Source organism: Burkholderia sp. MSMB1835 (assembly GCF_001526365.1).
GTDB lineage: Bacteria > Pseudomonadota > Gammaproteobacteria > Burkholderiales > Burkholderiaceae > Burkholderia.
Genome location: NZ_LOYP01000005.1, coordinates 1 through 55,653, shown reverse-complemented (window position 1 = coordinate 55,653; position 55,653 = coordinate 1). Strand labels below are relative to the sequence as shown.

Below are 55,653 nucleotides of genomic sequence, written 5' to 3'. Positions count from 1 at the left end.
CGCCACGCGCGTCGAGCGCTTCGACGCGCTCGTGCTCGCGACCGGCTACCGCCGCGACACGCATTCGGCGCTGCTCGAAGGCCTCGCGCCGCATCTGGGCGATGCGCTCGCGCGCGGCGACGTGACGCGCGACTACCTGCTCGCGACGCCCGAGCACTTCGCGCCGCGCATCTACCTGCAAGGCTGCTGCGAAGACAGCCACGGGCTGTCCGACACGCTGCTGTCGGTGCTGGCGCGCCGCGCGGACGAGATCTGCGCGTCGCTGGAGGAAGGCATCGCGGCCGCGCAAGACGACGGCGCGAGCCGTGCAGTGCACGAACAACGACATCAACACGGGGTGAGCGCGGGCCGGATGGCTTTCGCTCTTTGACAAAGGCGCGGTCGGAGACCGCATGAAAAAGTGGAGCAGAAGAAGATGGAGTGGGCAACAGGCACGCGTTTGCGTGCGATCGCAGCCGCGGCAAGCGTGGCGTTCGGTACGGCGGCGGCAGGGCACGCTTACGCCCAGACGGCGCCGGCCGTGAACGCAGGCGCCGCGGCGTCGGCCAGCAGTGCGCAAAACGGCGCGACGGCGAATCCGTCGACGGGCGCGCAAAACGGCACGCTGCCGGCGATCACCGTCAACGCGGCCTCGGCGGGAGACGGCACGGTCGGGCTCGTCGCGAAGCGCAGCACGACCGGCACCAAGACCGACACGCCGCTCGACGAGATCCCGCAGACGATCAACGTCGTCACCGCGCAGCAGATCGAGATGACCGGCGCCACCGACGTGAACGCGGCGCTGCGCTACGTGCCGGGCTTCTCGTCGTACGGTTCGGACAACCGCTCCGACTGGTACGCGGCGCTGCGCGGCTTCACGCCGACCGCCTACGTGAACGGGCTGCAGGTGCCGAACACGATCAACCTCGCGAGCTGGCGCGTCGATCCGTACATGATCGACAGCATCAGCGTGCTGCGCGGGCCCACCTCGGTGCTGTACGGCGCGGGCGATCCGGGCGCGATCGTCGACGTGCACACCAAGCTCGCCGACGGCGAGCGCGTGCGCGAAGCGGGCGTGCAGATCGGCGACTACGCGCGCAAGCAGTTCATGATCGACGTCGGCGACAAGCTCGATCCGGACGGCAAGTATGCGTACCGGTTCGTCGGCGTCGCGCGCGACGGCAACGCACTGACCGGCCCGAACAACGACCAGCGCGTCGCGCTCGCGCCGTCGTTCCGCTGGCGCCCGGACGCGGATACGTCGCTGACGCTGTCCGCGACCTACCTGCAGGACTGGGGCGACATCTCGTCGAACTTTCTGCCGGCGCAGGGCACGGTGCTGCCGAACCCGAACGGCCAGATCGACAAGGACATCTACGAAGGCGACGGCAACTTCAACTACTACCGCAAGAAGCAGTGGTCGGTCGGTTACCAGTTCGAGCGCAACCTGACGCCGGCCTGGACGTTCCGTCAGAACACGCGCCTGATGCACCTGTCGCTCGACAACGGTTCGGTGTGGGGCAACGGCTTCGTCGACGGCAGCACGACCGACGTGTCGCGCTGGGCGGGCGTGTTTCAGATGAACTACAGCCGCTTCGACATCGACAACAACCTCGAGGGTCGTTTCGCGACGGGGCCGCTCCAGCACACGCTGCTGCTCGGCTTCCAGTACAACCGCCAGACCGCGACCGACAGCGAATGGGTTGCCGCCGCGCCGCCGCTGAACATCTACAACCCCGTCTATACGCCAGTGACCACGAGCGTGTTCTCGAATCCGGAGACGACCGGTCGCACCAACACGTACACGACGATGAACACGTTCGGCCTGTACGCGCAGGACCAGATCAAATGGAATCGCTGGACGCTGACGCTCGGCGGCCGCGAGGACTGGGTCAACATGCGGATGGACGACCGCGCGGCCGGCACGTCGACGAAGGCGGACGTCACGGCGTTCACCGGCCGCGTCGGCCTCACGTACCAGGGCGATTACGGGCTGTCGCCATACATCAGCTACGCGACGTCGTTCAATCCGCTGATCGGCGTGAACCTGCTCGGCGGCGGGCTGCCGCAGCCGACGCGCGGCAAGCAGATCGAGGCCGGCCTGCGCTGGCAGCCGCCCGGCAAGAACCTGATGTTGAACGCGGCGATCTACCAGATCAACCAGACCAACGGGATCACGCCGGCGCTGCCGAGCCAGGACCCGGACGGTACGAAGTCGGTGCAGTCGGGCGAGGTGCGCTCGCGCGGGATCGAACTGAGCGCGACCGGCAAGGTCACGCCGAACCTGTCGGTGGTCGCGTCGTATGTCTACCAGGATGTGAAGGTCATCAAGGCGAACGACAACACACTGAACAACTGGCCGGTCGACATTCCGCGTCCGCGCCAGATGGCGTCGCTGTGGACCGACTGGACGTGGCACACGGGGCCGCTCGCGGGCTTCGGCCTCGGTGGCGGCATTCGCTACCAGAGCGCGTCGGCCGGTGCGGCCGACAACTCGCTGACGGTATCGAGCGTCACGCTGTTCGATGCGGGCCTGCATTACGACATGCGTAACTGGCGCTTCGCCGTGAACGGGACAAACCTGTTCAATCGCCATTACATCAGCGGTTGCCAATCGACGAACGTCTGCATTTTCGGGACCGACCGCACGGTGATCGCGACCGCGAAATACAACTGGTGACGTCGCGCGCCGCCCCGCGCCAGCCGGCCTTCGTGGCCGGCCCGAGCAGGCCGCGGCGCCTTCGTCCGCTTTTTTCCACGACGCCTCCATGCCGAAGAAAAATCTCGTCTACATCCAGTCGCTGCGCAACGGCGCGGCCGATCGCGCCGGCCAGCCCGTCGCTTACCGGGGCGGCACGCGCTACATGAAGGCGCCGCTCGAATTCCTCGTCGAGCGCCTGAACGACTCGCCGCTCGGCGAGCGCTACACGCTCGCGGGCGTGATCGTCGACGACGACGAAGGCTCGCCGGCCGACCGCGCGAAGGTCGCCGACTACGGGTTCAAGCGCACGCCGGGCCGCCCGTGGATCCTGCCCGACGGGCTGACCGTGCAGGGCCGGCCGGTCGACGATCTGTTCTGCACGATCGCGTCGACGTACCGGCGGCTGCCGCGCGACGCACGCGAACGCGTGACGGGCAAGCAGGCGTTCGAGCGCCGCCTGCTCGAGCGGCTGCTCGAACTCGACGCCGACGTGGTCGTGCTCGACGGACTGCTCGTGATCCTCGACGAGCTCGTGCGACCCGGCGCGCGCTTTCATCGCCGTATCGCGAACATCCATCCCGGCATCACCGCCGACGATTCGCCGTACCAGCGGCGCGGCGCGTGGGCGACGCTCGATGCGCTGCACGGCGCGCGCGGCGAACGGGTCGACTGGGCCACCGGTGCGACGTCGTCGGTCGAACCCGTGACGATGACGGGCGCGTCGTTCCACTACGTCGACAACGGTATCGATTCCGGCGAGGTGATCTGCGACGTGCTCGACACGCCGATCGCGCCGGACGACACGATTCTCGAACTGCGCTGGAACAACTTTCAGCGCAGCCTGTTTCCGGCGCTCGAACGCGGGCTGCACGTGCTCGCCGATCGCCACGACGCGGGAGCATTGTGATGCAGGACACGCTGACGAAACCGGCCGGCGCGGCCGACGCCGTCGAAGGTGAAGTGGCCGCGGCGCTCGACGGCGCCGCGCACGGGCAGGCGGCGGCCGTCGTCGAGCATGCGCTCGACGCATGGCGACCCGACGACGCGCCGGACGCGCTGCTCGCGACCTTCGTCGCACTGTTCAACACCGACACGCGGCACGATGCGGCGACGATCTCGGTGCCGCTCGGCGGCGCCGATGCGGCGGCCGTGGCATCGTACGTCGCGCGTGCGGTGCGCGAAGGCGTGATCGACGGCGCGCAGGTCGCGGGCGACACGCTGCGGCTCACCGTGTCGCGCACGACGTTCTGGCAGAATCCGCGGCCGTGGCTGAAGGCGCCCGCATCGGGCGGGATGCCGCTGCGCTACGCGATCACGAACGGCCATCGGCATCCGGTGCGGCCGCCGTCGCCGGCCGGCGAGATTTATGCCCGCGCGATGCCGCAGGTCGGCATGACGTTCAGCCTGCGCACCGTCGACATCGACGCGCACGCGGACCTGTTCAGCACGTGGATGAACCTCGATCGTGTCGCGCATTTCTGGGACCAGCGCGGCACGCGCGACGAGCATGCGGCGTATCTCGCCGAACGGCTCGCCGACCCGCACATGCACCCGACGATCGGCTATTTCGACGACACGCCGTTCGGCTATTTCGAGTTCTACTGGGCGAAGGAGGACCGCCTCGCGCCGTTCTACGATGCGCACGACTACGATCGCGGGCTGCACCTGCTGATCGGCGACTCGCGTTTCCAGAGCGCCGGCAAGCTGCATGCGTGGTGGAGCGGGGTGCTGCACTACATGTTCGTCGACGAACCGCGTACGCAGCGGCTCGTCGGCGAGCCGCGCGTCGACCACGTGCGGCATATCGCGTACATGCATCGGCTCGGGTTCTACACGCTGAAGGAGTTCGATTTCCCGCACAAGCGCGCGGCGCTCACCGTGATCGAGCGCGATACGTTCTTTGACACTTTCCGGTTGCCATGACGGGGGCGGCGCACAGCGTCGGTGCGACGGTGTGCGCGACCTTGGGATGCGCATGCATTGGCCGTCCGGTATATGGACCGCGTGGCCTGCGTCATGAAGAATGGATCGCTCCTCTCATCGACGACAGGCCGGCAGCATGAATCAGACATCCTCGACAGCGTGGGACGCAGTGGCGGATTCGCATTCCGCCCATTGTAGACATATGCCAGCATATGTCTACAATGGGCGCATCGTACTCCCATGGAGTGGCTCATGCGCACCGTTTCCATTTTCAAGAACGCCCGTAACCAGGCAATCCGCATCCCGAAGGACATGGAGTTCGAGGGCGTCACCGAACTCGAGATCCGCCGCGAGGGCGATACGCTGCTGTTGCGGCCGGTACGCCCCACGTGGCTGTCGTTCGCGAACGAACCGCTGGCCGATGCCGATTTCCTTGCCGAACGCCCGGCCGTCATCGAAACCGGTCGCTTCGACCTGTCCGGCGACGCCGATGCGCCGACGGAGTCGAACCGGTGACCACGCTCTACATGCTCGACACGAACATCTGTTCGTTCATCATGCGCGAGCGGCCGCCCGCGGTATTGTCGCGGTTGCAGTCGTGCGTCGACGCACAGCACCGGATCGTCGTGTCGGCCGTGACCTATGCCGAAATGCGGTTCGGTGCAGTCGGCAGAAAGGCATCGCCGAAGCATGCCGACCTCGTGACGAGCTTTGTCGCGCGGCTGGACGGCGTGCTGGCGTGGGATACCGCGGCGATCGATGCAACCGCCGCGATTCGCGCCGACCTCGCCGCACGTGGCACGCCGATCGGCGCGAACGACGCATCGATCGCCGGCCACGCGATCGCAGCCGGTGCGGTGCTCGTCACGAACAACGGTCGCGAATTCAGTCGTGTCGCGGGGTTGCCGCTCGAAGACTGGGCGGCCTCGGCATGACGCAGCGAATGTACGATGGGATTGCGGTCGCGCGGCAGCCCGTCATGCCCGACCAACGGGCGGATCCGCGAGGAAGCCAGCGCGGAATGCATCGAGATACCGGTCGGCATCGTCATTGAATTCACCCGGCAACAGCGCGAACGCGCGGGCCTGCAGATCCTGCCCGAGCGTCGCGTAAGTCGCGTCGTCGGACAACAGCGCGCGGATCGCATCGTACGTGTGCGGCGACGCGGTGCGCTTCGCGTCACGCGCGAGCAGCGCCGCTGCCGCCAGCTCCGGCTGAAAGCCATGTCGTTCGAGCAGGTCGGGCGCGACGTCCCAGATGCGCTCGCGGTTGCCCGCATCGTGAAAATGCGTGAGCAGGAACAGCAGGTCGTACGCGTCGCTGTTCTGGCGCGCGCGCCGGTCCTTCCACGCGAGCAGCTTCAGCAGCGCGAGCGCCGGCAGGCTCGCCACCGGCACCGTGATGCCGGCGCCGATCGACACGGTCAGCGCGGTATCGACCGCCTCCTGAAAACCCAGCACGTTCAGCACGAAGTCGCCGCCGGGCGGCCATGCGATTTCGCCGGGCGGCGCTTCGAGCGGCCCGAACGGCACCAGGTCGAGTTCCGTGCGAAAACCCTGCATCCCGCTGTCGAACAGCAGTTTTTGCCGATGCTTCGGCGCGCGGGCGAATTGCCCGGTCGCGACGAGCGTATCGACGAGCCGTGCATGAAACGGCCAACTGACCGCGCACACCGCGACGTCGACGTCCCGCGTCGCGCGCACCGGCCGGATGCCGTGGACATGCCACATCAGGATGTCGCGTGCGGTCGCGCCGGCCACGACGAATGCCGCGTCGAGTTGCGCGCAGGCCGCGCCAACCGACTGCAGCAGCGCCACCGCCGCCGGCTCGAGCGGGCGGCTCGCATCGATTTCAAGCGGGCGGGTGGGCGAGGTATCGGTCATGGATGTGTTCGGCTGCGGCAAGATTGCGGCTGTCTCCGGACGAGACGAGATCCGCATAGATCAAAAGCGGCGGCACGAGCGGCACCTCTTGCTCGCGCCAGTCGAGTGCCGGCGAGCGCGGCCAGAACGCTTCGAGGATTTCGACGTCGCCGTGCGCATCCGGACGCAGGCGGCCCTGCAGCAGCAGGCCGTTCGGCACGGCGCCGTGCGTATAGACGGTGATCGCGGCCGGCTTCAGATCGTGCGTCAGCAAATCGGCTGCCGGCTCGCCACCGAGTTGTGCATCGAAGGCCGCGAAATCGAAGCCGCGCCACCAGTCGGGCGCGAGGCCGGCAAACCGGCGACTCGGCAGCTTCGCACGCAAGCGGCTCGGGTACAGCGCGACCCATTCCTGTACGAAGCGCGGCCAGTCGGGAATCAGACGCTCGCCGTTGCGGCGTTGCCCGACGAGGCCGCGCGCGATCAGATCGTCCATCGCGAGATCGACCGTGCCGAGCGCGACGCCCGACGCGGCGGCGATCCCCCGATACGGCTGCGCGACGAGGCCCGGCTGCGTCGCAAGCGCGAACATCACGGCCAGCCCCTTCGGCGTGGTCGCGCGCGATGCCTGCCGGCGCGGCGTGCGAGCAGGTTTGGGCCGGCCCGCGATCATGACGGTCGCTTCCGGCTGGATCAGGCATACGTTGCCGGCGGTGTCGAGAAACGGGATGCCCTGGTCGATCAAGCCCCCGGCCAGTTCGCCGGAAAGGTAGGGCGCGACCAGCATCAGCGGCCGCTCGCCGGACACGTGTGCGGCCTCACCGCGGCGACGCAATTCCGCGAGCGCGCCCGCCAGCGATTCGACACGAAGGCTCACGGCGACCGGCATCTCCACGACCTGTCCGGCCACGTCGAAGCGAATCATCGCGTCGGCGCGCGCGCGGTACGCTGCCGGCACGCGCACGGGCCGCGCGTTGAAGCGCGGGGTGACGCGGCCGAACGCGGCGCACGCTTCGTCGAGCACCTGTTGTTCCGACATCGGGAGGGGGGCGTTCTTGGGCATCAACGAGGATCGCTTGTTCACTTTTTTATCAGCGTACACAAAAAATGTACAAGCGTCAAAGAGTGAACATAATCTCGTAAGCCTTTGAGGTAAAGGCAGTATTTCAGGTGCATAAATGACCACGACCACCCCTCTTGCACGAGAATTCGCGACAGAGCGTGTAGTGTCACACGACCGGATCGGCCGCGGCAGTCGTCCGGATGGCCGGTCACCACGTGCCGTGAGCCGTATTTTCATCTAGCAACCATCAGTTGCTACCGCGACGACTTTCCGTCTGCCCGGTTGCTGTCGAATCGACTATCGTTGCCTGCATGTTCCCCATCGCCCATCAGGAGACGACACCGTGACGCACAGCGTGATCCCCGCCGGCCTCGCCGACGAAATGATCGAAATTCGGCACCGCATCCACGCCCATCCCGAACTGGGTTTCGAGGAATTCGCGACAAGCGATCTCGTCGCCGAGCAATTGCAGTCGTGGGGCTACACCGTGCATCGCGGGCTCGGCGGCACCGGCGTCGTCGCCCAGTTGAAAGTGGGCAACGGCAAGCAACGCCTCGGCCTGCGCGCCGACATGGACGCGCTGCCGATCCACGAAGCGACGGGCCTGCCGTACCAGAGCACGATCGCGGGCAAGATGCACGCATGCGGCCACGACGGCCACACGGCGATGCTGCTGGCGGCCGCGAAGCACCTCGCGCGCGAACGCCGCTTCTCGGGCACGCTGAACCTGATTTTCCAGCCGGCCGAGGAAGGGCTCGGCGGCGCGAAGAAGATGCTCGACGAAGGGCTGTTCGAGCAATTCCCCTGTGACGCGATCTTCGCGATGCACAACATGCCGGGCTTCCCGACCGGCAAATTCGGTTTCCTGCCGGGGGCGTTCATGGCGTCGTCGGATACCGTCGTCATCGACGTGCAGGGTCGCGGCGGTCACGGCGCAGTGCCGCATCGGGCGATCGATCCGGTCGTCGTATGCGCGCAGATCGTGCTGGCGCTGCAGACGATCGTGTCGCGCAACGTGTCGCCGCTCGACATGGCGATCGTCACGGTCGGCGCGATCCATGCGGGCGAGGCGCCGAACGTGATTCCCGATCGCGCGCAGATGCGCCTGTCGGTGCGTGCGCTGAAGCCCGAGGTGCGCGACCTGCTCGAAACGCGCATCAACGAGGTCGTGCATGCGCAGGTGGCCGTGTTTGGCGCGACCGCGACGATCGACTACCAGCGCCGCTACCCGGTGCTCGTGAACGATACGGAGATGACGGCGTTCGCGCGCGGCGTCGCTCGCGAATGGGTCGGCGAAGCCAACCTGATCGACGGGATGGTGCCGCTCACCGGCAGCGAGGATTTCGCGTTTCTGCTCGAGAAACGGCCGGGCTGCTACCTGATCATCGGCAACGGCGACGGGGAGGGCGGCTGCATGGTGCACAACCCCGGCTACGACTTCAACGATGCGGCGCTGCCGACCGGTGCGTCGTACTGGGTCAAGCTGACCGAGGCGTTTCTGGTGTGACGGAGGAGGCGAGGCACGCGGCACCGGTTCTATCGCGAAACGGATGAAACCATCGACGTCATCCGTGTCCTGCACCCACGGATGGACATCGAACGGCATCCGTAGCCGCGCACGTCGGATGCCGTAACCACTGCAAAGCGGCGCTCGATACCGACAGGCATTGCGCCACGTCGATGCAGGCGCGGTATCGATCGGTCTAGAACGCGTCCCCGCTGAACAACGCCACGACTGCATCCGGATTCGACGGCCAGTACATGTGCATGTACGTCGCGACGATCGCGCCGCTCCGGTAGACGGCTTCGCCGCTGTCCTGCGCGCCGTCGGGGCGCGCGGCGTGCGCGACCGGTTCCAGCGGCGTCGCGAGCCGCGAATAGTGGAACGTATGACCGCGCATCGGCCCGGTGCGCGTATCGAGCTGCTGCATGCCGAGCGCCGCGAACCGGCGCTGCATCGTCGCATGCCCCGGCAGCAGGCCGAGCATCGGCGTCGCCGAGCCATCCGCATCGGTCAGCGATTCGCACAGGTAAACCATTCCCCCGCATTCCGCGACGATCGGCCGGCCGGCTGCCGCATGCGCGCGAATCGTCCGCGCAGTCGCGGCGTTCCCGGCAAGCGTCGCCGCATGCAGTTCCGGATAGCCGCCCGGCAAAAACAGCGCATCGCAATCGTCGGGCACGGGTTCGTCGGCGAGCGGCGAGAAGAATCGCAGCGTCGCACCGAGCGCATCCAGCAGCGCGAGATTGGCCGGATAGATGAACGAGAACGCCGCATCGCGCGCCACCGCGATCCGCTTGCCGGCCAGCGCACGCGGCAGCGGCGCGGCCGCGTCCGGTTCCGCGAACGCGACGGCCGGCGGCAAGTCGGCCAGCGCCGTCTGCGCGAGCACGTCGGCCGCGCGATCGAGCCGCGCGTCGAGATCGTCGATATCGGCCGGCCGATGCAGGCCGAGATGTCGCTCCGGCAGCGCGATGCCCGCATCGGCCGGCACGTGTCCGAGCCAGCGCAACGCGTCGGGCAACGCCTGTTGCAGCAATTGCGCGTGCCGGGCCGAGCCGACGCGATTGGCCAGCACGCCGTGAAACGGCAGCCCCGGCCGGAACCGCGCGAGCCCGAACGCGATCGCCGCGAACGTCTGCGCCATCGCCTTCGCCGAAATCACCGCGACGACCGGCACGCCGAACGCGGCCGCGAGATCGGCACTGCTCGGCGTGCCGTCGAACAGCCCCATCACGCCTTCGATCAGGATCAGGTCCGCGTCGCGCGCGGCTTCGGCGAGCAGGGCGCGGCAGCCGGCCTCGCCGACCATTCCGAGGTCGAGCGCATGCACGCTCGCGCCGCTCGCGCGTTCGAGCAGCATCGGATCGAGAAAATCGGGGCCGGTCTTGAACACGCGCACGCGGCGGCCGCGCCGGCGGTGCAGCCGCGCGAGGCCGGCCGTCACCGACGTCTTGCCCTGGCCCGACGCGGGTGCGCTGACGAACAGCGCGGGGCAGGCCGGCATGCTCAGAACTCCACGCCGCGCTGCGCCTTCACGCCTTGCTCCTTGTACGGATGCTTGACGAGCCGCATTTCGGTGACGAGATCGGCCGCATCGATCAGCGCATCGGGCGCGTGCCGCCCGGTGACGACGACGTGCACCGACTCCGGACGCGCGACGAGCGTCGCGAGCACTTCGTCGAGCGGCAGGTATTCGTACTTCAGCACGGTGTTCAGCTCGTCGAGGATCACCATCCGGTAGTCGCCGCTGTCGATCATCCGGCGCGCCTCGTCCCAGCCCTTGCGCGCGGTCGCGATATCGGCGTCGCGGTTCTGCGTGTTCCACGTATAGCCGTCGCCCATCGTCACGAAATCGCATTGCGCGACCGCGCCGAGGAAGTCGCGCTCGGACGTGTGCAGCGCCCCCTTGATGAACTGCACGACGCCGAGCCGCATGCCGTGGCCGAGCACGCGCACGGCCATCCCGAACGCGGCCGTGCTCTTGCCCTTGCCGTTGCCGGTGTGAACGATCAGCAGGCCCTTTTCCTGCGTGGCGGCGGCCTGCTTCTTCTCGTGGCCGGCGCGGCGGCGTTCGGCCATCCGCTGATGGGATTCGGAATCGGTCTTCATCGGGAATCGTCCTGTCGAAAGCGAAACAACGGGTTCAGAGCGGGCCGGCGAGCGCGACCGTCACGCCGTCCCGGATGGATTTGGGGCCGAGCAGCCGGCCGTGCGGCGCGGCGAGCTGCGCGCACGGCTCGGCCACGCCCGCGATGCCGAAGCGCGTCAGCGCGGCGCCGGACGGGCCGCTCGCGGCCAGTTCCGGGCGGCTCGCGAGTTGCGTCGCATCGAACGCGACGAGCGGCCAGCCACGGCGTGCGCACAGTGTGCGCAGCGCCCGGGCGCGTGCCTTGTCGGCGAGCGTCGCGACGAGCGCCGGTTCGGCGGCCGGGTAGCGCGCGAGCGCGGCGCGGATCGCGGCGTCGAGTTGCGCGGCCGTGACGCCCGCGCGAAAGCCGACGCCGAGCGCGACGCGCATCATGCGCAGCCGCCGAGCGCCGCACGCACCGCCGGATCGTCGGCGAGCGCCGCGACGCGGCCGATCACGACGATCGCCGGCGAACCGATACCGGCCGCACCGACACGCTCGACGAGCGTATCGAGCGTCGCGAGCAGGTGGCGCTGTTCGGGGCGCGTGGCGTTCTCGATCGCCGCGCACGGCGTATCGCCGGGCAGGCCGCCGTCGCGCAGCGCCGCGGCAATTGCGTCGAGGCGACGGATGCCCATGTAGATCACGATCGTCATGCGCGTGGCCGCGAGCGCGCGCCAGTCGGGCTCGTCGGCTCCCGCGCCGTGGCCGGTGACGAAGATCACGCCCTGCGCGTCGCCACGGTGCGTGACCGGGATGCCGAGCGCGGCCGGCGCGGCGATACCCGCGGTGACGCCGTTGACGACTTCCACCGGAAAGCCCGCCGCACCGAGCGCGACCAGTTCCTCGCCGCCGCGGCCGAACACGAACGGATCGCCGCCCTTGAGCCGCGCGACGCTGCGGCCCGCGCGCAGGTGTGCGAGCAGCGCGGCGACGATCGCCGCCTGCGGCGTCGACGCATGGCCGCCACGCTTGCCGACGTGCTCGATCAGCGCGTCGGCGCGCGCATGGCGCAGCACGTCGGGGTTCACGAGATCGTCGACGAGCAGCACGTCGGCCGCGCCGATCGCGCGCACCGCTCGGAGCGTCAGCAGGTCGGCGTCGCCGGGGCCCGCGCCGACGAGCCATGCGCGGCTCATCGCGCGCGGCACGGCGCGCACCGTGTCGACACAGTGGAACAGGGAAGGCGGGCGGCACATCGGCGGCCGGCGGGCAGGCAGTGCATGACGGATCGGGCGAAACCCGCGCGAACGCGGGTGGAATGCGCACCCCATCCGTCCCCCGCGGACCGGGCGTTCGGCGAGCATCGCGCTCGCCCCTTGCGTCGGCCGGTATCCGGGCTGGCCGCTTGCCAGACCGCAGCCTTCCCGCCCGGTCGAAGGGCAGTGGCATCGCGGGCGGTCTGGGCGCACGCGCGGGAAAGCGCGTTGCGCGGGCGGCGTACCGTTGCGGGGACAGCACAGGCCGGGCGGACATCCGCCTCCTGTTTCCCGTTTAACTGCATGCGCGGAATGCGCATGCGAGCACCGAACGCGGCGCATACGATAGCACAGGCGTGCCATGCGCGAGCCGCCCGGCGGACCGGTCGCGCGAGGCGTCGGCGCGGCCCGCGAGGTCAGAACTTGTACGCCGCCGTCAGCGTGAACGTGCGTGGCGAACCGGGCATGATCTGCGCGAGGCCCGTCGCATTCGCGTAATAGTCGCGATCGGTCAGGTTGACGGCCGCCAGCGTCACCTCGAGGTCGCGCGTGCGATATCCGGCCTTGCCGTCCCAGCGGACGTATGCGGGCAGTTCGAGCAGGTTGTCGCGATCGGCGTAACGCGCCCCTTCGTACACCAGCCCGAGTTCGGCGAAAAATCCGCGCAGCGGCGCATGGCCGACGAACAGGCTGCCGTTCGACCCGGACACACCCGCCGACCGCTTGCCCGCGTACTTCGGCTCGGCGTCGACCACCCGTGCGTGTTGCCAGCCGATGCCGCCGCGAACGAACCAGTCGCCCGCGAGCCGGCCGGCGACGCCCAGTTCCAGGCCGCGATTGCGCTCGAGGCCGTTGAGGTCGAAGAACCCGGGCCGAACCGGATCGGCGACGCGGCGGTTGTACAGATCGAGCTGAAACAGTGCGAGCGTCGTGCTCAGCGCGCCATCGCGCCAGTCGCTTTTCACGCCGATCTCGTACTGGCGGTTGTATTGCGGGCCGAGATCGTTGGCGTTGCCGCGCGCGTCCGGCGTGATGCCGATCAGGTCGCCGCCGACCGGCGCGAAGCTCTTGCTGTACGACGCATACACGCTGTGCGCGCCAACCGGTGACCACACGACGCCGAGTCGCGGGCTCCATGCCGTCGTCGTGCGCCGCGCATGCAAAGCGTTCAGCACGTTGGTCGAATCGACGTCGAAGCGTTCCGCGCGCAGGCCGCCGAGCAGTTTCCACGCTCGCCCGAGGTCGATGCGATCCTGCGCAAAGATCGCGTAGTCGCTGACGCGATGGCGGTTCATCGCATACGGGCGCGGCGCCGCGCCGGCCGGCGCGAGACGATCCGGCCCGGTGATCGGGACCGGAGCCGCGTCGGCCTGCCAGAGCGTCGGGCTGCGTTTCTGCCAGCCGTATTCGATGCCGAACAGCAGGTGATGCAAGCCGAGGCCGGTCGCGACTTTGCCGCTCAGCTCGACGCCGGTCTGCACGTTGAGATGCGTCATGTCCTGCAGATAGCGCGCACGTTGCACGCGCCGGTAGTCGCGCGGCTTCGCGACGTAGCTTTGCGTGACGTAGGTATTGTCGAAGGTGCTGCGCAAATCCAGCACGCCCAGCGTATGGCGCAGTGTCCAGTCGTCGTCGAGCACGTACGTGAAGACCGAGCGCCCGTTCATGTTCTTGTCGCGGACGGTGTCGCGGTCCGCCGCGCCGAAGAAGGTTGCGCGCGGCGCGGACGGCAGCGAGAACGCGATCGGCCTGCCGGCCGCGTCGATCGCGGCGACCGGCGCCGGCATGCCGCGATCGGGCACGCGTTGGTACGTGTCGTATTCGAACTGCAGCAGCCAGCTTCGCCGTGCGTCCTGCCATTTGATCGACGGCGCGACGTACTGACGCGTGCCGTCGACGTGGTCGCGGAAGCTGCCTGCGTGTTCGCGGCCCGCATTGAGCCGCATGCTCCATGCGCTCGACAGCATCCGGTTGAGATCGACCGATGCGCCGAGCCGTCCGTAACTTCCGGTCGCCGCCGAGACATGTCCGAAGTTTTCCGGCAACGGCTGCTTGGTGATCCGGTTGATGATGCCGCCGCCGCTGCCGCGCCCGTACAGCGCCGCGGCCGGTCCCTTCAGCACTTCGACGCGTTCGATATTGCCGAGACTGCGCACGTATTGCGCGTCGTCTCGCATGCCGTCGAGCAGCAGGTCGCCCGCGGCGGAAAAGCCGCGGATGCGGAACGCATCGAAGCGCGTATCCGACGTATTGGAAACACCTGGCACGCCGGCCAGCGCGTCGGCAAGCGTGCGGCCGCCATAGGACAGCGTTTCCTCGACCGGGACGCTGTCGATGGTTTGCGGTACGTCGCGCGGATCGCTCGCGGTGCGGGTCGCCGTGCTCACGCTTTCGGCGCGCGGATCGTTCGGATGGCGTCGGCTGCGCACCTCGAGCGCGGGCAGCTCGTCGTCGAACTCGGCCGCCGGGGCAGGGCAGGGAGCAACGCAGGCGATCGAGCACAGCGACAGGGCCAGCACAGGAAACCGCCGCCCGGATATCTGTCGTTTCGACATGGAAATTTAAGGATGACTGAGTGATTGCCTCACATGGCCGTTGCGTGATGGTTGGCTTCGTTATCGGGCGAAGTTTATCTTACGAAGTTGAAAACGACAATCATTCGCGTTTGCCGCCGACCGCTCGCCTTGACGCTCCCCGCACCGCCGCCTACACTCGCACGCGTTTTGGTGCTCGCGCGCGCCGCTCCGGCGCGCGCAGTTAAACGGGAAACAGGGAGCCTGCCTGCGCCGCAGTCGAGCCAACCTGTGCTGCCCCCGCAACGGTAAGCGAACGCGTCGCGCGCAGCGCGATGCAGCGCCGCTTCGCCGCATGCCCCGCGCATGCGGACGACCGCCACTGGATGCCGCGCGTATCCGGGAAGGCGAAGCGGCGTGTTCGTCAGCCCGGATACCGGCCTAAACGTTGGGGTTCAGCGCCGCGGGGAGGCGGCGCATCGTCCACGGCCGCAGTAGGCCCGACGCCCGGTGTTCGACGCTTCCTTCGTCCATCTGCCGCCGCGCGCACGCGAGCGGCCGCCGCGGCGAACGGCAGGCGGCGCGGGGCGGGGCCGGCGGCAGCCGTGTTGGCATTCACGATGTCGACCGTTCGCAAGGAAGCACCATGCCCGATTCGTTGTTCCGCCCGTCCTGCGGCTGTCCGGCCGGACCGCGCGGCGATCTTCCCGCGTCCCGTCCCGTGAATGGCCGCGCCGCCACCGACGCGACGCCCCCGGCCTGATTCCATTCCCGTCACAGGACCTACCATGACCCTACGCAAGCTTCCCGTCACGATCGTCACGGGCTTTCTCGGCAGCGGCAAGACGACGCTGATGCGCCATATCCTGCAGCACGCCAAAGGCCGCCGCATCGCGGTGATCGTCAACGAATTCGGCGAGCTCGGCATCGACGGCGAAATCCTCAAGGGCTGCGGCATCGGCTGCGACGATGCTCAGGGCGAGGCATCGGGCCAGTTGTACGAACTCGCGAACGGTTGCCTGTGCTGCACCGTGCAGGAAGAGTTCTATCCGGTGATGGAAGCGCTCGTCGAGCGCCGCGCGGACATCGACCACGTGCTGATCGAGACGTCGGGCCTCGCGCTGCCGAAGCCGCTCGTGCAGGCGTTCAACTGGCCGACGATCCGCAACAGCTTCACGGTCGACGCGGTCGTGACCGTCGTCGACGGGCCGGCCGCCGCGAGCGGCCAGTTCGCGGAAAACCCGCAGGCCGTCGACGCACAGCGCCGCGCCGATCCGAATCTCGACCACGAGTCGCCGCTGCACGAACTGTTCGCCGATCAACTGTCGTCCGCCGATCTCGTGATCGTGAACAAGGCCGACCTCGTCGACGACGCCGAATTCGCGCGGATCGAAACCGCGATCCGCGACGAGATCCCGTCGCAGGTGAAGATCGTGCGCGCGACGCGCGGCGAGCTCGACCTCGCGCTGCTGCTCGGCCTCGAATCGGCATCGGAAGAAACGATTCACCTGCGTCACGACCATCACGGTGCGGCCGACGACGGCGATCACGATCACCATCACGACGATTTCGATTCGGTGGTGGTGTCGGGCGACGCCGGCACGCGCGAAGCGACGATCGCCGCGCTGCAGCGCGTGGTCGAAGCGCACACGATCTATCGCGCGAAAGGCTTCGCCGCGCTGCCCGGCGCGCCGATGCGGCTCGTGATCCAGGGCGTCGGCCGCCGCTTCGACAGCTATTTCGACCGCCGCTGGCAGGACGGCGAAACGCGCGCGAGCCGCTTCGTGCTGATCGGCGAGGATCTCGACGCGGCCGCGCTGCAACGCGCGTTCGACGCCGCGTGCGCGGCCGAGCCGCAACAGGCGTAACGCACGATGCATCTGCTGCGCACCACGCCGGGCGGCTTCGTCGACGATACGCAGGGCGTCGTCCGGATCGACCAGCAGCCGGCCGACATCGTGATCCTGAGTTCGGCCGACACGACGCTGTCGTTGCTCGCGAGCGTCGTGCCGCACTTGCCGGCCGGGTTCCCGAGCGTGCGGCTCGCGAACGTCACGTTCCTGCGGCAGCCGGCGTCGGTCGATTTCTACGTCGACGACGTGCTGCGTCACGCGAAGACGGTCGTGATCGATCATCTCGGCGGCGAAGCGTACTGGCCGTACGGGATCGAGCAGGCCGTGTCGCTCGCGTCGAAGCGCGGGCAACGGCTCGCGATGTTCTCTGGCGACCTGCAGGAGGACCCGAATCTCGTCGCGAAGAGCACGGTCGGGGCCGACCTGTGCCGGCTATGGTGGCGCTATCTGCGCGAAGGCGGCGTGCACAACGCCGACGCGCTGCTGCGCAGCATCGCGTTTCACACGCTCGGGTTCGGCGACGAGCCCGAATTGCCGCGGCCGCTGCCCGCCGCCGCGCTGTATCACCCGGCGCGCGACCGCGCGAGCGTCGACGACTGGCGGCCGCGCTGGACGCCCGGCGCGCCGGGCGTCGCGATCCTGTTCTATCGCGCGCACTGGCAGGCCGCGAACACGGCCGTGTTCGACGCGCTGGCCGACGCACTGCTCGACGAGGGGCTGAACCCGCTGCCGATCGCGGTGACGTCGCTGAAGGATGCGGTGAGCCGCGAGGTCATCACGCAACTCTGCGATACGCACGACGTCGCGCTCGTGCTGAATACCACCGCGTTCGCGGCCGGCGCGATCGACAGCCCCGCGCACGACGTGCTCGCCGGCGACGCGCCGGTGCTGCAGGTGATCCTGTCGGGCGGCAATCGCGACGCGTGGGTGGCCGACAACCAGGGCCTGCACGCACGCGACATCGCGATGCATATCGCGCTGCCCGAAGTCGACGGGCGCATCGTCACACGCGCGGTGAGCTTCAAGGGGCTCGCGTATCGCTGCCCGCATACCGAGGTCGACGTCGTGCGCTACCAGCCGGATGCCGAGCGGATCGCGTTCGTCGCGGCGCTCGCGCGCGGCTGGTGCCGGCTGCGCACGCTGGACAATGGCGACAAGCGCATCGCGCTGATTCTCGCGAACTATCCGCAAAGCGAAGGGCGCATCGGCAACGGCGTCGGGCTCGACACGCCGGCCTCCGCGCTGCGCGTGCTCGCGGCGTTGCGCGACGCGGGCTATACGGTGGCCGACCTGCCGGCCGACGGCGACGCGCTGATCGCGCGGCTCACCGAAGGCGTGACCAATGACGCGGCCGTGCACGCGCTGCGACCGGCGTTCCAGAGCTTCCCGCTGGCCGACTACGTCGCGCATTTCGCGCGGCTGCCGGCGGCCGTGCGCGACGCGCTGAACGCGCGCTGGGGGCCGCCCGAAGCCGACCCGACGCTGCGGCAAGGGCGTTTCACGATCGCCGGTTGGCGCGCGGGCAACGTGTTCGTCGGCATCCAGCCGTCGCGCTCGCGCGACGACCACGATTACGCGAGCTACCACGATGCGGAGCTCGTGCCGCCGCATGCGTATCTCGCGTTCTATTTCTGGCTGCGCGATGCGTATCGCGTCGACGCGGTCATCCATCTCGGCAAGCACGGCAATCTCGAATGGCTGCCGGGCAAGAGCGTCGCGCTGTCCGACGCGTGCTGGCCCGACCTGACGCTCGGACCGCTGCCGCACCTGTATCCGTTCATCGTCAACGATCCGGGCGAGGGCAGCCAGGCGAAGCGCCGCGCACAGGCCGTGATCGTCGATCACCTGATGCCGCCGCTCACGCGCGCGGAAAACTACGGCCCGCTGCAGGATCTCGAACGGCAGGTCGACGAATACTACGAAGCGTTGATGGTCGATGCGCGGCGCGCGAAGCTGTTGCGCAAGTCGATCCTCGCGACGATCGCCGAGCATCGGCTGCACGACGAGCTGAGCGTGTCGCCGCCGCGCGACGCGGGCGACGAGGATGCACTGCTCACGCGGGTCGATGCATGGCTGTGCGAGTTGAAGGAAGCGCAGATTCGCGACGGGCTGCACGTGTTCGGCGCATCGCCGGTCGAGCGCCAGCGGCGCGACACGCTGCTCGCGCTCGCGCGCTTTCCGGTCGGCGACGGCAAGGGCGAACGCGCCGGGCTGATCGGCGCGCTCGCGCGCGATCTCGCGCTCGGCGACGCTTTCGATCCGCTCGCGGCCGACTGGGCCGCGCCGTGGACGGGGCCGCGGCCCACCGTCCTGCAGTCGCTCGACGCGTCGCCGTGGCGTCATGCGGGCGATACGCGCGAGCGGCTCGAACGGCTTGCGCAGCATTGGCTCGACGCCGTGTGCCGAACCGAATCTTTCGAGGATCCCGGCATCGCCATTCCGCCGCCCGGCGCATGGCCGCATACGCTTGCGGTGATCGAACGCGTGCGCACGATGCTGTTGCCCGCGCTCGACGCCTGCGGCGGCGAGGAAATGCGTCAACTGCTGCGCGGGCTCGACGGCCGTTTCGTGCCGCCGGGGCCGAGCGGCTCGCCGTCGCGCGGCCGTCCCGACGTGCTGCCCACGGGCCGCAACTTTTACTCGGTCGATACGCGCGCGGTGCCGACGCAGGCCGCGTGGTCGCTCGGCCTGAAATCCGCGCAGCAACTGATCGAGCGCCATCTGCAGGATCACGGCGACTATCCGCGCGCGATCGGGCTGTCGGTGTGGGGGACGGCCACGATGCGCACCGGCGGCGACGACATCGCGCAGGCATTCGCGCTGATCGGCGTGCGGCCGAAATGGGCGCACGGCAGCCATCGCGTGACCGACTTCGAGATCCTGCCGATCGAGATCTTCGACCGGCCGCGCATCGACGTGACGCTGCGCGTGTCGGGTTTCTTCCGCGACGCGTTCCCGAACCTGATGCACCTGTTCGACGCGGCCGTGCAGGCCGTCGCCGCGCTCGACGAGCCCGAGGCGCTGAACCCGATCCGCGCGCGCATCGAGCGCGAACGCGCGGCATGGATCGCGCAGGGCGTGGCGCCCGACGAAGCGCGGCGCCGCGCCGGCTGGCGCGTGTTCGGCGCGCGGCCGGGCAGCTACGGCGCGGGCCTGCAGGACCTGATCGACCAGCGCCGCTGGCAGACCGACGCCGATCTCGCGGACGCCTACCGTCGATGGGGCGGCCACGCGTACGCGCAGAACAGCGCGGGCGACGCGGCGGCCGACGTGTTCGGCGAACGGCTGGCGACGATCGACGTCGTCGTGCAGAACCAGGACAGTCGCGAGCACGACATCCTCGATTCGAACGACTACTACCAGTTCCAGGGCGGGATGACGGCGGCGGTGCGGCACCTGTCCGGGCAACAGCCGAGCATCTACCACGGTGACCATGCGAACCCCGTCGCGCCGAAGATGCGCACGCTGCGCGAGGAAATCGCGCGCGTGATCCGCTCGCGCGTCGTCAACCCGAAATGGCTCGACGGCGTGAAGCGTCACGGCTACAAGGGCGCGGCCGAGCTGGCCGCGACCGTCGACTACCTGTACGGCTATGACGCGACCGCACGCGTGCTGTCCGATCACCAGTACGCGCTCGTCGCCGACGCGTACCTGTTCGACGACGCCACCCGCGCGTTCCTCGAACGGCACAACCCGAAGGCGCTGCACGGGATCTGCGAACGCTTCGTCGAGGCGATGCAGCGCGGCCTGTGGCAGCAGCCGGGCGACTATCGCGAGCGGATCGAAGCGGTCTGGCTCGCGAGCGAACAACTTCAGGAAGGGGGGCGGCGATGACCGATCCGACGACGCACCGCGCCCGCGCGGTTTTTCCGTTTGCGGCGCTCGTCGCGCAGGACGCGTTGCAGCAGGCACTGCTGCTTGCCGCGATCGATCCGTCGCTCGGCGGCGTGCTCGTCAGCGGGCCGCGCGGCACCGCGAAATCGACGGCCGCGCGCGGCCTCGCGGAGCTGTTGCCGGAAGGGCAGTTCGTCACGCTGCCGTTGTCGGCGAGCGACGAGCAGGTGACGGGCACGCTCGATCTCGCGCATGCGCTGGCCGAAAACGGCGTGCGCTTCCGGCCGGGCCTGCTGGCTCGCGCGCATCTCGGCGTGCTGTATGTCGACGAAGTGAACCTGCTCGCCGACGGGCTCGTCGATACGCTGCTCGACGTCGCCGCGAGCGGCGTGAACATCGTCGAGCGCGATGGCGTGTCGCACGCGCACGACGCGCGCTTCGTGCTGGTCGGCACGATGAATCTCGAGGAGGGCGAGTTGCGCCCGCAGTTGCTCGACCGCTTCGGGCTGATGGTCGAACTGGAGAACTGTTTCGACGCCGCCCAGCGTGAGCGGATCGTGAAGGCGCGACTCGCGTTCGATCTCGATCCGGACGCGTTTCGCGCGCGTCACGCTTCCGCTCAACGGGAACTCGCGGACCGGATTCGCGCGGCGCGCGCCCGGCTGCCGGCGCTGGATTTCGACGATGCGGTCCATGCGCGCGTCAGCGCGCTGTGCATCGACGCGGCCGTCGACGGGTTGCGTGCCGATCTCGTGATGCTGCGCGCCGCACGTGCGCTGGCCGCGCTGGAACGGGCCGCAGCGGTGGCGGTGTCGCACGTGGAGCGCGTGGCCGAGGCCGTGCTGCGGCACCGACGCCATGCGGGGCCGCCGCCATCGCAGCAGTCGTCGCACCCGTCGCCGCAGCACGATGGCGAACGCGACGGTCGTGCGCCGCCGGACCCGCGCCGGCGGCCCGACGACCGACCGCGCGAAATGGGCGACACGGAGGCCGGCGCGTCGGCATCGCAGGGCGACTGGGGCTACCTGCCGCCCGAACCGGCCGGGCTGCGCGACGTGAAAAGCGTGGTGCCGCTGCCGCTAAAAAAACGCTGAGCCATCGAGCCGGCGCCGCCGCGAACGCGCTTCGCGGTCCTCGATGGCAGTCAGGCGCCGCCGCGCGCGTGCCGGGCACGGTGCGCGCCGGCACGGCCGTCGCCTGGCCGGCGACGCTCGCCGCGAAACGCGGCGGCCCGCTGCATCGCGATCATCTGCGCTACGGGAAGCGCGCGGGCACGCCGCACGCGCTGCATTGCTTCGTGCTCGACTGTTCGGCGTCGATGCTGTCGCACGAACGGCTCGCGCTCGCGAAGGGGCTGATCGTCGCGTATTTCGATCAGGCCGCGCGCGCACGTGTCGAAACCGCGCTGGTCTGCTTCGGCGGCAACGGCGCCGCGCGGCGCTTCGGCCCGGCCGTGCCGCGCTGGTGGAATGCGCGCTGGCTCGCGCCGGTCGACGGCGGCGGCGGCACGCCGCTCGCGGACGGCATCGCGGCCGCCGCGCAGTTGCTCGCCCGCGCGGCGCGGCGCGCGCCGGGCAAAGCGCGCTGGCTGTGGGTGCTGTCCGACGGGCGCACGTGCGACACGCCGGCCAGACCCGCGGCGGCCGATCACGTCGTGTTCGTCGACTTCGACGATGCGGCCGTGCGGATCGGGCAGGGTGCGCGGCTCGCCGCGGCCTGGGGCGCGCAGTGGGTGACGGCCGACGCGCTTCGCACCGATCTCGCCGGCCGATGGCCGGCCGGCGGTGCGCTATGATCGCCGCTTCTGCTTCTGCCCACCGGAAACCTCCACCATGCAAGTACTGGTCGATGCCGACGCGTGTCCCGCCGTCATCAAGGACATGCTGTTTCGCGCCGCGCGTCGCGCCGAGATCTGCGTGACGCTGGTCGCGAACCAGTTTCTGCGCACGCCGCCGTCGCCGTTCATCAAGGCCGTGCAGGTGCCGGCCGGCTTCGACGTGGCCGATGCGCGCATCGTCGAGCTGACCGAACCCGGCGACCTCGTGATCACGGCCGACATCCCGCTGGCCGCCGCCGTGCTCGACAAGGGCGCGCACGCGCTCGACCCGCGCGGCAACTGGTTCAGCCGCGAGAACATCGAGGAACGCCTGTCGACGCGCGCGATGATGGACCAGTTGCGCAGCGCGGGCATCGACACGGGCGGGCCGGCGCCGTTCAGCGCGCGCGACGGCAAGGCGTTTGCGTCGCAGCTCGACCGGTTCCTGGCGCGACACGGCAAGCCGTGACGGCACACGGCGCGCCCGGCCGGGATGCAGGCTTGCGCCGACGCTGCTATCGTGTGACGCGAACCCCAGTACAGGAGCGCGCGCGTGTCACCGACCCAACTTCTCGTTCCGACCTACACCCAGATGCTGCGGGCGCAGTCCGCGTGGCTCGACAAGGCCGTCGCGCACCGGCAGTCCGCCGGCGACGAACCCGACGCGGCGATGACGCTGAGGCTGGCGCCCGACATGTATCCGCTCGCCGCCCAGGTGCGCTTTTCGTGTTTCCAGGCGATGGAGCCGGTCCATCGGCTGCGCGGCGAACCGCTGCCGGCGGCATTGCTCGCGTTGCGCGAGGCGGGCTGGAACGCCGATGCGCAACCCGGTTCGCCGGCCGATGCGCAGGCGATCATCGCCGGCACGCTCGCCTTTCTCGGCGAACTCGCGCCGGATGCGCTCGATGGCGGCGCAGCGCTGCCGATCACGCTCGAGCTACCGAACGGGATCGCGTTCGACATGACGGGCGAACAGTACGTGCGCGACTGGGCGCTGCCGCAGTTCTACTTCCATGCGATCGCTGCGTACGCGATCCTGCGCCATCACGGCGTCGAGCTCGGCAAGGCCGATTACGTGCCGCACATGCTCGCGTACGTCCGGCCGGGCACGATTCCGCAAGGCTGAGCCGGCCTCTCGGGGCGGCCCTGAAGCGACATGACACGGGCACTGTTCATCTGCAGCCGCAACCGGCTACGCAGCCCGACGGCCGAAGCGGTGTTCGCCGCGTGGCCCGGCATCGAAACCGACTCCGCGGGCCTCGCGCCCGACGCGGACGTACGGCTGTCCGCCGAGCAGCTCGACTGGGCGGACATCGTGTTCGTGATGGAGCGCGCGCACAAGGCGCGACTGTCGGCGCAATTCGGTGCGCATCTGAAGCACCGGAAGATCGTCTGCCTCGACATCCCCGACCGCTACGCGTTCATGCAGCCCGAACTCGTCGCACTGCTCGAACGCAAGGCCGGCCCGTTCCTGCGCGCGTAATCGCCGCGGTCGGCAGCCGAGCCGGCATCGACCTCAGCGAAGCGGCCCGCTCGCGAGCGCAGAGAAACAGTCGAGCCGCAGCAACTCGATGATCTTGCGCGTCGGCACGCTGGCGCGCAGCGTGTCGAGCCGGTCGACGGTGAACCACTTGCAGCGGGCGATCTCGTTGCTCGCGCGCGGCGTCAGGTGCGCCGGCACGTCGGCCACGAACACGTGATGCAGCTTCGTCAGCCCGCCGAACTGCACCGCGTAGTCGAGCGCGAGCCCCTCCAGCCGCGTTTCCTCCGCGAGTTCCCGCAGCGCGGCTTCGAGCGGCGTCTCGCCGCGCCGGATCGTGCCGCCCGGTAGCGACCAGCGCGCCGCGGTGCGCGCGACCAGCAGCACGCTGCTGCGCTGGCGGCACACGATCGTGGCGCGTTCCTTGTTGACGGCGAGGGTATCCGGCCCGGTGCTCATGTTCTGGCAAAACAGGTGCTGAATCGTGGAGGAAAGGCCCGTCGGCTGCGCAGGGTTCGGCAGCAGGCGGCGACGGCATGCAAGCCGCCGCGCCGATGTTACCGGCCGTTCGTGACAATCGCGTGCACCGCGGTCGCACCACGGTCGCCAGCTCACGCGTGCGTGTAGATCCCGCCGCGCGCCGGCTTCACGGGGCGCGAATGGCGGCGCTTGTGAACGGCATGCCGGTGACGAGGCGACGGCGCGGTGACGTGCCGGCGTGCGGGCGCGGGCCGAACCGCCGGCGCGGCAGCGTGCGGCGCCGCGCCCGGCATGCCGGTTTGTCCTTCGCCGAAGTGGAAAGTCTGGTTTTGCGCGTACGCGACGCCCAGCGTCGACGCCAGCACGAAGGCCGCCAGCCACAACCGTTTCATGAATGTTCCGCCTTGTTTGGGTAGGGATGAATGTCGCCCGCCAGCTTAGCCAACGGCGGGGTGCGATCGCAACCGGCGCGCGTTCGCTGCCGTTCCCGCTCGTGCACGCCGATGTCGTCCGCGCGGCAGCCGGGTCCATCCCAGCTTGACAACGTAATTCGTGAGTGTGAATATAAATTCACGCACAAGAATTATTCGTCGAATCCGGAGAAACCGCGCCGCACGCGCCGGGCCGCCGGAACCGGCAGTTCGATCAACCGGAACCAGGAGCGAGACGCATGGCGGAACACGAGCAGCAGGGCGCGCTGGCGGGACTGCGCATCATCGATCTGTCGCGGGTGCTGGGCGGTCCGTACGCGACCCAGATCCTCGCCGATCACGGCGCGGAGGTAATCAAGGTCGAACCGCCGTCCGGCGACGAAACGCGCACGTGGGGCCCGCCGTTCGACGGCGACACCGCGTCGTACTTCCTCGGCGTGAACCGCAACAAGCTCGGCATCGCGCTCGACCTGACGCAGCCGGCCGATCGCGAGCGGCTGCTCGGGCTGCTCGAACACGCGGACGCACTGGTCGAGAACTTCAAGATCGGCACGATGGAGCGCTGGGGGCTCGGGTTCGACGCGCTGCATGCGCGGTTTCCGCGCCTCGTCCATTGCCGCGTGTCGGGTTTCGGCGCGGATGGCCCGCTCGGCGGGCTGCCGGGCTACGACGCGGCCGTGCAGGCGCTCGCGGGGCTGATGAGCGTCAACGGCGAAGCCGGCGGCGCGCCGCTGCGCGTCGGCGTGCCGATCGTCGATCTCGTCACGGGGCTGAACGCGGCGCTCGGCGTGCTGATGGCGCTGCGCGAGCGCGACGCCAGCGGCCGCGGCCAGTTCGTCGAGTCGACGCTGTTCGACTGCGCGCTGTCGATCCTTCATCCGCATACGCCGAACTTCTTCCATTCCGGCAACGCGCCCGTGCGCACCGGCAACGCGCATCCGAACATCACGCCGTACGACAGCTTTCCGACGGCGGGCGTCGACATCTTTCTGGCGGTCGGCAACAACGGGCAGTTCGCCGCGCTGTGCGACGTGCTCGGCACGCGCGACTGGCTCGGCGATCCGCGCTTCGCGGACAACCGCGCGCGCAGCCAGCATCGGACCGTGCTGCGCACGCTGCTCGAAACGGCGCTGGCCGCGCACGACGGCGCCGTGCTCGCCGAGCAGCTGATGCGTCGCGGCGTGCCGTGCGCGCCCGTGCTCGGGCTCGATGCGGCGCTCGACCACCCGCATGTCGCGCATCGGCGGATGAAGGTCGAACTGGGTCGGCATCGCGGCATCGCGTCGCCGATCAAGCTCGGCCGCACGCCGGCCACGTATCGGCGTCCGCCGCCCGCGCTGAACGAACATGCGGCGCAGGTGTTCGCGGACGACGAAGGCAACGACAACGGCAACGCCGACGACGGCCGGAGCTGACCGGCATCGCGGCCGCCAGCCGTGCCGTACCGCGGCGCACGGCCGCGCGTCGCGCGCACCATCATTCGGACATCACGCCGGCCCGCGCGTCGACACGCACCGACATGCGCACCGGCTGAAGAGGAGACGCATCATGCTCGCATGGATCGGCGCGGTCGCCATCGTCGCGCTGTTCGGCCTGATCATCACGAAGCGGCTGTCGCCGCTCGTCGCGCTGATCGTCGTGCCGGTGGCCGCGTCGCTCGCGGCCGGTTTCGGGCTGCAGACCGGCAAGTTCGTCGTGCACGGCGTACAGAACATCGGCCCGATCGCCGGGATGTTCGTTTTTGCGATTCTTTTTTTCGGCATCCTGACCGACGCGGGGATGCTCGACCCGATCATCGCCGGCGTGCTGCGCGTGATCGGCTGCCATCCGCCGCGCATCGTGATGGGCTCGGCGCTGCTCGCACTGCTGATCCATCTCGACGGCTCCGGCGCGGTCACGTTTCTCGTCACGCTGCCCGCGATGATGCCGCTCTATACGCGGCTCGGGATGGATCGCAGCATCCTCGCGTGCGTCGCGTCGATGGCGGCCGGCGTCAACTTCCTGCCGTGGGTCGGGCCGATGCTGCGTGCGTCGGCGGCGCTGCACATTCCCGGCTCGGCGATTTTCATGCCGATGATTCCGGTGCAGGTCGTCGGGCTCGCGTTCGTATTCGGCACCGCCTGGGTGCTCGGCGTGCGCGAGGCGAAGCGGCTCGGGCTCGACCGCGCCGGCGCCGCATCGATCGCGATCGCGCCGCGCGAGCTGACCGACGCCGAACGCGCGTTGCGCCGGCCGGGACGATTCGGGATCAACGTCGCGCTGACGCTCGTCGTGCTCGTCACGCTCGTGTCGGGCATCGTCGACCCGATGGTGATGTTCATGCTCGGCACGGTCGCCGCGCTCGTGATCAATTACCCGGACGTCCAGGCGCAGCGCGAGCGGATCGACGCGCATGCGAAGGCCGCGCTGATGATGGCGAGCGTGCTGCTCGCGGCCGGCGCGTTCACGGGAATCATGTCCGGCACCGGGATGCTCAAGGCGATGGCCGAGGTCGTCGTCGCGCACGTGCCCATCGAGCATGCGCGCCACATACCGTTCGTGCTCGGGCTGCTGTCGATGCCGCTCAGCCTGCTGTTCGACCCCGATTCGTTCTACTTCGGCGTGCTGCCCGTGCTCGCGGAAAGCGGCAAGCTGCTCGGCGTGCCGCCGATCCAGATGGCGCAGGCCGCGCTGCTCGGCCAGATGACGACGGGCTTCCCGGTGAGCCCGCTCACGCCCGCGACGTTCCTGATCGTCGGCCTGACCGGCGTCGAGCTCGCCGAGCACCAGAAATTCACGATTCCGTTCCTGGTCGCCGCCACCGTGCTGATGGTATTCGCCGCGGTCGCGACGGGCGTGTTTCCGTTATGACCGTGCGCGTTGCCCCGACGCCACGTGCCGGCCGCCCGAAAGCGTTTCGTCGGCGCGACGGCCGGGGCGGCCCGGTGTCGTCGCGAAGGCGGCGCGGCCGTTCACGTTTTCCTGGAGAGCAATCCATGCAGTTCGACCTGACCGACGACCAGCGCGCGATCGAAAGCGCGATCGAGAAAATCTGCGAGCGCTTCGGCGACGACTACTGGCTCGAACGCGATCGCGCGGGCGGGTTTCCGGCCGATTTCCACGCGGCGCTCGCCGACGCCGGCTGGCTCGGCATCGCGATGGATCCGGCCTACGGCGGCGCCGGGCTCGGGATGACCGAAGCCGCGCTGATGATGCGCACGATCAGCGCGTCGGGCGCCGGCCTGTCCGGCGCGTCGGCCGTGCACATGAACATCTTCGGGTTGAACCCGGTGCAGGTGTTCGGCGACGACGCGCAGAAGGCGCGCTTCCTGCCGCCGCTGATCGCCGGGCGCGACAAGGCGTGTTTCGCGGTGACCGAACCCGACGCCGGGCTCGACACCACGCACCTGAGCACGCAGGCGCGCTGCGACGGCGATCACTACGTGCTGAGCGGGCGCAAGATCTGGATCTCGACCGCGCAGGTGGCGAACAAGATGCTGATCATCGCGCGCACGACGCCGCTCGACCAGGTCGCGCAACCGACCGACGGGCTGAGCCTGTTCTATACCGACCTCGACCGTTCGCGCGTCGAGGTGCGCGAAATCGAGAAGATGGGCCGCAAGGCGGTCGATTCGAACATGCTGTTCATCGACAACCTGCGCGTGTCGCACGACGACCTGATCGGCCACGAAGGCGACGGCTTCCGCTATCTGCTGCACGGCCTGAACCCCGAACGGATCCTGATCGCCGCCGAGGCGATCGGGCTCGGGCAGGCCGCGCTGCGCCGCGCGACGCAGTATGCGTGCGAGCGCGTCGTGTTCGGCCGGCCGATCGGGCAGAACCAGTCGATCCAGCATCCGCTCGCACAGGCGTGGATGCAGCTCGAAGCCGCTTGGCTGATGGTGATGAAGGCCGCGACGCGCTACGACGCGGGCCAGTCGTGCGGCGCGGAGGCGAACGCGGCGAAATACCTCGGCGCGGAAGCCGCGTTCCAGGCCTGCCAGACGGCGATCGCGACGCACGGCGGGATGGGGTATGCGAAGGAATACCATGTCGAGCGCTACCTGCGCGAGTGTATGATTCCGAGGCTCGCGCCCGTGAGTCCGCAACTGATCCTGTGCTACATCGCGGAGAAGGTGCTCGGGCTGCCGAAGTCGTACTGACCGTACCGACCCGGCGGCTCGCCCGGCGCGCGGTTTCCCGTTCCGAATCAAGCGCTCGTCATGGACGTCAAACTCGTTGCCCGCACGCTCGACCTGTTCGAGCTGTTCGCCGCCGAACGGCGGCCGCTGCCGCTGACCGAACTCGCGCGCCTGCTCAACGTGCCGGCATCGAGCTGTCTGGCGATGGCGCGCACGCTCGTGAGCCGCGGCTACCTGTACGAAGTGCGCAGGCGCGGCGGCTACTATCCGACGCGACGCCTGCAGACGGTCGCCGCCGCGATCGACGCGACCGATCCGGTCGTCGACATCGTGCATCCGCACCTCGTCGCGCTGCGCGACGCGAGCCGCGAAACCGCCGTGCTCGGCAAGATCCAGGGCGTGTCGGTCACGTACCTCGACGTCGTCGAATCCGAGCAGGCGATCCGTTACACGCGCCAGCCGGGCGAGCTGCGCCCGCTGCATGCGAACTCGATCGGCAAGGCGATCTTCGCGGAACTCGCGAGCGACGCGCAGCAGACGCTCGGCGCGCAACTGCCGTTCGAACGCTTCACCGACGCGACGGTGGCCGACCTGCCGGCGCTCGTCGCGCAGACCGCGCGGTTTCGCGAGCTCGGCTGGGCGGAGAACGTCGGCGAGAGCGCGCCCGAACTGTCGGCGATCGCGGTTGCGCTGATGCTCGACGGCGACTGGTACGGGCTGTCGGTCGTCGGGCCGACCGAGCGGATTCGCCAGCATCGCGACGCGCATGCGGCGCTGCTCGTCGACGCGAAGGCGCGGCTGCTGGCCGAGCACGCACGCGGGTAGGGCAGCGGCACCCGACGGCGCCGGCAGCGGGCCGTGTCCGGCGTGCGGTCCTGCCACGCCGGACACGGCCCGCCGCGCGTCACGCGCCGGCCCGTCGCACCGTCACGACTTCACCCACACGCCGCCCGCGCTCGGGTTGTCGCCCTGCGTCCACCATTTCGCGCAATACTTCGCGCCCTGGTACGTCACGCACGTGCCGCCCTGGTAGGCGGTCGTCGCCGACCACGCGGGCGTGCCGCCGCCGACCGGCTTCCACACGGCCGCCTGCCCGGGCACGTCGCCCTGCGTCCACCACTGCGCCTGATACGTCGTGCCCTGGTAGGTGACCGTCGCGCCGGCCGTATAGACCTGGCCGGCCGCCCACGGTGCGCCCGGCTGCGGCGTGCCGCCGTTCGTGCCGCCGCCGTAGTTCGGGTCCTGTGTGACGCCCGCGCCCCACTTGCCGTCGAGCTTCTTGAAGATCGTCGCAAACGCGTACGGCTGCTGCGCGACGCCCGAGCAGGTCGGCGACGCATACGTGCCGCCCGACGGGCACGCCTGGTCGCGGCCGACCGACCAGTTTCCGAAGAAGCCGTAGCCGTTCGCGACTGCCGCGTTCAGCACGGTCTGCGCATTCGCGAGCGTGAACGTCTCGCCCTGCACGTCGTTGACGCCGATCATCGGCGTGACGCCGACCGTCTGCCACAGCTGCGCATTCGTCTTCGGCTGGCCGGCCGACTTGAACGCCGTGTCGAGCTGCGAGTAGAGCGCCTGCGCGGCGCTGATCGCCGCGGCGCCCATGTCGATGTTCGCCGGGCCGTAATCCATCGCCATCACGTTGACCGCGTCGAACGCAGTCTTGTTCGCGATGGCCGCGTTGACGACGTTCACGCCGTCCTGCGTGAGCCCGGTCGGCATCGTCGGCAGCGTCAGCGTCACGTGCAGCGGCTTGCCCTTCGCCGCGTAGTCGGCTTGCAGTTGCGCGACGGCCTGGAAGTTGCGCGCGATCGCCGCCGTGTCCTGCTGCGACCCGCCTTCGATGTCGAAGTCGACATGGGTGAGGCCATACGTGTCGATCACCGTCTGGTACGCGGTTTTCAGCGCGGGGACCGTCGAGCACGCCTGCATCAGCGGCGTGCCGTTCGCACCGCCGAACGACACGGCGACTTCGCCGCCTTTCGCGCGGTAGCTCGCGATCGACGTGGACAGCGCAGTCAGCAGGTCGCCGCTCGCGCCGTTGCCGATCGGCTGCACGCCGCCCCACGACGGCACGCAGCCGTTGCCCGCGACCACGAACGCGAGCGTGAACTGCTGGATGCCCTGGCGCACGCCGATCTGGTCGACCAGCGGTGTCGGATAGAGCGTCACGTCGACATAGGGCGCATAGACGCCGGCACCGTGCGACACGCTCGCCATCGCGAGCAGACAACCCGCGGCAAACGCACGGGGAACGAAACGCGTCAACGCATTGTTGTTCATTCTGTGTTCTCCAAGTGGAAGAGGGATACGCTGGCCTGCGTATCGCCGCCGATGGGGCGGCACGTGCCCCGCCGGCGGCGTGCCTATCTTGGAGGATTCGCATCGAATAGGGAATTTAGGTGTTCTTCTTTTTGTTATTCGATTCCCGATACGTAACGAACTTGCCGATTCGGTCGCATTTCGAAACGCAGGGCGGGCACTTTTTCCGACCGATCGCGCGACGCGGTGCGCATGGACCGGTTCCAGCGAACCGGCGACGCGCCGGCATGTCGACTTCCGGTGCGCGCGCATCCGCATTCACGCGAGCGCCGCCGGATGCGGAACGCCGCGGCCTTCAGCGATACCAGCGCGGCGTATAGACCCATTCGCGCGCGTTGCCGATCGCGAAGCGCCGCGTCGTCGACGAGCCGACGATCACCATCGTGCGCATGTCGACCTGGTCGCCGCGTAGCGCGCCGAGGGTCGTCGTCGAAAGCGTCGCACCCGGCCGGCCGATGTCGCGGCCGAGCACGACCACCGTGTCGGCCGTGCGATACGCGCGCACGATATCGAGCGCACGGTCGAGCTGCCACGGCCGCGCGCGCGAAATCGGGTTGTAGAACGCCATCACGAGATCGGCTTGCGCCGCATGCCGCAGGCGGGTCTCGATCACGTCCCACGGCTTCAGGTTGTCCGACAGCGAGATCGCGCAGAAGTCGTGGCCGAGCGGCGCGCCGGCCTGCGCGGCCGTCGCGAGCGACGCCGAGATGCCGGGCTCCACGCGCAGATCGACCGCGGCCCATCGCGGGTCGCGCGCTGCGTCGAGCGCTTCGAGCACGGCCGCGGCCATCGCGAATACGCCGGGGTCGCCCGACGATACGACCGCGACGCGGCGGCCCTCGGCCGCCAGTTCGAACGCATGGCGTGCGCGCTGCATTTCCTCGCGATTGTCGGTGCCGTGCACGCGCTGGTCTGCCCGAAACGGGCCGGCCATGTTCACGTAGGTCGTATAGCCGAGGATGTCGGTCGCGTCCGCGAGCGCCGCGCGCGCGGCCGGCGTGAGCCATGCGGCGTCGCCCGGGCCGAGACCGAGTACCGTCAGGCGGCCGCGCGCGCGGCCGAGCGTCGCGGGATCGACCGGATGCGATGCGACCGCGCACGCGAGGCCGTTCGATTCTTCACGCAGCGAGTGGGGAACGCGCAATGCGCGAGCGAGCAGCGTGGCGGCGTCGGCGGGCGTGTCGCTGTCGCTATCGGCGAAGCGCAGCGGCACGTCGAGCGTGCTCGCCGCTGCTTCCAGTGCGGCGTCGCCGATCGCCGATGCGGGCGCGACGATGGCCGCGAGCGCCAGCCGGGCGAGACCCTGTTCGTCGAGCGTGGCTGCGACGCGCGCGGCCAGCGCTTCGTCGGCATGCACGGCATGAGCGGCGACGCCGACCACCACGCTGCGCGGATGGATCACGAGTTCGTCGCGCGCGCCACGCCACGCGTCGGGCGTCACGCGAATCGCGTGCGCGGCTGCGGCATCACGGGGCAGCGCGACGTCGTCGAGCCACGGCGCGGCGCCGTCGATACGCGTCGACGCACCCGCGAGCAGGTCGGACACGAAGCGCTTGCCCTGCGCGAGATCGGCGAGCGCATAGCCTTCCGGCGGATTGAGCACGCACGCGCCGAAGCGCAGTTCGCCGCTCGTCGTGATCGCGGGCGCGACGCCGACGCATTCGGCGATTTCGCGCGCGATCGCGTTGACGCCCGTCAGCCCGCCGAGCAGCGGCACGACGGCCGAACCGTCTTCCGCGACCGCGAGCACCGGCGGCTCGACGCCCTTGTCGGCGAGCGCGGGCGCGAGGCAGCGGATCACGATGCCGGCCGCGCACAGCGCGACGATCGGCAAGCCGCGCGCATACAGTTCGCGCAGGTGCGCGCCGAGTTCGTCGAACGGCACGTCGGCGTCGACGCGCGACGCGAGCCCGTGCACACGGGCGCCCGGGTAACGCATCTGGATGCGTCGCGCGGTATCGAGCGCGCTCGCGCCGAGAATCACGATCGCGGGCGGCGTCGTCATCCTTGCCATTTTTCCCCCGGCACGACGAGCAGCGAGAAATACGGCGACGCCATCGGATCGACCTCGTCGAGCGGCACGATGCGCTGGTTCGCCATCGTCGCGCGCTCGACGTACAGCGCGCGCTTCGCGAGCCCGAGTTCGTCGAGCACGCGCCGCACCTTGTCGAAGTTGCGGCCGAGCTTCATCACGACCGCCGCATCGGCGCGCGCGAGCCGCTCGCGCAGCTCGTGCTCGGGCAGCACGCCCGACAGCACCGACAGGCTCTGGTTGCGATAGACGAGCGGCTGGCCGAGCACCGCCGTGCCGCCGAGCATCGCGCACACGCCGGGGATCACCTCGGTGTCGTAACGCGGCGCGAGGCGGTCGTGCAGGTACATGTACGAGCCGTAGAAGAACGGGTCGCCCTCGCAGATCACCGCGACGTCGCGGCCCGCATCGAGGTGCGCCGCGACGATCTCGGCCGCGGTGTCGTAGAAATCGGCGATCACCGTCTCGTAGCACAGCGGTGGCGGCAGCGCCTCGGTCGTCACCGGATAGACGAGCGGCAATTGCGTCTGCCCGTCGAGCAGGTGCGCTTCGACGATGCCGTACGCATTGCCTTTCTTGCCCTTCGCGACGAAATACGCGACCACGGGCGCCGCCTGCAGCACGCGCAGCGCCTTGATCGTCATCAGTTCGGGATCGCCGGGGCCGACGCCGACCCCGAACAGCCGTCCGCGCGCGCGCGTCATTCGACCTCCGTCGCCAGCGCATTGACCGCGGCGGCGGCCATCGCGCTGCCGCCGCGCCGGCCGAGCAGCGCGACGTACGGCACGCCGCGGCTGTCGGCATCGAGCATCGCCTTCGATTCGGCCGCGCCGATGAAGCCGACCGGGAAACCGAGGATCAGCGCGGGGCGCGGCGCGCCGGCGTCGATCATGTCGAGCAGGTGGAACAGTGCGGTCGGCGCGTTGCCGATCGCGACGACGCTGCCCGCGAGATGCGGGCGCCACAGTTCGAGCGCGGCGGCCGAACGCGTGTTGCCGAGGTGCCGCGCGAGGTCGGGCACCTCCGGCTCGCCGAGCGTGCAGATCACGCGATTGGCCGCCGGCAGCCGCGCGCGCGTGATGCCTTCGGCGACCATCCTCGCGTCGCACAGGATCGGCGCGCCGGCCGCGAGCGCCGCGCGGCCGGCCGCGCCGGCACCGGCCGAGAAGCGCAGGTCGTACACGACGTCGACCATCCCGCATGCGTGGATCACGCGCACCGCGAGTTTCTCGAGATCGGGCGGAACCCGCGACAGGTCGGCCTCGGCGCGGATCGTCGCGAACGACTGGCGGTAGATTTCCTGCCCGTCGCGAATGTAGTCAAGCATCGGTGGTGTCCTGGCTGTGCCGCGCGTCCATGAGCCGGACGGCGGCCTGATCAATCGTCAGATGGCGCGCGAGCGGGGCGCCGAGGCCCGCGGCCGCGTCGCGCCGGTAAAGGTCGTAATGCGCGGGCGCCACCGCGACGAGCGTATGCGCGGCCGGGTGCGGCAGCGCGCAGTGGCGCTCGCAACCGGTCAGATGCACGTCGAGCGGATGGCCGACGCGCGCGGCGAGTGCGCGCGCGTCGTGTTTCGTGTCGGCGCGCGCTTTCGCGCAGCCCGTGCTGCCGGTGCAGGCGACGAGCGCGGCCAGCGGGTCGGACGATGCGCACACGAGGCCGAGCGACGCGAGTGCGTCGCGCATCGCGGCCGCGCGCTCGTTCGGCACGCCGTGCACGAACACGCCTTGCCACGGCGTCATCGACAGCGTGCCGTCGCCGTCGGCTTCGGCCAGTGCGGCGAGCCGCTCCAGTTGGGCCGCGTCGAGTCGCCCGAGCGCGAATTGCGCGCCGACGCTGCAACGCGCCGTGTCGCGCGACGGGCGCGCGCCGAAACGCAGCGCAGGGTCGACGCGCGTGCGCCGCCAGCCGGCAAGCGCCGGATCGGCCGCGAGCGGGAAGGGCAGGTAGTGTTGCGCGCGCGCGAGCAGCGCGGGCTCGCCGCAGGTCGCAAGCAATGCGCGCATCCGCGTGACGTCGGTCGGCGCGAGATCGAGGAACGCGAGCAGCAGCGCGCGAACCAGTGCCACGCCCTGATCGGCGGACACGTCGACCGAAGCGGGCCGATCGCCGTGCGCCACCGGCGGACAGCCGGCCAGCCCCGCCGCGAGACGTACCGCGCCGTCGCCGCGGCGCCACGCGGCCAGCCAGATGTCGTGCGGATGATCGAGCGCCGCGACCGTTTCGCCGCCGTCGAGCTGGATCGAGAATTTCGGTGACAATTCGCCGCGGCGCGGCTCGCTCGCGAGCATGTCGAGCAGCGGCACGGCGAGCGCGTGGCTGTCGACGAGTGCGGCGGGGTCGTGCCCGGCAAGCGGGCTCACCATCACGTTGCGGACGTCGTCGCTCGCCGCGAGCGCGGCCGCATCGGCGGTGTCGGCGCTTGCGCGCGGGCCGAGCCCTGCATCGAGCAACGCGCGCGCCAGCGCATCGGCCGCGCCGTCGCGAATGCCGCGTAGCTGGAGATTCGCGCGATTGGTCGCATCGATCGCGCCGGAGCCGTACAGGCGCGCGGCGGCGGCGATCGTGCGCGCCTGGCGCGCGTCGAGCCGGCCGCCCGGCAGCTTGATCCGGCACAGCCCGCCGTCGGCGGCCGCGACCACGCGCACGAGCCCCGGGCAGGCCGACGGGCGCACGGCGGACGACGCAGGAATCGAATCGGGAACGGAACTCAACGGGATAGCGCAACAGTGTGGCGCCGCGGCCAACGCATCGGTACACCCCGCCCGACGCCGACTGGCACGCACGCACTTTCTGGCCGGCAGGTCTCCTGGCTGACAGGTCGGCGCCGGCTCCCGGCCTTCCCGGTGAAACCAGTGGCATGAGGGGGGATCGGCTCGCTGTCTACAGTTGCGGGGGCAGCCACAGCGGCGCGCGGTGCGCCCTGTGTTCCCTCTTCGGCCCCGAAGGGCACCGGCGAACGAACGGCCGTAGGATACCCGATTTCGGCCACGATTCGCGACCGGCTGGCCGTTCGCGGCGGGCGGCGCAGGCAATGCCCGGGCGCGAGCGGGCGGCCGGATGAAACGCGGAGTGGAACACGGTACCATGCCGTTTTTCGCCATGCGGACGGCCGCATCGGCGCTTTCGGGGCCGCGCGGCGACACGATGAAATCGAACGATGGGGAAGGGTGGATGACGGCGTGGCTGACGGTAGTGGGCATCGGCGACGACGGTTACGCGGGGCTCGGACGCCACGCGCGGCGCGCGCTGCTCGACGCGACGCGCGTGGTCGGCGCGAAACGGCATCTCGACATGCTGCCCGCACGGCTGCGGGCGACGCGCGAAGCATGGCCGTCGCCGTTCGACCTGTCGGGGCTGCTCGCACGCCGCGGCGCGCCCGTGTGCGTGCTCGCGAGCGGCGACCCGATGCTGTTCGGCGTCGGCGCGACGCTCGCCCGTGTGCTTTCTCCCGACGAATGGCGCGTGCTGCCCGCCCCGTCGTCGCTGTCGCTCGCGGCCGCACGCCTTGGCTGGGCGCTGCAGGACGTGGGCGCGGTCTCGCTCGTCGGGCGGCCGCTCGCGACGCTGGCGCGCCATCTGCTGCCGGGCCGGCGCCTGTTCGTGCTGAGCGCCGACGGCCGCACGCCGGCCGCCGTCGCGGCCGAACTCGCCGCCCGCGGTTTCGGGCCGACGCGCGTCAGCGTGTTCGAACACCTCGGCGGCCCGCTCGAGCGACGGATCGATGGCCTCGCGCAAGACTGGAACGTCGACGAAACCGCCGCGCTCAATCTCGTCGCGCTCGACTGCCAGGCGGGCCCCGACGCGCCGCGCCGCGCGCTCACGCCCGGCCTGCCCGACGACGCGTACCGTCACGACGGCCAGCTCACCAAGCGCGACCTGCGCGCGATGACGCTCGGGCGACTCGCGCCCGCGCCCGGCGAACTGCTGTGGGACGTCGGCGCCGGCAGCGGCTCGATCGGCATCGAATGGATGCGTGCGCATCCATCGTGCCAGGCGATCGCGATCGAAGGGCATGCGGAGCGGCAGCGTTTCATCGAACACAACCGCGAGACGCTCGGCGTGCCGGGCCTGCAACTCGTCGCGGGCCGTGCGCCCGCTGCGCTCGCGGGGCTCGCCGCGCCCGACGCGATCTTCATCGGCGGCGGCGCGACGGCGCCCGGCGTGCTCGACGCGTGCTGGGCGTCGCTGAAACCCGGCGGGCGGCTGGTCGCGAACGCGGTCACGCTGCAGGGCGAGATGGCGCTCGCCGCGTGGCGCGATGGGCACGGCGGCACGCTCACGCGCGTGTCGCTCGCGCATGCCGAACCGCTCGGCCGCTTCGATACCTGGCGACAGCCGCTGCCGGTCACGCTGTACGACGTGCGCAAGCCCGACGCGGCCGATACGGCCGGCTCGTCGACCCCGTCGAATCCGTCGAACGCAACGGACGCGTGATGCGCGACGAAACCCCCGAACAGCCCGCGCCGCTGCGCTTCGGCTACACGACCGGCAGTTGCGCGACCGCGACGTCGCTCGCGGCCGCGCGACTGCTGCTCGCGGGCCACGCGGACGACGCGGTCGAGATCGTGCTGCCGAAGGGACAGCGCGTGATGATGCGTCTCGAATTCTGCCGCGCCACGGCCGACGGCGCCGAAGCCGGCACGATCAAGGATGCCGGCGACGATCCGGACGTCACGCACGGCGCGCTGATCTTCGCGCGCGTCGCGCTCGCGGCGGCGCCCGGCGTGCGCTTTCATGCCGGGCCGGGCGTCGGCACGGTCACGCGGGCGGGGCTCACGCTGCCGGTCGGCGAGCCGGCGATCAACCCGGTGCCGCGCCGGATGATGACCACGCACCTGGAAGCGCTCGCCGCCGAGCACGGCTACGCGGGCGGCTTCGACGTGACGATCGGTGTCGACGGCGGCGAGGCGCTCGCGCTGAAGACGATGAACCCGCGCCTGGGCATCGTCGGCGGGCTGTCGATCCTCGGCACGACCGGCATCGTGCGGCCGTTCTCGTGTTCGGCCTATATCGCGTCGATCCATCAGGGCATCGACGTCGCGCGAGCGAACGGCATCGCGCACATCGCCGCCTGCACGGGCAACGCGAGCGAGGACGCGATGCGCGCGCACTACCGTCTGCCCGATATGGCGCTGATCGAGATGGGCGACTTCGCGGGCGCGGTGCTCAAGCACCTGCGGCGCGCGCCGGTCGCGCGCCTGTCGATGTGCGGCGGCTTCGGCAAGCTGAGCAAGCTCGCGGCCGGCCATCTCGACCTGCACAGTCGCCATTCGAGCATCGATCTGCCGCTGCTCGCGCAATGGGCGGCCGAAGCCGGCGCGAGCGATGCGCTGCAGGCCGCGATGCGCGTCGCGAACACGAGCCAGGAAGCGTTGAAACTCGCGCAAACCGATGGCGTGCCGCTCGGCGATCTCGTTTGCGCACATGCGTTGCAGGTGGCGCGCGACATCGTGCCGCCGTCGGTCGCGGTCGAGATGTTCGCGATCGACCGGCAGGGCCGCTTCGTCGGGGAGGCGCGATGAGCCCGCGCATTCTGCTGCTCGGCGGCACCGGCGATGCGCTGAAAATCGCGCGTGCGCTCGGCCCGCATCATGTTTATAGTCTCGCCGGCCTCGGCAAGACGCCCGACGATCTGCGCTGCGACGTGCGCGTCGGCGGTTTCGGCGGCGCAGCCGGGCTCGCCGCGTATCTTCGCGACGCCGGCATCGGCCTCGTGATCGACGCGACGCATCCGTATGCCGCGCAAATCAGCGCGAACGCCGCGGCGGCGACGCGCGACGCGGGCGTGCCGCTATGGGCGCTGCGCCGCGCGCCGTGGACGCCGCAACCGGGCGACGACTGGCGGATGGTCGACGACTGGGCCGGCATCGAGGCCGCGCTCGCGCCGTTCAGGCGCCCGCTGTTCACGCTCGGCCGCGAACCGCTCGCGCATCTCGACACGATCCCGCCGCACCAGTTCTGGCTCGTGCGCTGCCTCGACGCGCATCCCGGCAACGCCCGCGCACAGGTCGTCGCCGCGCGCGGGCCGTTCACGCCCGACGGCGAGCGCGCGCTGTTCGCGCTGGCGGGGATCGACGTCGTCGTCAGCAAGAACAGCGGCGGCGCGGCCACCGAGGCCAAGCTCGACGTCGCACGCGAACGCAGGCTGCCGGTCGTGATGCTGCGCCGGCCGCCGCTGCCCGATGCCGACCGCGCGTTCGACTCGGTCGCGGCGCTCGTCGACGCACTCGATCCGGCCGCGCGCGCCTGACGCGACGCAGCGGTCATCCCACGAATTGACGGAGAAATTTCGATGACGGTGTATTTCATCGGCGCCGGCCCCGGCGACCCGGAGCTGATCACGGTGAAGGGCCAGCGCCTCGTGCGCACGTGCCCGGTGATCCTGTATGCGGGCTCGCTCGTGCCGGCCGCCGTGCTCGACGGTCATCGCGCGGAGCAGGTCGTCAACACGGCCGAACTCGACCTCGATGCGATCGTCGCACTGCTTGCCGCCGCGCATGCGAAAGGGCAGGACATCGCGCGCGTGCATTCGGGCGACCCGTCGCTGTACGGCGCGATCGGCGAGCAGATCCGCCGTCTGAAAGCGCTCGGGATCCCGTACGAAATCGTGCCGGGCGTGACGGCCACGGCCGCGTGCGCGGCGACGCTCGGCGTCGAGCTGACGCTGCCCGGCGTCGCGCAGACGGTGATCCTCACGCGCTTTGCGGGCAAGACGACGATGCCGGAAGGCGAAGCGCTCGGCTCGCTCGCCGCGCACCGCGCGACGCTCGCGATCCATCTCGGCGTGCGCCATCTCGCGCGCATCGTCGACGAAGTGCTGCCGCATTACGGCGCCGATTGCCCGGTGGCGGTGATCTATCGCGCGAGCTGGCCCGACGAGGAACGCGTGACGGGCACGCTGGCCGACATCGTCGGCAAGGTGCAGGGCACGCGGATCGAGCGCACCGCGCTGATCCTGATTGGCCGCGTGCTCGACGCCGAAGGGTTCGCGGATTCGACGCTGTACGCGAGCGCGGGCTGAACGCGCCAGCGCCGTGGAGCCGGGTATCTGGACGGGCCGCGAGGATATTGCTGGTGCGAGCATGCCGGGGACGACACCGGACATGCTCGCACCCGCGCCGCTGGCCCGCGGCGTCGCTCAGGCCCGCGCGACGTGCCGCACCCGTTTTGGCGCAAACCCGGACGCGAGCACGAACAGCACGACACACAGGCACGCCATCGCGATCCATGCGGGCGTCAGGTCCGCGAGATGCTGGCGCACGATGCCGGCCGCGAATGGAAACAAGCCGGCGATCAAATAGCCGACACCCTGCACGAACCCCGTTAGCGACGCGGCATCAGCCGGCGTCGCCGCATGGTCGACCGTAACGATCAGCGACAGCGGAAACAGTGCGCCGATTCCCGCGCCAAGCAGCAGCGCGGCCGGCAGCGCGAGCGCGTCGGGTGCGGCCAGCATCACCAGCAACCCGACGCATAGCGACGCGATCGCCGCATGCAGCGCGGGCCGGCGATCAGGCAGATGGTCGATCGTCGCGGAGATCGTCAGCCCCGCGACGACTTCCGCGAGCGTCACGCCGCCGAGCAGGCTACCCGCCGCGGTCGGCGACCAGCCGAGCCGCATGTAGTACGGCGGCAGCCATGCGAGCACGAGCGTGTAGGCGCCCGTCGCGATGCCGAAGAACAGCGCGAGTCGCCAGGCGCGCGGCGAACGCGACGGCCGCGCGCCCGATCCGGATGCCCGCCCGCCGGCCAGCGCGTCGCCGCCGCGGCTCGCCAGCGGCCACGCCAATGCGGCGAGCGCCGCCGGCAGCGCCCAGCCGGCGAGCGCGGCAAGCCAGCCCCAGCGCGCCGCGGCGAACGGCGCGACGACGCTCGCGAGCACCGCGCCGCCCATGATCGACGTCGAATAGACGCCCATCGCGCCGCCGATGCGCGTCGCGAAATGCGCCTTCACGAAGCCGGGCAACAGCGCCTGCACCATCGCGATTCCGACGCCCGCGCAGCACGCGCTCGCGAGCAGCAGCCATGCGTGCTGCGCGCCGACGCGCGATGCGCAAGCCAGTCCGATCAACGCGACGCCGAGCCACACGCCGCCCGCGATCCCGGTGATGCGCTGCAGGCGCCGCGCGCCCAGCGCGCCGAACCCCATCAGCAGGATCGGGATCGTCGTCAGCAGGCTCGCCGCGCCGTCGCCGATACCGGTCGTGCGCTGGATCATGTCAAGCAGCGGGCCGATCGCGGCGAGCGCCGGCCGCAGGTTCAGCCCGACGAGCACGATCGCGGCGAGCCGCCATCCGCGGGAAGTGAAGCGATTCATTACAGGGCCCTCGATATCGGTGCGCGGCTGCCCGCGAGGCGCCGCGCGTTTTTCAGGTAAAGTATCTCGACATCAAGATAAATGATGATTTATCTCGACGTCAAGATAACTGGCAGGCCAAGGAGGGTTAATGGATCGAGCCGAGCATGCGCTCGCGCAATGGCGCGTGGAGCGCCCGGATCTCGACGCAACGTCGATGGTGGTGATGGGGCGGCTGCAGGAAGCCGCGCTCGTGATCGCGCGCGACCGTCTCAATCCGCTGTTCGCGCGCTACGGCATGCAGCCGGGCGAATTCGACGTGCTCGCGACGCTGCGGCGCAGCGGTGCGCCGTTCGCGCTGACGCCGACCGCGCTGTACGACGCGCTGATGATGTCGTCGGGCGGGATGACCGCGCGCATCGACCGGCTGCAGAAGGCCGGCTGGGTCGAGCGCCGGCCGAACCCGGCCGACGGGCGCGGCACGCTGGTCGCGCTGACCGACGCCGGGCGTGCGCTGATCGACGAAGCGGTGGTCGCGCACATCGACAACCAGCGCGATCTGCTGGCCGCGTTGTCGGAGGCGGAACAGGCGCAGTTGTCGGAACTGCTGGGCAAGCTGCTGACCGGGCTGGAAAATCCTGCACCGGAAGCGCGCGGCGGAAAGTAGCGCCGCCGGATGCGTGATGCCGGCGCACCGCGCGGGCAAAAAAATGCCCGCCGCGCAATGCGGCGGGCCTGGCTCGAGCAGCGCGCAGGCCGCACACGGCGAGCCCGCGCTGCTGCCTGGTCTTAATCGCGCGCCGGGATATTGAGCCCGCGCGCGACGGCCGGCCGCGCAACGAACGCGTCGAGCGCCCGCTTGACGTGCCGGAATTCGCTGAAGCCGACCAGATCGCCCGCCTCGTAGAAGCCGACCAGGTTGCGCACCCACGGGAAGATCGCGATGTCGGCGATCGTGTAGGTATCGCCCATCACCCACTGGCGGTTCGCGAGATGCGCGTCGAGCACGCCGAGCAGGCGTTTCGATTCGGCGACGTAGCGGTCGCGCGGGCGCTTGTCCTCATAATCGCGGCCGGCGAACTTGTGGAAGAAGCCGACCTGGCCGAACATCGGCCCGATGCCGCCCATCTGGAACATCACCCACTGGATCGTCTCGTAGCGGCCCGCGAGATCCTTCGGGATCAGCTGGCCCGTCTTGTCCGCGAGATAGATCAGGATCGCGCCCGATTCGAACAGCGGCAGCGGCTGGCCGTCGGGGCCGTTCGGATCGATGATCGCGGGGATCTTGTTGTTCGGGTTCAGCGACAGGAACTCGGGCGACATCTGGTCGTTCGTGTCGAAGCGCACGAGGTGCGGCTCGTACGGCAGGCCGGTTTCCTCGAGCATGATCGACACCTTGACGCCGTTCGGCGTCGGCAGCGAGTAGAGCTGGAGACGGTCGGGGTGCTGGGCCGGCCACTTGTGCGTGATCGGGAAGGCGGACAGATCGGGCATGAAGGTTCGCTCGTCGAAGTGAATGATCCGCGCCCGCCCGTGCCGCCGCGCTCGCGCACGGTTCGCGGCGCGGCGGCGGGGCGGGGCGCGCCGAAAGCGCCCACTGTAGCCGATCCGGGAAATCGATGCAGGGGCCGGTCGCGCCTGCGCCTGTGCCGCCTGGCTGCGCATCTGCCATTCCCGAGCATCGTCCCCGCGAGCCGCAACGATCCGCTCGCGTGCTTCGAACGCACCGAGACGCTGACGGCCGGATGGGGCAGTCAGTCGTTCATCTCGGCATGTCGGGCATCTTAATCCGGCATCCGGCTACGGCGAGTGGCGTGATGCGGAGCGGCTGGCCAACGAGACGATCGCGCTCGGCGAAGGTCGCTCCGGTCCGAGGGATTGACGCACCGATACCGTTTGCCCGTCCCGGGCCTCCTTCGCCGGTTCGTCGGGTGCTATGATTGCCGGTGATATGGCCACCTGTATGACAACGGGGTAAGCGGCTGATTGTTATCGTTTTTTTAGTGGGTATCTGTCATGGCTCCCAAGAGAAAGGTGCTGTACGGGGTTGAACTGAAACCCCGCGCAATCATTCGTCCCACGACGGAGGTCAAGGCTTCGACCGAGACCGAGAAAGGCGATGTGCTTCGCGCGGCGCGAAAAGTCATTTCGGAACACCGGGACGTACTAATCGCGTTGAAGGATCGCTGATTTGCTGGATCTCGACTACGTCATCACCATCCACGACGAGATCATCCGCGATCTCGGCGGCCTCGGCGGTTTCGCGCATGCAGGCCGGGGCGGAGTCGAGGCCGCCCTGCAACGCGTCGACAATCATGTCCATTACGCGGGGCTCGATGACGTGTTCGGCATTGCGGCGACCTATGCCGTCGCAATCGCACGGGGCCACGTGTTCAATGATGCAAACAAGCGTACTGGCCTCACTTGTGCGTTGACGTATATGGAACGACAGGGCATCTCGATTCCTCGTCTAGCCGATCTCGAAGATCTCATGGTCGATGTTGCCGACGGCAGCGTGACGAACGAGGAACTGGCCGAGTATTTCAGTGCGGTCTGGGAATTGTCCCTGTCTCGCTGAAAGCGGGGCCCGCCGGGCCATTTTCTCGCCATGTCTCCGCCAATGGCTACTCGTCGATAAACAACGGGCACGAAGATTCGATTACTCGCGCCGGACGGCCGTCGGGCCTGGCATCCATCCCGCGAAATATGCCGGTTGTGCTTGGTCGCCGCCCCGGTTTCAGCCTGATCTCGCATCGATATACGATGTCCTAACTCATATCGTTCAGCGCTCCATTTCGGCCCTTGGCGTTCATTCTGCCTGCCGGATCGCCTCATCGTAGAAGGGTTTTTGTCAGGGAAAGTCCCGCCCCGCATTCCGTGGTTTTTTGTTGACCGACATCGTATAACGCCGTCATGATTTCCTGACAAGAAAGGTCCCATCCACCGACCGAAGTGAGGAGACATGAACACCACCCCGATCGCTCGCCGTGTCCGCCGGATCGCACTCGCACTGGGCTTCGCGCTGTCGGCCGCCGCAGCCGTTGCCGCCCCCGTATCGCTGAACATCGTCGACGTCGCAGGCAACCTGCAGCTCACGCAGAAGGCCATCGAGGCGTTCAAGGAGAAGAATCCGAATCTCGTCGCGAACGTCACGTTCACGAACGCGCCCGCGCCGCAGTTGCCGGGCAAGATCAAGGCGATGCAGGCGGCGGGGCGCTCGGACATCGACCTCGTGCTGACGGGCACCGACGCGCTGGCCGCCGGCATCGAGCAGAACCTGTGGCAGAAGCTCCTGCCCGACAACGCGGCCGCCTTCCCCGGCGTACTCGACAAGTACGCGCCCGGCCCGCGCAAGATGCAGGATCTCGCGCAGGGCTTCGGCCTCGAGGTCACCTACATGCCGGCCGGCCCGCTGCTCGAATACAACCCGGCGAAGGTCAGCGCCCCGCCGAAGACGCCCGATCAACTGCTCGCCTGGTGCAAGGCGCACCCGAACAAGCTGATCTATGCGCGCCCGGCGAACTCGGGCCCCGGCCGCACGTTCCTGATGGGGCTGCCGTACGTGCTCGGCGACAAGAATCCGCAGGACCCGATCAACGGCTGGGACAAGACCTGGGCGTTCCTGAAACAGTTGAACGACTGCGTGCCGTACTACCCGGGCGGCACGTCGGCGGTGATGAAGGAACTCGGCGAAGGCACGCGCGACATGACCGTGACCGTCACCGGCTGGGACCTCAACCCGCGCGCGCTCGGCATCGTGCCGGCCGAATTCAGGATCCAGGCGTTCGACGACATGACGTGGGTCAACGACGCACACTACATGGTGATCCCGAAGGGCGTGCCGAAGGAAAAGCTCGACGTGCTGTTCAAGCTGATGAATTTCCTGCTCGAACCGGCGCAGCAGGCGATGACCTACGACGACGGGTACTTCTATCCGGGCCCGGCGGTGAAGGGCGTGACGCTCGAGATGGCGCCCGCGCACAGCCAGGAAGTCGTGCGCAAGTTCGGCCGTCCCGAATACGCGAAGCTGCTCGCCGATCGCCCGCACGTGCAGCCGCTCAGCGCGCAGGCGATGGTCGCCGCGTTCCAGAAGTGGGACCGCGAGATCGGTTCGCAGAAATCGAAGTGACGGCTGAACCGGCGGGCGCCGCGGCGCCCGCGTCGATGGAGTTCGTGGAATGAAGCACGGTTTCGAACGGTTGCGGCTCGACGGCGTGTGCCGCAGTTTCATCAATGCGCAAGGCGCCCAGGTCGCCGCGCTGAACGGGCTCGACCTCGAGATCCGGCGCGGCGAGTTCATCGCGCTGCTCGGCCCGTCGGGCTGCGGCAAATCGACCGCGCTGAACTGCATCGCCGGCTTGCAGCCGCTCACGCGCGGCGGCATCTGGCTCGACGACACGCGCATCGACGTGCTGCCGGCCGAGCGTCGCGGCTTCGGGATGGTGTTCCAGAACTACGCGCTGTTTCCGCACATGTCGGTGCTCGACAACGTCGGCTTCGGCCTCAAGATGCGCGGCGTGCCGAAGCAGGAAATGCGGCGGCGCGCGCAGCAGGCGCTCGAGCTCGTGCAGCTCGTCGGCCACGAAGGCAAGCTGCCCGGGCAATTGTCGGGCGGGCAGCAGCAGCGCGTCGCGATCGCGCGCGCGATCGTGATCGAGCCGCCGCTCGTGCTGATGGACGAGCCGCTGTCGAACCTCGACACGAAACTGCGCATCGAGATGCGCGCGGAGATTCGCCGCATTCATACGCAGCTCGAACGCGCGACGATCTACGTCACGCACGACCAGGACGAGGCGCTGTCGATGGCCGACCGCATCGTCGTGATGAAGGAGGGCGTCGTGCAGCAGGTCGCGTCGCCGAAGGACGTGTACACGCGCCCGCACAACCTGCATGTCGCGCGCTTCATGGGCTATCGCAACGTGCTGCCGTTTACGCTCGAAGGCATGGCCGGCGATCGCGTGAGCGTCGCGTCGGGCGGCGTGCGCCTCGCGGGCGTGCCGATGGCCGGCTTCGACGCGAAGGACGTCGTGGTCGCGCTGCGCCCCGACGACGTCGAGCGCGCGGAACAAGGCGCCGACAACGCGTTCGACGCGACCGTCGAGACGGTCGAGTACGGCGGGCGCGACTCGCTGATTCGCGCGATCACGCCGTTCGGCGCGATCTGGGCCCGTATGGCCGGCGAGTTCGTCGAAGGCGAACCGCTGCGGTTGCGCGTGGCGCCGGCACGGACGCTGGTCTATCCGGGAGACGTGCAATGAACGGGCTGCGCCAAGCGGCATGCACGGCGGCATCTCGAGCGGAGGCCGCATGAGCACGCTCGCGACCGGCGGCGCGCCGCGCGACGCGAAAGCGTGGCTCGTCACGCCGGCGCTCGCGTTCATCGCCGCGCTATTCATCTATCCGTTCGCGTACGGTCTCGTGCTGTCGTTCCAGCCGATGAACGGCGGCGGCGCGCTCGCGAACTACGTGCAGTTCTTCACCGACACCGCCATGTGGCCGACCGTGCTCGTCACGCTGAAGCTCGCGGTGCCGGCGACGCTGCTCAACGTCGGCATCGCGGTGCCCGTCGCGTTCGCGCTGCGTCGCAACTCGCCATACCAGAAGTGCGTCACGACGCTGCTCGTGATTCCGGTCACGCTCGGCACGGTGCTCGTCGCCGACGGGATGCTCACGTATTTCGGGCCGAACGGCTGGTTTCCGCAGGCGCTGCAGGGGCTGCACCTGTACACGGACGAAGTGCGCCTCACGCACAACTACTGGGGCGTGCTGCTGTCGCTGATCGTGTCGGGCTTTCCGTTCGCGTTCCTGCTGATGCTGTCGTACATCAGCGGCATCGACCCGACGCTCGCGCGCGCGGCCGCGACGCTCGGCGCGAACCCGTGGCAGCAGTTCCGGCAGATCTACCTGCCGCTGCTCGTGCCGGGGCTCACGATGGCCGCGTGCCTGTCGTTCGTGCAGGCGTTCTCGGTATTTCCGTCGGCCGTGCTGCTCGGCGCGCCGGCCGGGCCGACGCGCGTGATCTCGATCGCGGCCGCCGAAGCCGCGTTCGAGAGCTACGACTATTCGCTCGCGTCGGCGATCGCGATCGTGATGGGCTTCGTGCAGTTGCTGGTGGTCGCGTCGATGCTCGGCGCGCGCCGCTTCTTCTATACGGGCGCGGTGACGGGAGGCAAGGGCTGATGGCGACCGACGATCATGCCGCTCGCACGTGGCCGCCGAAGCACGATGCACCCGACGCGCGCCCCGTCGACACGGGAAAACCGCACAGGATGAGAAGCAACCTCGCCGGCCGCGCATGGAAGGTGCTCGTGTGGGCGCTGATGGCGTTCTTCCTGCTGAACGTGATGCTGCTGATCGCGACCGTCGCGGTGAATTCGGTCGCGACGCGCTGGTTCGGCACGCCGTTGCCGCAGGGCTTCACGCTGCACTGGTATGCGAAGGCGTGGGAGGACTTTCAGCTCGCGAGCGTGCTGTGGGTGACCGTCGAAGTGGTCGGCGCGGTCGTGCTGCTGTCGATCGCGCTCGGCGTGCCGGCCGCGTATGCGCTCGCGCGCGTGCAGTTTCGCGGCAAGCGCTTCGCGCTGCTGGTGTTCCTGCTGCCGCTGATGGTGCCGCCCGTCACCTACGGGATCCCGATGGCGACCGTGATGTACAAGATCGGGCTCGCGGGCACGCTGCCAGGCGTGATCCTCGCGAACCTCGTGCCGGCGCTGCCGTTCGTGATCCTCGTGATGACGCCGTTCATCGAGCAGATCGATCCGAACCTCGAAGCCGCCGCGCGCATCTTCGGCGCGAACACGTGGCGCTATTTCCGTTACGTGCTGCTGCCGCTGCTGGTGCCGGGCATGCTCGCGGCCGGACTGCTCGTGCTGGTGCGCACGATCGGGATGTTCGAGCTGACGTTCTTCACCGCGGGCCCGAGCACGCAGACGCTCGTCGTCGCGCTGTATTACGCGGTGTTCTCGACCGGCGTGCGCGCGCCGCAGTCGATCGACGCGATGGCGATGATCTACATGGCGATCACGCTCGTGTGGGTCGTGATCGCGCTGCAGTTCGTCAGTCCGACCCAGCTCGTGAGCCGCGTGAAGCAGGAGCGGCAGTAGGCGAGGGCGTCGTACGCGCGCGCGAGGCGCCGGCAGCGTGCAATTGGTTACAAATGGATACCGCGCACGACGCGCGGACGTTGCAGACTACGCGGCGTTTCCCCGATCGACGGATATCCATGAAGGTTCAAACGCTGCTGACACTCGCCGGCGCCTCGACGCTGCTGGCCGCCTGCAACCTGCTTCACGACGGTCCCGGATCGAGCGACGTCGACGCCGCCGTGCGCCGCGCGCTCGAAGCGGAAAACCACGGCGGCCTGAACGCGCTGTTCGGCCAGCCGCTGCCCGTGTCGGCCGACGTCGTGTCGGCGAAACCCGACGGCGACTGCAAGAAGCTCGGCGATCGCACGTATTCGTGCGACGTCGTGGTCACGTGGCGCAACGCCGATTACTCGCCGTCGCGCGCGAACCTGACCTTCGTGAAGGCGGCCGACGGCGCGTGGCAGACGTCGGGCGTCGACGCGGCGATCGTGACGGGCACCGCGAAGTCGCTGATCGACCATATCGGCAACGCGTGGCCGGGCAATGCGGCGAGCGGCGCGTCGGCGCCGCAGTGATGCGCGGGCGGCGAGCCTTCGTTCTCTTCCCCGGATAGGCGGCGCGGGCCTTGGCGGCCGCAGCGCTGCGCTTGCCCCGGTAAAAAGGGCGCGAGCGTCGCGCCCATCTCGTTCGAACGCATCCTCGGTATGCAGACAGGGTTATAGGGAAAACCCTTATCTCAAGGTATAATTTCGGCCATGAGAGAAAGGTCATACCATGCCTGAACGCTTCCAAACCCTTGAAAAATTTGTGTTTTCCGTCGTCGTGATGTCCGCCGTCGTGTGCTCGGCCTTCCTCGCGTACGAGCGTCATCCCGAGATCAAGATCGCGCTGCACGAAGGCGAAGCGCTGATGCGCGAGAGCGCCAGGTACTCGGTGATCTGCTCGCCGTCCAAGGTCGATCCTTGCGTCGAGATGTCCGCCTACTGAGCCGGAGCCGCCTTTCCGCTTGCCGGACTTGCCCTGCATCGCCGCCGGTCGGGATATGTTGAAGCAGCGTCCATCCGGTATTCGGAAACCGGCCGCAAGACAGGGCGGATGCACGAACCCGTTACGTGCCGAGTCGCTGGCGTAAGCAGCGCCGCATCCGGTCGGCCCCGCTTCGAGCAATCGAGCGGGGCCGTTCTGTTTGTGCATGTCACGCGACATCCCGCAGCGCGCCGCCAACAAAAGCGGCGACGTTGCGCGTCGCGCCACGCGGGTCGTCCACGAATGGGCGGGACCGGCAGCGCCGCTGGCTCGCGCGCTGCCGGCAGCCGAGCCGTTCGCGGCGCTCGAACGCGAAATGCGCGCGGCAATCGAGCGGACGCAGCACGTGCCGGGCTGAGCGCGCGCGCCGCGGATTTGCAATGTCCTGTATCTGCGCCGACCGTCGATACAGTGCGATACAACGCCCGCACGCGGGTTCGCTATAAAGCAGACATGACCGTTTCGGAGCCCACCATGTCTGCCACCTGGTTCAAAGGGTCCTGCCATTGCGGGGCCGTCAAATTCGAAGTCACGACGGCCATTGCGCCGGCCGTGCGCTGCAACTGCAGCCTGTGCCGCCGGCGCGGCGCGCTGATGAGCCCGATGTTCGCCGCCGCCAACCTGACGATCGTCGAAGGCGAGGGCGTGCTGACGTGCTATCGCTTCAACACGCACACCGCGCGCCACTATTTCTGCAGCCGGTGCGGCGTCTATCCGTTCCACCAGACGCGCAAGGATCCGGCATGCTGGCGCGTCAATCTCGGCTGCCTCGACGGCGTCGATCCGTATGCGCTCGACGCGACGGTCGCCGATGGTGCGAGCCTCTCGGTCGTGGAGGACGCATGAAACGCTGGCTGATGATCCTGCTGTTTGCCGCGGGCGGGCTCGCGACCGAAATCGCGCATCCGGTGCAGTGCACGTTGTTGTCGGTCAGCCGTCAGCCAACCGGCAAGCGCCGCAAGCCGGGCTGAGCGGGCGCGGTGCGCACCGGTCGATCGACACCGATTATCATGCTTCCGATAAGATCGCATGCGATATATAATGCGATCGTCTGCGACCCTTCGCGTCGCTGGAGGAAGTCCATGAAACCGACCGAAACCCCGTCGCCCGCCGCGCCGAAGCTGTCCGAGTTCCTGTGCTTTGCGATCTACTCGGCGAACCTCGCGTTCGGCAAGGCGTACAAGCCGATCCTCGACGAGCTCGGCCTCACGTATACGCAGTACATCACGATCATTGCGCTGTGGGAGCAGGACAACCAGACCGTCGGCCAGCTCGGCGAGAAGCTGTTCCTCGAATCCAACACGCTGACGCCGATCCTGAAGAAGCTCGAGGCGATGGGCTATCTGGAGCGGCATCGCGATCCGTCCGATGAGCGCCAGGTGCTCGTCAGCCTGACCAAAAGCGGTCGCCGCGTGCGCGAGAAGGGGCTCGACATGAACCTGGTCGAAGCCACCGGCCTGAAGCCGGACGAGTTCGCCAAGGTGCAGAAGGCGATCGTCACGCTGCGCGGCAACCTGATCCGGTCGACCGAAGCATAAAGCCATCCGGACACGGCAAGCGGCCGACGCGAGAATCGCGCCGGCCGCATGGTCACGCGCGCGCGTCGCCCAGCACCAGCAGGCGCATCTCGCGACGGACGACGAAACCGAGCGCGAGATAGCGTTCGATCGCCACCTGGTTCGTCGTGAGGACGTGCAGGAAAGGCGTTTCCGCACGCGCACCGATCGTCGCGATCAACGACCGGATCAGCCGCGCGGCCAGCCCTTGCCGCCGAAACGCGGCATCCACGCAGACGGCGCTGATCTCGGTATATCCGCCGACCTGCATCCGCTGGCCCGCCATCGCGGCCAGCCGGCCTTCACGGCGCACGCCGATGTAGTGGCCAAGCTCGAACGTGCGCGGCCCGAACGGGCCCGGCTGCGCGGCGGCGGTCAGCGCGAGCATGTCCGGCACGTCGGCTTCGCCGAGCGGGACAGATTCCGCGTCGTGCGTCGGATCGAACGTCCGTTGCCAGGTCATTTGAAGCAACGTCGCGCGCCGGATCACCGACAAGCCTGCCGGCGGCTCGATCTCGTCCGGCGTGACGAGCGCCGCCGGCCCGTGTGCGGCGATCAGTTCGCGCAGCGCATCGAACGACGCCGGGCTCGTGTCGTCGATCGCGGCAAACGGCGCGATGGCCGCCGGGAACCGCAGCGCGCGGCACTCGCCGAGCGCGAAACGGCGCTGCCTGCCCGCGAGCGCATTCCAGACAACCCGGTCGAGCACGTGCGCATCGCCTGTCGCGTTTCCGGTCATGGCGTCCGGCATCGGCGGCTCCTGGGTGGAAGATGGGGTGCCGCACAGAATAATCCCGGATCCGGCGAATAGGTAGCGGCGACGATGCAGTCCGGGACGACACAAATAATAAAGCGCACACGATTACATCGCATGCGCTTTATTTGATGGACGTCAGCGGCCGAATTCGCCGTAACGCGCTCAATGGCCGAAATAGATAGACCGCTCGGCGGTACGCACCGTGTTGCGGCTGCCGGACTGCGTGGCACCGCCGGCATCGCTGCCGTAACCGGCTGCCTGCATATCGGCCGCGACGGCATCGTGATCGCGAATCCGGTTCAGCGCGGCCTGGATGTTGTCCGGGTAATTCGGATCGTTCGGGCGATTCGGCTGGTAGCCGGCTTGCTGCAACGCGGCCAGTTCCGCACGCACCTGCGCACGCGTGACGGTGCTTTCGCCGGCAAAAACCGGTGCGGCGACAGAAGCCGACACGGCAACGAGAAGGGCGGCAATCAGTTGGGTCTTCATCATTCACCTCGACAGGGATTCAGGGTTTGCGCATCGCACGCCGGCCATCGGCGCCGTTCGTGCGTTCGTTCAATGGCCGAAGTAGATCGAGCGTTCGGCGAGTCGCGTCGCCGGCCGGCTACCCGACTGCGTCGCGGCGACGGCATCGCTGCCGTAACCGGATGCCGCAGCATCGGCCGCCACCGCGTTGCCGGCGTGAATGCGCGTCAACGCGGCCTGCAGGTCGTCCGGATAGTGCGGATCGTTCGCGCGGCCAGGCCGATAACCGGCCTGTGCCAGTTGGACGAGTTCGGCGCGGACTTGCGCGCGGGACACGACGGCCTCGTCGGCAAACGCCGGTGCGGCGGCAGAAGCGGAAACAGCCACGAGAAAAGCAGCGATCAATCGGGTTTTCATCGTTCACCTCGACAAAATGGAATCAGGGATAAAGGGAATCAGGGTTCACGTACCGCGCGTGTGCTCAGTGACCGAAGTACACCGAGCGCTCGGCCACGCTTGCGACGTGCCGGCGGCCGGATTGCGTCGCGGTGTCGCCGTCGCTGCCGTAGCCGGACGCGGCGGCGTTGGCCACGACGGCATCGTTGGCGTGGATCTGCGTCAGCGCGGCCTGCAGATCGTTCGGGTAGGTGGCGTCGGTCGCGCGGTTCAGCGGATAGCCGACGCGTTGAAGCTGCGCGAGTTCGGCGCGCACCTGCGCACGCGTCACGGTGGCTTCATTGGCAAACACCGGAGCGGCAACGGTAGCCGAAACAGCGACGAACAGGGCAGCGATCAGTTGGACTTTCATGTTTCACCTCGATGGAAAAGGAATCGGGAATTCGGGAGGGCAGCGCTCGGCCGCCCGATGCCACGGTCAGGCGATCCGGATGTCGACGTCGATGTTGCCGCGCGTCGCTTTCGAATACGGGCAGGTCTGGTGCGCGGCGTCGACGATGCGTTGCGCGACGTAGCGCTCGAGCCCCGGCACGCTCACGTTCAGCCGGGCCTGCAGGAAGTACGCGTTGCCCGCCGTGCCGAGATCCACTTCGGCGTCGACCGCGAGATCGGCCGGCAGCGTCACCTTCGCGGCGCGCGCCGCAAGCTGCATCGCGCCGATGAAGCAGGCCGACCAGCCGGCTGCGAACAGCTGCTCCGGGTTGGTGCCGGTGCCCGCGCTGCCCGGCGACGACAACTGGATGTCGAGGCGGCCATCGGAACTGCGCGCGGCGCCGTCGCGGCCGCCGGAAGTCGTATGCGTCTTGCCCGTGTACAGCACTTTGTCGATCTTGCTCATCATTTGCTCCGTCGGTTGGTTTGTCTCAGATGCGATTCGATCGCATGCGACGCAGTTTCCGCTTGATGATCACCCACGTCAAGCGCATTCGATTAAATCGCATGCGATATTTTGTATTTCAATGTATCTGGATCGTGTAGCGCCTTGCTGGACAAGGCTTTCAGGCGATTCCGGCGACGACGGCCGGACATCGACGAACGGCGAACGATTCCGGAAAGGCCGCGGGAAAGCGGAGCAGTCGTCCGGTCAACGTTTCCCTAAAGCGAACAGGCGCCTCGTCATTATTTCGCTTTCTACAGCGCACCGTCTCTCCCAGCCTTGCCGGCCCCGATCGCGAGCGACCCGCCGACGGCCTGCGCTTGCACGGACAACGAGCGCATTCGAAACGGAGACGTTACGTGTCGCGCGACGACACCGCGCCGGGTGGCTCGACGAGTACGGATTCGCGGCGCGCGGCGCGTCGATCCTTCTGTCGCGGAACGCGCAGTTGGATCACACAACACTACCGTCCGGATAAGATAACTTTTCTTATCACAATGGTCTCATTGAAGATCAAAACTGACGTCCGCTGAAACGCGCTCGACCCGACGCACTCTTATGCCCTGATACCGAATGTGCTCGCCATCAGGGCAGGGGAATTGCCGTAAACGCGTGTTCGACGCCTGCTGTCCGCCGCCTATAATCGTTATCAACTTTTCCCGGAAAACGCGCTTACCAAGGTGAGGAGGCCAAATGGGGGAGTGCCGTTACATCTGTTCGCGCTTCGTCCTCACAAGCTCGATCGCCGGCCTGACAATGCTGGCGTGCCCGGTACACGCGCACGCCGAGGAGGGTCCGTCGAGTAGTTCGCCGAGCGGGCTCCAATCGGAGAGAACGCTCAACGCCTATGCGGTGTACGGCGACGGACGAGCGACCGAGGGTGGCGATATGCATTGGCGCGCGTACGAAGTCGGCTTCGGTGACGTCTTGAACGATTACCTGTCGGTCTACCTCGCGTACATGAACGAAGGGCATCCGTTGAATCACCACCGTGACGGTTTTGCCGCCCTGGGTTCGTTTCGTTGGCCGGTCGGCAGTCGCCTGGCGCTCGAATTTTCGGCGGGCCCGTATTTCAGCATGGACACGACACATGTCGACGGCGAGCCACGCAATGACAAGCGTTGGGGCGTGCGTGCGTCGGCAGCGGTGCGGTATTACGTCGTTCCCAAGCGCTTCTTTCTCAAGGTGCAGTACAACCACGTCCAGATGATTGGCGGATTCAATTCCGACGCGGTGCTCTTCGGCATCGGCTCGGATTTCGGCGGCGATCCCGGCCCTGCGTTTTCGGACGGCAAGACGCAGATCGGCGTTTGGGCTGGGACGTCGCAGACGAACCGTCCTCAAGTGCCGATCGAAAGGGGGTACATGGTCGAAGTCAAGCGGCCGCTCGGCAATGCGTGGGCCTATTCGGCGAGCTTCGTCTACGAAGGCAACAATGGCGTTGCCGGCCGACGCGGCGTGGCCGCGCAATTCTGGTACGTCGCGCCGATCAAGAGCAAATGGACGCTGTCGGCAGGCGTCGGTCCATATCTCTCGCGGGATCGGAACGATGCCTCGGGCAGGACGCGACTCAATGCGATGCTCAGCGCGCAAGTGACTTATCAGGTGACGAACGATTGGGCGGCGAGCCTGCGCTTCAATCGTGTCGCAACCCGCAACGACAAGGACCAGGACATGTTCATGGTGGGCGTGGCGCGCAATTTCTAGGCATTCGTTCTTCCGCGCCCGCGCATTCTGTTGGGCAAAACCGGCGGGACCGCGCTACGTATCCTGAAAGCGGACATTTGAGCTTAGCTGCTACAACCAAATGCCATACCCGGATTCAGATGTCCACCTTCCAGCCATTTAAAAATGTCCGGTTTCAAGGTTGGTTTTGCAGCGTTTCTTT

The 55,653-nt window shown here is 68.8% G+C and carries 56 protein-coding genes, 1 pseudogene and 3 riboswitches (1 of these 60 only partly in view); of the genes and pseudogenes, 35 read left to right on the top strand and 22 right to left on the bottom strand.

Annotated features, from left to right (window positions below; all coding sequences use genetic code 11):
- The 6 genes from WS96_RS03480 to WS96_RS03455 form a co-directional block, all read left to right on the top strand.
- Positions 1-370: the 3' portion of a lysine N(6)-hydroxylase/L-ornithine N(5)-oxygenase family protein gene (locus WS96_RS03480; protein WP_059830697.1), read on the top strand. 1,007 nt of this gene lie to the left of the window's left edge; 370 of the gene's 1,377 nt are visible here — the last part of the coding sequence; the start codon falls outside the window, past its left edge; the stop codon is at positions 368-370.
- A 45-nt stretch (positions 371-415) separates the two neighbouring features.
- A complete protein-coding gene (locus WS96_RS03475) occupies positions 416-2,659 on the top strand; it encodes a TonB-dependent siderophore receptor (RefSeq protein ID WP_059830909.1) in 2,244 nt (747 codons plus the stop codon).
- Positions 2,660-2,747: 88 nt separating this feature from the next.
- The gene (locus WS96_RS03470; protein ID WP_059830695.1) at positions 2,748-3,587 is read left to right on the top strand and encodes a formyltransferase family protein; all 840 of its coding nucleotides are present in this window, start codon (positions 2,748-2,750) and stop codon (positions 3,585-3,587) included.
- On the top strand, positions 3,587-4,603 hold the full coding sequence (locus tag WS96_RS03465) for a GNAT family N-acetyltransferase (RefSeq protein ID WP_059830693.1): 1,017 nt from the start codon (positions 3,587-3,589) through the stop codon (positions 4,601-4,603). Before WS96_RS03470 ends, WS96_RS03465 begins: the two co-directional genes overlap by 1 nt.
- A 252-nt stretch (positions 4,604-4,855) precedes the next feature.
- Positions 4,856-5,119: a type II toxin-antitoxin system VapB family antitoxin gene (vapB, locus tag WS96_RS03460; protein WP_059830907.1), complete on the top strand. Its 264-nt coding sequence runs from the start codon at positions 4,856-4,858 to the stop codon at positions 5,117-5,119.
- On the top strand, positions 5,116-5,538 hold the full coding sequence (locus WS96_RS03455) for a PIN domain-containing protein (RefSeq protein ID WP_059830690.1): 423 nt from the start codon (positions 5,116-5,118) through the stop codon (positions 5,536-5,538). Before vapB ends, WS96_RS03455 begins: the two co-directional genes overlap by 4 nt.
- 42 nt (positions 5,539-5,580) lie before the next feature.
- Here WS96_RS03455 and WS96_RS03450 read toward each other — a convergent pair whose 3' ends face one another.
- Complete coding sequence (locus WS96_RS03450; RefSeq protein ID WP_059830689.1) at positions 5,581-6,486, bottom strand: nucleotidyl transferase AbiEii/AbiGii toxin family protein; 906 nt, start codon at positions 6,484-6,486, stop codon at positions 5,581-5,583.
- A complete protein-coding gene (locus WS96_RS03445; protein WP_059830905.1) occupies positions 6,455-7,528 on the bottom strand; it encodes a type IV toxin-antitoxin system AbiEi family antitoxin in 1,074 nt (357 codons plus the stop codon). The genes WS96_RS03450 and WS96_RS03445 overlap by 32 nt, the downstream gene beginning before the upstream one ends.
- A 343-nt stretch (positions 7,529-7,871) precedes the next feature.
- Here WS96_RS03445 and WS96_RS03440 point away from each other — a divergent pair, with 343 nt between their 5' ends.
- Positions 7,872-9,035: a M20 aminoacylase family protein gene (locus WS96_RS03440; RefSeq protein WP_059830687.1), complete on the top strand. Its 1,164-nt coding sequence runs from the start codon at positions 7,872-7,874 to the stop codon at positions 9,033-9,035.
- Positions 9,036-9,231: 196 nt separating this feature from the next.
- Here the strand turns inward: WS96_RS03440 and WS96_RS03435 are convergent, their stop codons facing one another.
- From WS96_RS03435 to WS96_RS03415, 5 genes are all read right to left on the bottom strand, one after another.
- A complete protein-coding gene (locus WS96_RS03435) occupies positions 9,232-10,536 on the bottom strand; it encodes a cobyrinate a,c-diamide synthase (protein WP_059830685.1) in 1,305 nt (434 codons plus the stop codon).
- Positions 10,537-10,538: 2 nt separating this feature from the next.
- Complete coding sequence (gene cobO / locus WS96_RS03430) at positions 10,539-11,141, bottom strand: cob(I)yrinic acid a,c-diamide adenosyltransferase (protein ID WP_059830683.1); 603 nt, start codon at positions 11,139-11,141, stop codon at positions 10,539-10,541.
- A gap of 34 nt (positions 11,142-11,175) precedes the next feature.
- Positions 11,176-11,553, bottom strand: a complete 378-nt coding sequence (locus WS96_RS03425; RefSeq protein ID WP_059830682.1) for a cobalamin biosynthesis protein — start codon at positions 11,551-11,553, stop codon at positions 11,176-11,178.
- Complete coding sequence (gene cobA, locus WS96_RS03420) at positions 11,550-12,359, bottom strand: uroporphyrinogen-III C-methyltransferase (protein ID WP_179949912.1); 810 nt, start codon at positions 12,357-12,359, stop codon at positions 11,550-11,552. Before cobA ends, WS96_RS03425 begins: the two co-directional genes overlap by 4 nt.
- A 110-nt stretch (positions 12,360-12,469) precedes the next feature.
- A riboswitch (cobalamin riboswitch) is annotated at positions 12,470-12,707 on the bottom strand.
- Between the two features lie 68 nt (positions 12,708-12,775).
- Positions 12,776-14,914, bottom strand: coding sequence for a TonB-dependent receptor (locus tag WS96_RS03415; RefSeq protein WP_059830680.1), 2,139 nt, complete (start codon positions 14,912-14,914; stop codon positions 12,776-12,778).
- Positions 14,915-15,066: 152 nt separating this feature from the next.
- Positions 15,067-15,331, top strand: a riboswitch (cobalamin riboswitch).
- A gap of 329 nt (positions 15,332-15,660) precedes the next feature.
- Here WS96_RS03415 and cobW point away from each other — a divergent pair.
- The 7 genes from cobW (at position 15,661) to WS96_RS03380 (ending at position 23,858) form a co-directional block, all read left to right on the top strand.
- Positions 15,661-16,740, top strand: coding sequence for a cobalamin biosynthesis protein CobW (cobW, locus tag WS96_RS03410; RefSeq protein WP_059830679.1), 1,080 nt, complete (start codon positions 15,661-15,663; stop codon positions 16,738-16,740).
- Between the two features lie 6 nt (positions 16,741-16,746).
- Entirely contained in the window at positions 16,747-20,559 is a 3,813-nt protein-coding gene (gene cobN, locus WS96_RS03405; protein ID WP_059830677.1) for a cobaltochelatase subunit CobN, read from the top strand.
- Positions 20,556-21,653, top strand: coding sequence for an ATP-binding protein (locus tag WS96_RS03400; protein WP_059830675.1), 1,098 nt, complete (start codon positions 20,556-20,558; stop codon positions 21,651-21,653). Before cobN ends, WS96_RS03400 begins: the two co-directional genes overlap by 4 nt.
- A gap of 68 nt (positions 21,654-21,721) precedes the next feature.
- Positions 21,722-22,354, top strand: coding sequence for a vWA domain-containing protein (locus tag WS96_RS03395; RefSeq protein ID WP_059830674.1), 633 nt, complete (start codon positions 21,722-21,724; stop codon positions 22,352-22,354).
- Between the two features lie 37 nt (positions 22,355-22,391).
- Positions 22,392-22,844, top strand: a complete 453-nt coding sequence (locus tag WS96_RS03390; RefSeq protein ID WP_059830672.1) for a YaiI/YqxD family protein — start codon at positions 22,392-22,394, stop codon at positions 22,842-22,844.
- 84 nt (positions 22,845-22,928) lie between these two features.
- A complete protein-coding gene (locus tag WS96_RS03385; protein ID WP_034207304.1) occupies positions 22,929-23,501 on the top strand; it encodes a DUF1993 domain-containing protein in 573 nt (190 codons plus the stop codon).
- Between the two features lie 30 nt (positions 23,502-23,531).
- A complete protein-coding gene (locus WS96_RS03380) occupies positions 23,532-23,858 on the top strand; it encodes a low molecular weight protein tyrosine phosphatase family protein (protein ID WP_034207305.1) in 327 nt (108 codons plus the stop codon).
- Between the two features lie 33 nt (positions 23,859-23,891).
- Here the strand turns inward: WS96_RS03380 and WS96_RS03375 are convergent, their stop codons facing one another.
- Positions 23,892-24,314 (bottom strand): NUDIX hydrolase, encoded by a 423-nt coding sequence (locus WS96_RS03375; RefSeq protein ID WP_034207306.1) that lies wholly within the window; start codon positions 24,312-24,314, stop codon positions 23,892-23,894.
- A 152-nt stretch (positions 24,315-24,466) separates the two neighbouring features.
- On the bottom strand, positions 24,467-24,727 hold the full coding sequence (locus tag WS96_RS03370) for a hypothetical protein (protein ID WP_059830671.1): 261 nt from the start codon (positions 24,725-24,727) through the stop codon (positions 24,467-24,469).
- 278 nt (positions 24,728-25,005) lie between these two features.
- Between WS96_RS03370 and WS96_RS03365 the strand changes: the two genes are divergently transcribed.
- From WS96_RS03365 to WS96_RS03350, 4 genes are all read left to right on the top strand, one after another.
- The gene (locus tag WS96_RS03365; RefSeq protein ID WP_059830669.1) at positions 25,006-26,181 is read left to right on the top strand and encodes a CaiB/BaiF CoA transferase family protein; all 1,176 of its coding nucleotides are present in this window, start codon (positions 25,006-25,008) and stop codon (positions 26,179-26,181) included.
- A 133-nt stretch (positions 26,182-26,314) separates the two neighbouring features.
- A complete protein-coding gene (locus WS96_RS03360; protein WP_059830668.1) occupies positions 26,315-27,616 on the top strand; it encodes a CitMHS family transporter in 1,302 nt (433 codons plus the stop codon).
- Between the two features lie 125 nt (positions 27,617-27,741).
- Positions 27,742-28,908 (top strand): acyl-CoA dehydrogenase family protein, encoded by a 1,167-nt coding sequence (locus WS96_RS03355; protein WP_059830666.1) that lies wholly within the window; start codon positions 27,742-27,744, stop codon positions 28,906-28,908.
- Positions 28,909-28,968: 60 nt separating this feature from the next.
- Positions 28,969-29,712, top strand: coding sequence for an IclR family transcriptional regulator (locus WS96_RS03350; RefSeq protein ID WP_059830665.1), 744 nt, complete (start codon positions 28,969-28,971; stop codon positions 29,710-29,712).
- 102 nt (positions 29,713-29,814) lie between these two features.
- Here WS96_RS03350 and WS96_RS03345 read toward each other — a convergent pair whose 3' ends face one another.
- The 5 genes from WS96_RS03345 to cobG form a co-directional block, all read right to left on the bottom strand.
- Positions 29,815-31,170: a chitinase gene (locus WS96_RS03345; protein ID WP_059830663.1), complete on the bottom strand. Its 1,356-nt coding sequence runs from the start codon at positions 31,168-31,170 to the stop codon at positions 29,815-29,817.
- A gap of 334 nt (positions 31,171-31,504) precedes the next feature.
- Positions 31,505-33,214: a precorrin-3B C(17)-methyltransferase gene (gene cobJ, locus WS96_RS03340; protein WP_059830661.1), complete on the bottom strand. Its 1,710-nt coding sequence runs from the start codon at positions 33,212-33,214 to the stop codon at positions 31,505-31,507.
- Positions 33,211-33,945, bottom strand: coding sequence for a precorrin-2 C(20)-methyltransferase (locus WS96_RS03335; RefSeq protein ID WP_050012643.1), 735 nt, complete (start codon positions 33,943-33,945; stop codon positions 33,211-33,213). The genes cobJ and WS96_RS03335 overlap by 4 nt, the downstream gene beginning before the upstream one ends.
- Entirely contained in the window at positions 33,942-34,568 is a 627-nt protein-coding gene (locus WS96_RS03330) for a precorrin-8X methylmutase (RefSeq protein WP_034207315.1), read from the bottom strand. Before WS96_RS03330 ends, WS96_RS03335 begins: the two co-directional genes overlap by 4 nt.
- Positions 34,561-35,916, bottom strand: coding sequence for a precorrin-3B synthase (gene cobG / locus WS96_RS03325; RefSeq protein ID WP_306454025.1), 1,356 nt, complete (start codon positions 35,914-35,916; stop codon positions 34,561-34,563). Before cobG ends, WS96_RS03330 begins: the two co-directional genes overlap by 8 nt.
- Before the next feature lie 107 nt (positions 35,917-36,023).
- A riboswitch (cobalamin riboswitch) is annotated at positions 36,024-36,213 on the bottom strand.
- 202 nt (positions 36,214-36,415) lie between these two features.
- Between cobG and WS96_RS03320 the strand changes: the two genes are divergently transcribed.
- From WS96_RS03320 to cobM, 4 genes are read left to right on the top strand one after another with little or no spacing between them, the layout of a single operon-like run.
- Complete coding sequence (locus WS96_RS03320) at positions 36,416-37,678, top strand: bifunctional cobalt-precorrin-7 (C(5))-methyltransferase/cobalt-precorrin-6B (C(15))-methyltransferase (RefSeq protein WP_059830904.1); 1,263 nt, start codon at positions 36,416-36,418, stop codon at positions 37,676-37,678.
- Positions 37,678-38,766, top strand: a complete 1,089-nt coding sequence (locus tag WS96_RS03315; protein WP_059830657.1) for a cobalt-precorrin-5B (C(1))-methyltransferase — start codon at positions 37,678-37,680, stop codon at positions 38,764-38,766. Before WS96_RS03320 ends, WS96_RS03315 begins: the two co-directional genes overlap by 1 nt.
- On the top strand, positions 38,763-39,494 hold the full coding sequence (locus tag WS96_RS03310) for a cobalt-precorrin-6A reductase (RefSeq protein ID WP_034207318.1): 732 nt from the start codon (positions 38,763-38,765) through the stop codon (positions 39,492-39,494). Before WS96_RS03315 ends, WS96_RS03310 begins: the two co-directional genes overlap by 4 nt.
- Positions 39,495-39,536: 42 nt before the next feature.
- Entirely contained in the window at positions 39,537-40,265 is a 729-nt protein-coding gene (cobM, locus tag WS96_RS03305) for a precorrin-4 C(11)-methyltransferase (protein WP_059830655.1), read from the top strand.
- Between the two features lie 117 nt (positions 40,266-40,382).
- On the opposite strand, the gene WS96_RS03300 is transcribed toward cobM, so the two are convergent.
- On the bottom strand, positions 40,383-41,561 hold the full coding sequence (locus tag WS96_RS03300) for an MFS transporter (RefSeq protein WP_059830653.1): 1,179 nt from the start codon (positions 41,559-41,561) through the stop codon (positions 40,383-40,385).
- A 130-nt stretch (positions 41,562-41,691) separates the two neighbouring features.
- Here WS96_RS03300 and WS96_RS03295 point away from each other — a divergent pair, with 130 nt between their 5' ends.
- Positions 41,692-42,207, top strand: a complete 516-nt coding sequence (locus WS96_RS03295; protein WP_059830652.1) for a MarR family winged helix-turn-helix transcriptional regulator — start codon at positions 41,692-41,694, stop codon at positions 42,205-42,207.
- 122 nt (positions 42,208-42,329) lie between these two features.
- On the opposite strand, the gene WS96_RS03290 is transcribed toward WS96_RS03295, so the two are convergent.
- Positions 42,330-43,034, bottom strand: coding sequence for a glutathione S-transferase N-terminal domain-containing protein (locus WS96_RS03290; protein ID WP_059830650.1), 705 nt, complete (start codon positions 43,032-43,034; stop codon positions 42,330-42,332).
- Between the two features lie 171 nt (positions 43,035-43,205).
- Between WS96_RS03290 and WS96_RS34325 the strand changes: the two are divergent.
- The 8 genes and pseudogenes from WS96_RS34325 to WS96_RS03255 all read left to right on the top strand — a co-directional run.
- A pseudogene (locus tag WS96_RS34325) lies at positions 43,206-43,422 on the top strand (alpha/beta hydrolase); the annotation flags it as partial.
- 309 nt (positions 43,423-43,731) lie between these two features.
- On the top strand, positions 43,732-44,118 hold the full coding sequence (locus WS96_RS03285; protein WP_059498911.1) for a type II toxin-antitoxin system death-on-curing family toxin: 387 nt from the start codon (positions 43,732-43,734) through the stop codon (positions 44,116-44,118).
- Between the two features lie 384 nt (positions 44,119-44,502).
- Positions 44,503-45,669: an ABC transporter substrate-binding protein gene (locus tag WS96_RS03280; RefSeq protein ID WP_034207323.1), complete on the top strand. Its 1,167-nt coding sequence runs from the start codon at positions 44,503-44,505 to the stop codon at positions 45,667-45,669.
- A 49-nt stretch (positions 45,670-45,718) separates the two neighbouring features.
- On the top strand, positions 45,719-46,798 hold the full coding sequence (locus tag WS96_RS03275) for an ABC transporter ATP-binding protein (protein ID WP_059830649.1): 1,080 nt from the start codon (positions 45,719-45,721) through the stop codon (positions 46,796-46,798).
- A gap of 49 nt (positions 46,799-46,847) precedes the next feature.
- Positions 46,848-47,720: an ABC transporter permease gene (locus WS96_RS03270; protein ID WP_059830902.1), complete on the top strand. Its 873-nt coding sequence runs from the start codon at positions 46,848-46,850 to the stop codon at positions 47,718-47,720.
- A complete protein-coding gene (locus WS96_RS03265) occupies positions 47,720-48,643 on the top strand; it encodes an ABC transporter permease (RefSeq protein WP_059830647.1) in 924 nt (307 codons plus the stop codon). The genes WS96_RS03270 and WS96_RS03265 overlap by 1 nt, the downstream gene beginning before the upstream one ends.
- A 119-nt stretch (positions 48,644-48,762) precedes the next feature.
- On the top strand, positions 48,763-49,200 hold the full coding sequence (locus tag WS96_RS03260) for a hypothetical protein (RefSeq protein ID WP_059830646.1): 438 nt from the start codon (positions 48,763-48,765) through the stop codon (positions 49,198-49,200).
- Between the two features lie 199 nt (positions 49,201-49,399).
- The gene (locus tag WS96_RS03255; RefSeq protein ID WP_034207327.1) at positions 49,400-49,612 is read left to right on the top strand and encodes a hypothetical protein; all 213 of its coding nucleotides are present in this window, start codon (positions 49,400-49,402) and stop codon (positions 49,610-49,612) included.
- 208 nt (positions 49,613-49,820) lie between these two features.
- On the opposite strand, the gene WS96_RS33980 is transcribed toward WS96_RS03255, so the two are convergent.
- Complete coding sequence (locus WS96_RS33980) at positions 49,821-49,997, bottom strand: hypothetical protein (RefSeq protein ID WP_179949911.1); 177 nt, start codon at positions 49,995-49,997, stop codon at positions 49,821-49,823.
- Positions 49,998-50,125: 128 nt separating this feature from the next.
- Between WS96_RS33980 and WS96_RS03245 the strand changes: the two genes are divergently transcribed.
- The 3 genes from WS96_RS03245 to WS96_RS03240 all read left to right on the top strand — a co-directional run bounded on the left by WS96_RS03245 (position 50,126) and on the right by WS96_RS03240 (position 51,189).
- Positions 50,126-50,497: a GFA family protein gene (locus WS96_RS03245; protein ID WP_034207334.1), complete on the top strand. Its 372-nt coding sequence runs from the start codon at positions 50,126-50,128 to the stop codon at positions 50,495-50,497.
- The gene (locus WS96_RS34320) at positions 50,494-50,622 is read left to right on the top strand and encodes a hypothetical protein (protein ID WP_257127842.1); all 129 of its coding nucleotides are present in this window, start codon (positions 50,494-50,496) and stop codon (positions 50,620-50,622) included. The genes WS96_RS03245 and WS96_RS34320 overlap by 4 nt, the downstream gene beginning before the upstream one ends.
- 111 nt (positions 50,623-50,733) lie before the next feature.
- Complete coding sequence (locus tag WS96_RS03240) at positions 50,734-51,189, top strand: MarR family winged helix-turn-helix transcriptional regulator (protein WP_006482257.1); 456 nt, start codon at positions 50,734-50,736, stop codon at positions 51,187-51,189.
- 52 nt (positions 51,190-51,241) lie between these two features.
- Here WS96_RS03240 and WS96_RS03235 read toward each other — a convergent pair whose 3' ends face one another.
- The 5 genes from WS96_RS03235 to WS96_RS03215 form a co-directional block, all read right to left on the bottom strand.
- Entirely contained in the window at positions 51,242-51,958 is a 717-nt protein-coding gene (locus WS96_RS03235; protein ID WP_059830642.1) for a GNAT family N-acetyltransferase, read from the bottom strand.
- A 168-nt stretch (positions 51,959-52,126) separates the two neighbouring features.
- On the bottom strand, positions 52,127-52,456 hold the full coding sequence (locus WS96_RS03230; RefSeq protein WP_059830640.1) for a DUF4148 domain-containing protein: 330 nt from the start codon (positions 52,454-52,456) through the stop codon (positions 52,127-52,129).
- Between the two features lie 66 nt (positions 52,457-52,522).
- The gene (locus WS96_RS03225; protein ID WP_059830639.1) at positions 52,523-52,849 is read right to left on the bottom strand and encodes a DUF4148 domain-containing protein; all 327 of its coding nucleotides are present in this window, start codon (positions 52,847-52,849) and stop codon (positions 52,523-52,525) included.
- Positions 52,850-52,913: 64 nt separating this feature from the next.
- Positions 52,914-53,240: a DUF4148 domain-containing protein gene (locus WS96_RS03220; protein WP_059830637.1), complete on the bottom strand. Its 327-nt coding sequence runs from the start codon at positions 53,238-53,240 to the stop codon at positions 52,914-52,916.
- Between the two features lie 66 nt (positions 53,241-53,306).
- Positions 53,307-53,726 (bottom strand): organic hydroperoxide resistance protein, encoded by a 420-nt coding sequence (locus tag WS96_RS03215; protein WP_059830901.1) that lies wholly within the window; start codon positions 53,724-53,726, stop codon positions 53,307-53,309.
- Positions 53,727-54,458: 732 nt separating this feature from the next.
- Here WS96_RS03215 and WS96_RS03210 point away from each other — a divergent pair.
- The gene (locus WS96_RS03210) at positions 54,459-55,472 is read left to right on the top strand and encodes a hypothetical protein (RefSeq protein WP_059830635.1); all 1,014 of its coding nucleotides are present in this window, start codon (positions 54,459-54,461) and stop codon (positions 55,470-55,472) included.
- The last annotated feature ends 181 nt before the right edge of the window (positions 55,473-55,653 follow it).

Coding starts and splice junctions, on each gene's coding strand:
- WS96_RS03245 (WP_034207334.1), top strand. CDS start 50,126: ATGTCTGCCACCTGGTTCAAAGGGTCCTGCCATTGCGGGGCCGTCAAA.
- WS96_RS03445 (WP_059830905.1), bottom strand. CDS start 7,528: ATGCCCAAGAACGCCCCCCTCCCGATGTCGGAACAACAGGTGCTCGAC.
- WS96_RS03320 (WP_059830904.1), top strand. CDS start 36,416: ATGACGGCGTGGCTGACGGTAGTGGGCATCGGCGACGACGGTTACGCG.
- WS96_RS03280 (WP_034207323.1), top strand. CDS start 44,503: ATGAACACCACCCCGATCGCTCGCCGTGTCCGCCGGATCGCACTCGCA.
- WS96_RS03315 (WP_059830657.1), top strand. CDS start 37,678: ATGCGCGACGAAACCCCCGAACAGCCCGCGCCGCTGCGCTTCGGCTAC.
- WS96_RS03225 (WP_059830639.1), bottom strand. CDS start 52,849: ATGAAAACCCGATTGATCGCTGCTTTTCTCGTGGCTGTTTCCGCTTCT.
- WS96_RS03425 (WP_059830682.1), bottom strand. CDS start 11,553: ATGATGCGCGTCGCGCTCGGCGTCGGCTTTCGCGCGGGCGTCACGGCC.
- WS96_RS03310 (WP_034207318.1), top strand. CDS start 38,763: ATGAGCCCGCGCATTCTGCTGCTCGGCGGCACCGGCGATGCGCTGAAA.
- WS96_RS03355 (WP_059830666.1), top strand. CDS start 27,742: ATGCAGTTCGACCTGACCGACGACCAGCGCGCGATCGAAAGCGCGATC.
- WS96_RS03255 (WP_034207327.1), top strand. CDS start 49,400: ATGCCTGAACGCTTCCAAACCCTTGAAAAATTTGTGTTTTCCGTCGTC.
- WS96_RS03350 (WP_059830665.1), top strand. CDS start 28,969: ATGGACGTCAAACTCGTTGCCCGCACGCTCGACCTGTTCGAGCTGTTC.
- cobM (WP_059830655.1), top strand. CDS start 39,537: ATGACGGTGTATTTCATCGGCGCCGGCCCCGGCGACCCGGAGCTGATC.
- WS96_RS03300 (WP_059830653.1), bottom strand. CDS start 41,561: ATGAATCGCTTCACTTCCCGCGGATGGCGGCTCGCCGCGATCGTGCTC.
- cobO (WP_059830683.1), bottom strand. CDS start 11,141: ATGAAGACCGATTCCGAATCCCATCAGCGGATGGCCGAACGCCGCCGC.
- WS96_RS03360 (WP_059830668.1), top strand. CDS start 26,315: ATGCTCGCATGGATCGGCGCGGTCGCCATCGTCGCGCTGTTCGGCCTG.
- WS96_RS03465 (WP_059830693.1), top strand. CDS start 3,587: ATGCAGGACACGCTGACGAAACCGGCCGGCGCGGCCGACGCCGTCGAA.
- WS96_RS34320 (WP_257127842.1), top strand. CDS start 50,494: ATGAAACGCTGGCTGATGATCCTGCTGTTTGCCGCGGGCGGGCTCGCG.
- WS96_RS03330 (WP_034207315.1), bottom strand. CDS start 34,568: ATGCTTGACTACATTCGCGACGGGCAGGAAATCTACCGCCAGTCGTTC.
- WS96_RS03400 (WP_059830675.1), top strand. CDS start 20,556: ATGACCGATCCGACGACGCACCGCGCCCGCGCGGTTTTTCCGTTTGCG.
- WS96_RS03435 (WP_059830685.1), bottom strand. CDS start 10,536: ATGCCGGCCTGCCCCGCGCTGTTCGTCAGCGCACCCGCGTCGGGCCAG.
- WS96_RS03235 (WP_059830642.1), bottom strand. CDS start 51,958: ATGCCGGACGCCATGACCGGAAACGCGACAGGCGATGCGCACGTGCTC.
- WS96_RS03220 (WP_059830637.1), bottom strand. CDS start 53,240: ATGAAAGTCCAACTGATCGCTGCCCTGTTCGTCGCTGTTTCGGCTACC.
- WS96_RS03295 (WP_059830652.1), top strand. CDS start 41,692: ATGGATCGAGCCGAGCATGCGCTCGCGCAATGGCGCGTGGAGCGCCCG.
- WS96_RS03230 (WP_059830640.1), bottom strand. CDS start 52,456: ATGATGAAGACCCAACTGATTGCCGCCCTTCTCGTTGCCGTGTCGGCT.
- cobA (WP_179949912.1), bottom strand. CDS start 12,359: ATGTGCCGCCCGCCTTCCCTGTTCCACTGTGTCGACACGGTGCGCGCC.
- WS96_RS03475 (WP_059830909.1), top strand. CDS start 416: ATGGAGTGGGCAACAGGCACGCGTTTGCGTGCGATCGCAGCCGCGGCA.
- WS96_RS03345 (WP_059830663.1), bottom strand. CDS start 31,170: ATGAACAACAATGCGTTGACGCGTTTCGTTCCCCGTGCGTTTGCCGCG.
- cobN (WP_059830677.1), top strand. CDS start 16,747: ATGCATCTGCTGCGCACCACGCCGGGCGGCTTCGTCGACGATACGCAG.
- WS96_RS03375 (WP_034207306.1), bottom strand. CDS start 24,314: ATGAGCACCGGGCCGGATACCCTCGCCGTCAACAAGGAACGCGCCACG.
- vapB (WP_059830907.1), top strand. CDS start 4,856: ATGCGCACCGTTTCCATTTTCAAGAACGCCCGTAACCAGGCAATCCGC.
- cobW (WP_059830679.1), top strand. CDS start 15,661: ATGACCCTACGCAAGCTTCCCGTCACGATCGTCACGGGCTTTCTCGGC.
- WS96_RS03215 (WP_059830901.1), bottom strand. CDS start 53,726: ATGAGCAAGATCGACAAAGTGCTGTACACGGGCAAGACGCATACGACT.
- WS96_RS03240 (WP_006482257.1), top strand. CDS start 50,734: ATGAAACCGACCGAAACCCCGTCGCCCGCCGCGCCGAAGCTGTCCGAG.
- WS96_RS03415 (WP_059830680.1), bottom strand. CDS start 14,914: ATGTCGAAACGACAGATATCCGGGCGGCGGTTTCCTGTGCTGGCCCTG.
- WS96_RS03390 (WP_059830672.1), top strand. CDS start 22,392: ATGCAAGTACTGGTCGATGCCGACGCGTGTCCCGCCGTCATCAAGGAC.
- WS96_RS03380 (WP_034207305.1), top strand. CDS start 23,532: ATGACACGGGCACTGTTCATCTGCAGCCGCAACCGGCTACGCAGCCCG.
- WS96_RS03450 (WP_059830689.1), bottom strand. CDS start 6,486: ATGACCGATACCTCGCCCACCCGCCCGCTTGAAATCGATGCGAGCCGC.
- WS96_RS03470 (WP_059830695.1), top strand. CDS start 2,748: ATGCCGAAGAAAAATCTCGTCTACATCCAGTCGCTGCGCAACGGCGCG.
- WS96_RS03275 (WP_059830649.1), top strand. CDS start 45,719: ATGAAGCACGGTTTCGAACGGTTGCGGCTCGACGGCGTGTGCCGCAGT.
- WS96_RS03290 (WP_059830650.1), bottom strand. CDS start 43,034: ATGCCCGATCTGTCCGCCTTCCCGATCACGCACAAGTGGCCGGCCCAG.
- WS96_RS03270 (WP_059830902.1), top strand. CDS start 46,848: ATGAGCACGCTCGCGACCGGCGGCGCGCCGCGCGACGCGAAAGCGTGG.
- WS96_RS03335 (WP_050012643.1), bottom strand. CDS start 33,945: ATGACGCGCGCGCGCGGACGGCTGTTCGGGGTCGGCGTCGGCCCCGGC.
- WS96_RS03265 (WP_059830647.1), top strand. CDS start 47,720: ATGGCGACCGACGATCATGCCGCTCGCACGTGGCCGCCGAAGCACGAT.
- cobJ (WP_059830661.1), bottom strand. CDS start 33,214: ATGACGACGCCGCCCGCGATCGTGATTCTCGGCGCGAGCGCGCTCGAT.
- WS96_RS03210 (WP_059830635.1), top strand. CDS start 54,459: ATGGGGGAGTGCCGTTACATCTGTTCGCGCTTCGTCCTCACAAGCTCG.
- WS96_RS03260 (WP_059830646.1), top strand. CDS start 48,763: ATGAAGGTTCAAACGCTGCTGACACTCGCCGGCGCCTCGACGCTGCTG.
- WS96_RS03370 (WP_059830671.1), bottom strand. CDS start 24,727: ATGAAACGGTTGTGGCTGGCGGCCTTCGTGCTGGCGTCGACGCTGGGC.
- WS96_RS03365 (WP_059830669.1), top strand. CDS start 25,006: ATGGCGGAACACGAGCAGCAGGGCGCGCTGGCGGGACTGCGCATCATC.